A 54,546-nucleotide genomic window follows, 5' to 3' on the forward strand; every position below is an offset into this window, starting at 1 on the left:
CCCCTAGGTGGTCAGGGGCGCGGGGAACTGCGCGACCAGCCACAGACGGTCCGCGGACAGACACCGGCCCGTCTACACGTGCGGGTGGCTCCCAGGTGGCTCCTCGTCGTCCGTGGCCCGGCCACGCACGCGCCCGCGCGGGCGGTGCGGCATCAGGTCCTTGCCGCGCGTCTCGCCGGTGCCGACGATCGGCAGGGGGTGCGCGGGGCGGCCGTCAGGGGACTGGGGGAACTGCAACAGCCGCCCCGGCGCGGGTGGTTGACCGGCCTCGGGATGCCCGGCCGCGTCCCGCCCACCGTCGCCACCGGGGTACGCGTCCCTCTCCGGGGGGCGCCCCGTCCGCTGCGGCCCGTCGTCGCCCCACTCACCGGCGGGCTCGCCCGCGGCCGCCCGGCGGCTGACGCGGGCGTGCTCCTCCCAGCCCTCCTGGAACCAGCGGAGCTGCTCGCGCTGGAGCTCGTCGTCGGTGAGGACGCGTACGCCGTCGAGGCCGGCGCGCCGGACCTTCTCGCCCAGCTCGATCAGCAGGCCGCCCAACAGCTGGGCCAGTCCGTCCTGTTCGTCCCCTGACCCGTCGTCGTCCGCCATCCCCCGCCCCCTTCACACCCCCGGGCTGCCGGCCCCCTCGCCGCTCTCCGGCAGGAACGCCCTCGTCACGCGTACGAAGAGCTCCCGCAGCTCGGGAGGCACCCCCATGCGGCGGGCGGCCTCCTCGGGGCTGAGCGGCTGAGGGCCATCCACGTCCTGCCCGCCCCGGGTCACGGCAATCGGCAGATCGTCCTCGGAGAGCCGCCCGGACCGGATGAGCATGTCCCGCAGCGGTACGCCGAGCACGGCCGCCAGTCTGCGCATGGTCTCCAGGTCCGGCATGCTCTGGCGCTGCAACAGCCTGCTCACGGCGGCCCGGTGGACCCCGGCGTCGTCCGCGAGCTTCGACTTGCCGCCGCCGCGCGGGCTGTCGATGTCGTAGCCACGCAGCCGCATCAGGCGCTCTATCCAGGTGGCGAACTCTTCGAGCCCGTCCGCGTGGCTCCGGCCGCCGTCGCCGCGGTAGCCCTGCTCGTTGCGGGCGCCGGCCCGTGCGCTCGAACCCATGTGGTCGCTCTCCCTCGTCGCGGGGAACAGCGTACTCCTGGCGCACTCGCGTGACAGTAGGTGCGCGCTCGCACGCAGGAGTCGCTTGCGTACGCGCACGCACCGTGTCACCCTGATCACGCGTTCGCAATTTGCCGAACTCGTGTTCCCATACGTGGGGAGGGGTTTGCACGTGCCCGCACACATGACCGCTCCAAAGACGCCCTTGACCTCGGACTTATCCCGATCGGCGGACGACCTCGACTGGCGCAGGGCCGCCGCCTGCACAAATCTTCCACAACGCTCCGTATTCGCCCGCGTTCCCTCCGAAGCGGAACCGGTATTGCGAGCATGCAACCAGTGTCCCGTCCGCAGGGAGTGCGAGATGGTCGTCGACCCCGCGCACACCTTCTTCGACGGGGTGAGCGGCGGACGGCTCTGGCGCAACGGCCGCGAGGTCAAACGGACCAAGGTGCTCGCCTCCCGGCAGGCGGGGCGATGAGGACCGAGGGCGCGGGCACGGTAGAGGCCGACGGTACGGACGCGGGCGCGGACGCCGGCGCGGTGTGGCTGGAGTCGCTGGCGCGCCGGTTCCCCGACCTCCTCGCCGAGCTGGCCCCGTCCCCCACGGGCCTGCGCGAACGGCCCGGCGGCGGGGCCGCGCGCTCCACCACCGCCCCGATCCGGCTGCACATCTCCGACGCCGTACGGGACATCACCGACGGCGTGGTCGAGCTGGAGGAGGCGGTACGGGAGCGGCTCGGCCTGCGTCCGGCGGCCCCGGCCCCGGTGGTGGCCCGGCTGCGCCGCATCGCCGGACTCCTGGACCGCGTAAGGGAGTTGCCCGACCTCGCCGAGCACCTGACGCAGGAGACCCGGCGCATGGCCCGGCGCTGCGCCCGCGAGCTCGGGGACCCGGAGCAGATGATCCGGCTCGACGGGCGCTGCCCCGCGTGCGACTCGGTGTCGCTGCGCATCTTCCCGGAGCGCGGCGCCGTGCTCTGCGTCAACCCCGTCTGCCGCCATGTGGTGGAGACGGCCTCAGGGGATTCGGCGCAAGGCGAATCGACCCAAGGGGGTTCGGCTCAAGGGGGTTCGGCCCAAGGGGATTCGGCCCAAGGGGATTCGGCCCAAGGGGATTCAGCCCAAGGGGGTTCACCCCAGGGGGATTCGGCCCAGGGGGAGGCTTCGTGAGCACATGTCTGGTCTCGGGCGACCTCGCCGCCGCCGAAGTCGCCGTATCGCCCGCGACGATTCGCAAATGGGTCCAGCTGGGACATCTGAAATCCGCGGGCCGCCAGGGGCGCAGGCTGCTCTACCGGCTTGAGGACGTATTCGCGGCGGAGCGTTCCGTACATCGCGACGAGATCGCATAGGGATCACTTCACCATCTCCCCATGGCCTCACCCGTATCCGGGTGGGGCCTTTTCCCATGCCGCCGCACGGCCGCCAAATGTCCCTGGAGAAAGCCCGGTTGCGGAATTCGCGACCTCGGATCACACTTGTCGCAGCGGCAGATCCGCGCCCACATCCGGGGCGACGGGTCTGCCGCTTCGTGTTGGAAAGGAACCCACCAGTGGATCAGATCCTGTTCTGGAACGCGGTCGCCCTGGAAGCCGACCGCACGACCCACACCACGGGCGCCCCCGCCGAGGCCGGCACCCGGGGCCCGTGCGGCGCCTCCCGGGCGCTGGCGATGACCCATCTCGCCATGCACGACGCCTACTTCGGCATCCACCCCGGCCACGACTGCTACCTGGGCGGCTCGCTGCCCCAGGCCCCGGTCGGGGCCTCCTCCGACGCGGCCATAGCCGCCGCCGCGCACGCCACGCTCAGCGCTCTCTACCCCACCCAGAAGGACTACTTCAACGCCCAGCACCGGGCCGCCGGGCTTCCCTCCGGCCAGGGCACCAGCGACGGCCACACCTTCGGCCTGCGGGTCGCCGGCGTACTCCAGTCGCTGCGCAGGAACGACCCCGGCCTCGGCGACGACGGCTACGTCTACTCGGTCGACCGGCTGCACCACCGGCCCGACCCGGTCGACCCGGGCCAGGGCGCGTACGCCGCGTTCTACGGCGCCCGCTCCCACCTGTTCGCGGCGACCACCCGCCACCACCTGGACGCCCCGCCGCGGCCGGGCACCCCGAGGTACCGGGCGGGGCTGCGCCAGGTGCGCGCCAAGGGCATCGCGACTCATCTGATGGGCGCGCTGCCGGAGGACCTGCGGGCGAGCCGCCGCACCCAGCAGGAGACCACCGCGGGCATGTTCTGGGCGTACGACGGGGTCGTCGGCCTGGGCACGCCGCCCCGCTTCTACAACCAGGTCGTCCGCAAGGTCGCCGAGGCGCAGCACAACGACACCGGCAAGAACGCCCGGCTGTTCGCCCTGCTCAACACGGCCATGGCGGACGCGGGCATCCTGGCCTGGTTCGACAAGTACCACTACGACCTGTGGCGCCCGGTCGTCGGCATCCGCGAGCACGACACCTCCTCGGGACCGGCCGGCACCGGCACGGCGGCCCTGAGCGCGGACGCCGACCCCGAGTGGCTGCCGCTGGGCGCGCCCAACACCAACAACCCCGGCGGCAAGGTCAACCGGACGCCGAACTTCCCGTCGTACCCCTCGGGCCACGCCACCTTCGGGGCGGCCGCCTTCCAGTCGGTGCGGCACTTCTACCACCAGGGGAATTACGGTCCCGACAATCTGGCCGACGGTCTGGAATTCGTCTCCGACGAACTCAACGGCACCAGCACCGACCCCCAGGGGACAGCCCGGACCCGGGTGGCCCGTACATTCCCCGGCGGGCTCTGGGAAATGATCAGGGAGAACAGCCTCAGCCGGGTATTCCTCGGCGTGCACTGGAACTACGACGGCTGGGTCCCCAACGCCTCCGGCGACATGGATCTGAGTCTGAACATCGGCGGTGTCCGGCTCGGCCTCGACATCGCGAACGACATCGCCACGCACGGCCTGCGGGCCTCGCGCGCGGCCGGCCCCGCGGCTTAGTCCGCCCCGGCGATGAATCTGCTGACCCGCGGCCTCAGGCCGCATTCCAGGAAACCCGGCACGGAAAAGGACATCACTGTGCAATCAAACGAGACTGCTGATGCGGTGACCGAGCTCGGATCCGGCCACCCCGGCGACAACCCGCCCCCGGCCAGGCGCGGCGGCTTCGTCTACGTCATGAGCAACCAGGAGACCGGCAACTCGGTGACGGTCTTCGCCCGTGACGTCTACGGCAACCTGACCCGCAAGGGCACCTACCCGACCGGCGGCCTCGGCGTCGGCCGCAGCTACGACCTGGAGGACACCTCCGACCCGCTGGTCTCTCAGGGCTCGCTGATCGCCGGCGAGGACCAGCGGTTCCTGTTCGGCGTCGACTCCGGCAGCAACGAGGTCTCCTCCCTCGCCATCGAGGGCGAGCGGCTGCGGCTGGTCAGCCGGGTCGCCACCGGCGGCGTACGCCCGGTCAGCCTGACCGTGCACGGCAACCTCCTGTACGCCGTCAACGCCACCGACGGCTCCATCTCCGGCTTCCACATCGGTGACGACGGCTCGCTCACCCCGGTCGACGGCTCCCGCAGGTCCCTGATCGGCGGCGCGGCGGCGGGGCCGTCGCAGATCCAGTTCACGCCCGACGGCACCCAGCTGATCGTCACCGAGCGGCAGACGAACGTCATCGACGTCTTCCCCGTCGACGCGTACGGCCGCGCGGGCGAGCCGGTGCGCAACCAGTCCAACGGCCTCGCCCCCTTCACCGCCACCTTCCACGGCGACGTGCTGATGGTGGCCGAGATCATCGGCGCCCCCGGCTTCTTCGGCTCCATGTCCACCTACCGGGTCAACCGCGACGGCACCCTCCAGGTGATCAGCGGCTCGGTGACCACCACCGAACTCACCACCTGCTGGACGGCGAACAGCACCCTGGACCCGAGCGTCGTCTACGTGGCGAACGCCCAGAGCGGTTCGATCGGCGGCTTCCGCGTCGACGAGCAGGGCGCGATCAGCCTCTTCCCGGCGGACGGCCACCTCGCCGTCACCCGCAACTCGCACGCGACCCAGGACATGGCCATCACCAACGACGGCCTGTACCTGTACGTGCTGACCGCCGGGATCGACGAGAAGGTCGCGGACCCACGGCTGCCCACCTACGTCGAGGGGACACCGTACTGCGACAAGATGTCCATCAGCGCCTACCGGATCGAGGCCAACGCCGGTCTGACCACGCTCAAGGGCTTCGGCGTCGCCGACGACCCGCCGAGGGTCACCAGCCCCGGCGTCCTGGCGCCGAGCGCGGGCGGTCTGGCTCCCGGATCGGAGGGGATCGTCGCCTTCTGACCCGTACCCCTTGCTGAACACTGACTAAGACCCGGTGGTCCACGGCCGTCCCGCGAACGCCGGCCGTGGACCGCCTCTGTCCGTGAACTCCGTCCTTGAGCCGCGTAGGTAACCGCTCAGGCCGCCAGCACCGCCAGGTCCAGGCGGCGCAGCCGGTCCGGGTCGGCCCGGAGCGTGATCCCGGTGATCCTGCCGTCCGCCAGCGTGAACCCGATGACGACCTTGAGCTCGCCGCCCGGCGCCCACACGGCGCCCACCGCGCCGTCCACCAGAGCCAGTTGGGCTGTCTGGGCGCGCCCGTTGAACGTGCCGGCCACCGCCAGTGCCCCACGCACCTCGCCCATCGCGCCGACCTCCACGGTCGCGCGGTCGGCCCGCACCACCACATCGGGGTCGAGCAGTTCGAGCAGCGCGTCGAAGTCGCCCGCGCGCGAGGCGGCGAAGAAGGCGTCGACGACCTCCCGCTGGCGGGCCAGATCCGCGTCCGGCACCGGCGCCGACTCCTGCACCCGGCGCCGCGCACGGCTCGCCAGCTGCCGGGTGGCCACCGTGGAGCGCCCCACCACCGGGGCTATCTCGTCGAACGGCACCATGAACATGTCGTGCAGCACGAAGGCGATCCGCTCGGCGGGCGCCAGCGTGTTCAGGACGACCAGCATCGCCAGGCCCACCGAGTCCACGAGCAGCACCTCGTGCTCGGGGTCGCCCGGCTCCTCGTGCCCGCGCGGGTGGACCGGCACGGGCTCGTCGTACAGCAGCTCACGCCGTGAGTCGCGCGAGCGCAGCATGTCCAGGCACACCCGCCCCACGACGGTGGTGAGCCAGCCGCCGAGGTTCTTCACGCAGCCCGCGTCGGTGCGGCTGAGCCTCAGCCACGCCTCCTGGACGGCGTCGTCCGCCTCGTTGAGGTTGCCGAGTATCCGGTAGGCGACGGCCCGCAAGTGGGTCCGGTTGGCCTCGAACCGCTCTGCCAGCCGTTCGTCCTCGTCCACGTTCACGGTCACTTCCTCCCCTGCCTCACCCGAAGAGGTGACACCGACTGTATCCGCTGTCCCGCCCCACGGGTACGGCGATTCGACCCCCAACCGCCTTACAGATCAGGACATTTGATGGAGGCCCCATGGCCGTACCACCCGCATCACCCGCACCCGGTGTCACCCGGGTCGACGCGGCCCTCGCCCAGCGCCTGGAAGCGCTCGGCCGTGCCTGGGCCTTCGAGCTGGGCGGCGAGGTCTTCGAGCTGCCCCGGGAGTTCACCCGCGAGACCGCCCGACGGCTGCGCGCCCTCGGCGGCGACGACCTCGGCGCCTCGCTCGAACTCCTCCTGGGCGAGGCGCAGTCCGCGCGGCTGCGCCGCCACCGCCCCTCGCCGCACGACGTCGAGGCGGCCCTCGCGTCCTGGGGCCGGGACACCGGGCTCGGCCTGGGGGAAGGCTGCGCCTCGGCGTGTACGTGGACGACAACGCCGAGGCGCTCGAAGCCGCGCTGCTGCGCCACTACGGCGTGGACCTCCTGGACTGGCACCGCGGCCGGCTGTCGTCCCGCCGCCTCGCGGTCCTGATCCGCCACCTACCGAAGGAGCCGTCATGGTGAGCAGCGGCCAGGCCGAAGGGGTCGCGATCGAGCTCGAACGGCTGCGGCGCGCGGTGGACGTCGGATTCGCCACCACCCGGGGCGACCTGGCGCTGCTGCTCCAGCGCGCCGACCAGACCGACAAGACCCTCGGCGAGCACGACGACCGCCTGGACGCCCTGGAGCGCGCCCGCTGGCCGCTGCCCGCGATCGCCGCCCTGACCTCCTGCGCCGCCCTCGCGGTGAGCATCTGGCAGGGCACGGGTCGCTGAACACCCCCTGCGCCCCCGCAGGGCGGCCGGGCTTCCGCTCGCGCTGAAGTACGGCGCCCCCGGCGGCATCGCCGCCGGTTCGAGATGGCCGACCTGCTGTATCCGGCGGGGGCGACGAAGGACTGACGGCATACGGAAGGGCCCGCGGCCCCCGCGAGGGGCTGCGGGCCCTTCCGTACGTGTGCTACTCCTGCGGCCGCTTGGGCCGCCACACCACCAGGGCGCTGGTCTGCTGCACATCCTGGTACGGCACGAGATCGCGCCGGTACGACGCGTGGACCTGGGCCTCGCGCTGCCGCATCGCGGCCGCCGCCCCGTCCACCGCCGTCGAGAGCTCGGCGACCCGCTGCTGGAGCGCGGCCACCTGGTTCTCCAGCTCGATGATGCGCTTGATGCCGGCCAGGTTGATGCCCTCGTCCTGCGACAACTGCTGCACCGTACGGAGCAGGTCGATGTCGCGGGCCGAGTAGCGCCGGCCGCGCCCGGCCGTGCGGTCGGGCGAGACCAGGCCGAGGCGGTCGTACTGCCGGAGGGTCTGCGGGTGCAGACCGGAGAGCTGAGCGGCGACCGAGATGACGTACACCGGCGATTCGTCGGTCAGTTCGTACGGCTGTGACATTTCGAAGCGCCGTCGTCGGCCGTCCATCTCATGCTCCCTTCGCGGCCTGGAACAGTTCTTCCCTCGGATCGTGATCCGCAGTCGCCTCGCGGTACGCCTCCAGGGCCTCGCGCGCCTTGTCGTCGAGGTCCGTGGGGACCACGACGTCGACGGTGACCAGGAGGTCGCCGCGCGAGCCGTCCTTGCGGACGGCGCCCTTGCCCCGGGCCCGCATCGTACGGCCGTTGGGCGTGCCCGCGGGGAGCTTCAGGGTGACCGGGGGCCCGCCGAGGGTGGGCACCTTCACCTCGCCGCCGAGCGCCGCCTCCACGAAGGTGACGGGCACACTGACCGTGAGGTTGTCGTCCTTGCGGCCGAACACCGGGTGGCCGTCGACGTGGACGACCACATAGAGGTCGCCCGCAGGTCCCCCGCGCTCGCCCGCCGCGCCCTTGCCGCGCAGCCGGATCCGCTGGCCGTCGAAGACGCCCGCCGGGATCCGGACCTGCATGGTCCGGGACGACTTGGCGCGCCCGCTGCCCTTGCAGACGTCGCAGGGGTCCTGGGCGATCAGGCCCCGGCCCTTGCAGTCCACGCACGGGTCGGTGAGCGAGAAGCCGCCGCCGGTGCCGCGCGAGACCTGGCCGGTGCCGACGCACGTCGGGCACACCCGAGGCGTACCGTTTTTGTCGCCGGTGCCCGAACAGGCCTTGCAGGGGGCCTGGCTGGAGAGCCGGATCGGGACCGTGGCCCCGTCGACCGCCTCGGTGAAGCTGAGCGTCACCTCGGACTCCAGGTCCTGGCCGCGGCGCGGCTGGGTCCGGGTGCCGGTGCCCGCGCCGCCCCGGTTGAAGAGGCCGCCGAACACATCGCCCAGGCCGCCGCCGAAGCCGCCGCCACCACCGCCGGGAGCCCCGCCCTGGGCGCCCCCGAAGAGGTCGCCCAGGTCGAAGTTGAAGCTGCCGCCACCCGCGCCGGGCCCGGCCCGGAAGCCGCCGTTGCCGAAGAGGGCGCGCGCCTCGTCGTACTCCTTGCGCCTCTTCGGGTCGCCGAGGATGTCGTTGGCCTCGGAGATCTCCTTGAAGCGCTCCTCCGCCTTGGCGTCGCCCTTGTTGGCGTCCGGATGGAACTCCCGGGCGAGCTTGCGGTACGCCTTCTTGATCTCGGCCTCGGTGGCGTCCTTGGGGACGCCGAGGACCTTGTAGTAGTCCTTCTCGACGAAGTCCTTCGTGCTCATCGACGTCCCTCCTTCCGGACTATCACTTCATCCATGACCGCTGCGTCAGCCCTTGTCCGGGCCAACGCTCTCCTCGTCGGCCTTGCCTTCCTTGCCCTCCTTCGCCGCGCCCGGCTGGGGCTCGGCGACGGCGACCCGCGCGGGGCGGATCGTACGCTCGCCGATCCGGTACCCGGGCTGGAGGATCGCGACGCACGTCGTCTCGGTGACGTCCGGCGCGTAGGAGTGCATCAGGGCCTCGTGGACCATCGGGTCGAAGGGCTCGCCCTCCTTGCCGAACTGCTGCAGGCCCATCTTCGCGGCGACCGTCTCCAGCGACTCGGCCACCGACTTGAAGCCGCCGGTCAGTTCGCCGTGCTCACGGGCCCGGCCGATGTCGTCGAGCACGGGCAGCAGCTCGGTCAGGAGGCCGGCGACGGCGATCTCCTTGACCGTGACGCGGTCCCGCTCCACGCGGCGGCGGTAGTTCTGGTACTCGGCCTGAAGGCGCTGGAGGTCCGCCGTGCGCTCACCGAGCGCCGTCTGGGCCTGGTCCAGCTGTGCCGTCAGAGCGATCTCCTTGGCTGCGTCCCCGTCCGGGGCCGCCTTCCCCTCCTCGGAGGAGTCGGCGGCCTTCGGCTCGGCGTCTTCCTGTGTGCCGGAGGGGACGTCGGGCTTCTCCTCGAAGCCCGGGGTCTCCTCAGACATCAGGCCGCGCCGCCCTTCGCGTCTCCCGGCTTCTCGTCGTCGACGATCTCGGCGTCGACGACGTCGTCCTCGGCCTTGTGCGCACCGTCACCGGCAGCGCCATCGGCGCCGGCGGCACCCTGCGCGGCCTGGGCGTCCGCGTACATCGCCTGGCCGAGCTTCTGGGAGACGGCCGCGAGCTTCTCGGTCGCGGTGCGGATCTCCGCGGTGTCCTCGCCCTTGAGCTTGTCCTTCAGCTCGGTGACGGCGGTCTCGACCTCGGTCTTGACCTCGCCCGGGACCTTGTCCTCGTTGTCCTTGAGGAACTTCTCGGTCTGGTAGACGAGCTGCTCGCCCTGGTTGCGGGACTCGGCGGCCTCGCGGCGGCGGTGGTCCTCCTCCGCGTACTGCTCGGCCTCCTCGCGCATGCGGTTGACCTCGTCCTTCGGCAGCGAGGAGCCGCCGGTGACGGTCATCTTCTGCTCCTTGCCCGTGCCCAGGTCCTTCGCGGTCACGTGCATGATGCCGTTGGCGTCGATGTCGAAGGCGACCTCGATCTGCGGGACTCCGCGCGGGGCCGGCGGCAGACCCGTCAGCTCGAACATGCCGAGCTTCTTGTTGTACGCCGCGATCTCGCGCTCGCCCTGGTAGACCTGGATCTGCACGGACGGCTGGTTGTCCTCGGCCGTCGTGAAGATCTCGGAACGCTTGGTCGGGATCGTGGTGTTGCGCTCGATGAGCTTCGTCATGATCCCTCCCTTGGTCTCGATGCCGAGGGACAGCGGGGTCACGTCGAGGAGCAGGACGTCCTTGACCTCACCCTTGAGGACACCGGCCTGCAGGGCGGCGCCGATGGCGACGACCTCGTCCGGGTTGACGCCCTTGTTGGCGTCCTTGCCGCCGGTCAGCTCGCGCACGAGCTCGGCGACGGCCGGCATACGGGTGGAGCCACCGACGAGAACGACGTGGTCGATCTCGGAGAGCTGGATGCCCGCGTCCTTGATGACGTTGTGGAACGGGTGCTTGCAGCGCTCAAGGAGGTCGGCGGTCAGCTGCTGGAACTGAGCGCGCGTCAGCTTCTCGTCCAGGTGCAGCGGGCCCTCGGCCGAGGCCGTGATGTACGGCAGGTTGATCGAGGTCTCGGTGGACGAGGACAGCTCGATCTTCGCCTTCTCGGCGGCCTCGCGCAGGCGCTGGAGCGCCATCTTGTCCTTGGAGAGGTCCACGCCGTGGCCGGAGTGGAACTGCTTCACCAGGTAGTCGACGACGCGCTGGTCCCAGTCGTCACCACCGAGGTGGTTGTCACCGTTGGTGGCCTTCACCTCGACGACGCCGTCACCGATCTCCAGGAGCGACACGTCGAAGGTGCCGCCGCCGAGGTCGAAGACGAGGATGGTCTGGTCGTCCTTGTCGAGCCCGTACGCCAGGGCGGCCGCGGTCGGCTCGTTGACGATACGCAGGACGTTGAGGCCCGCGATCTCACCGGCCTCCTTCGTCGCCTGACGCTCGGAGTCGTTGAAGTACGCCGGGACGGTGATGACCGCGTCGGTCACCTTCTCGCCCAGGTACGCCTCGGCGTCGCGCTTCAGCTTCTGCAGGATGAAGGCGCTCATCTGCTGCGGGTTGAAGGTCTTGCCGTCGAGGTCGATCTTCCAGTCGGTGCCCATGTGGCGCTTGACCGAGCGGATGGTCCGGTCGACGTTGGTGACGGCCTGCCGCTTGGCGACCTCACCGACGAGAACCTCGCCGTTCTTGGCGAAGGCGACGACGGACGGCGTGGTCCTGGCGCCTTCGGCGTTGGTGATGACGGTGGGCTCGCCGCCTTCGAGAACGCTGACGACGGAGTTAGTCGTGCCCAGGTCGATGCCGACCGCACGTGCCATTTCGATTCCTCCAACAACTGACATCTTGAGTGGAACTGACTCAAGGATGCATGACTCGCCCCCAGCGGTCAACAGAGCTGAGTCGACCCGACTCAACTTTTATGTGCGGCTTATGCGCGCGGGCCTTCGGCTGCGGGTGGGTGAGGGGGCTGGTCGCGCAGTTCCCCGCGCCCCTTCAGCGCACCCCTTCAGCGCACCCCTTCGGCGCGCCCGGGAGGGCGCCTGCGCCTTTGGGGCGCGGGGGAACCGCGCGACCAGCCCCCACCGAACCGCGGCCGAAAACGCGTCAGTCGCCGTGCGCCACCTGCGCAGGGACCTGTTCGGCCGGGTCGGGGGTGTCGTCCCGCAGCAGCACCACCTCGCAGCTGAGCAGCCGCCCGTCCGCCGGATCCGCGAGCGCGGGCCGCACCGACATCAGCGAGAGCCCCAGCCCCTCGCGCGCGTGGGCCAGCAGATCGTCGAAGCCCGCCCCGCCCTCGTACAGCGGGACCAGCGCGGCCCCCGCCTGGATTCCGACGATCTCGTCGGCGTACGCCCCCGCGCCCCGCAGCACCCGGTGCTCGTACCCCTGCACCGCGAGCCGTACGAAGACCCGCTCGCCGGGCGCGGTGACGCCCTCCCACAGCCCGTCGAGCCGGTGCGCCTCGACGCTGCGCGTGCCGGTGTACTCGGCGTACGGCGCGGCGGCGCGATGGCGGGGCAGCATGGGCAGCGCCGAGCTGCTCAGGCCCGCGTCGCCCGCGATGTTCAGGGTGAGCGGGCCGGCGCGGTCGGCGAGCGCGTACGGCAGGACCGACCAGTACGGGTCCTCGGCGGCCCGCAGCCGCAGCTCGGCGCGGGGCTCGCGCAGCGGCTCGAACGAGACGATCCGGCCCTCGTAGCCGCAGCGGCGCAGCATGGTGCCGTACGCGCCGGAGTGCGCGCCGACGTCGAGGACGAGGTCGATCTCGTACCGCCGCAGCAGCCGGACCAGGCGCGACCCGTCGTCCATGGCCGGGGGGCGGGGCGCGCCGAGGGGGCGGGGGAGGCGGCGCAGGGCGGTGCGTGTGAGGTCCTTGAAGTCGATGCTCACGCCGGTGCTCCTTCGTGGGCCGCCCCGGGGGCGGGTTCGGTACGCAGCGCCTCGTCGCCGTAGACCGGCACCCTCAGCAGCAGCACCACCGCGACCGCCGCGCCCAGGGCCAGCGGCAGCACGGCGGGCGGGGCGAGGCGGCCGTCGTGGACGAGCAGCGCGGTGACCGTCCCGGTGAGCGCGGCGAGCCCGAGGACGACCGCCGCGCCCTGCACGGTCAGCCCGCTGCGGCGCAGCCGGTGCGCGATGTGGTCGGCCGCGCCCTCGGCCAGCGGCCGCCCGGCGCGCCGCCGCGACACCAGGACCAGGACCGCGTCGGCCAGGACCACGGCGGTCAGGGCGAACAGCGAGGCGGCGGCCCGGGCCGGGCCGGCCTCGGTGTGGACGAGCACGGTGGCCGACGCGAGCAGGAACCCGGTGAAGAGCGAGCCGCAGTGGCCGAGCACGATCCGCGCGGGGTGCCAGTTGTGCAGCAGGAACCCGGTGAGCGAGGCGGCCAGGACGCTGAGCAGCAGGGCCAGCCCCGGCAGCGCGTCCGCGATGGCGCAGACGGCGAGCCCGAGCGAGGTCACCCCGGCCACCGTCCCCATCGCCCCGTCGGAGGCGTCCAGCAGGCTGAAGGCGTTGGTGACGAGCACGATCCACAGCACGGCGAGGGCGCCCGGGCCCGGCGAGAGCCCCGACGCCAGGGCGACCACCACGGTGGCGGCGGCGGTCTGCACCCCGATCCTGACCCGGGCCCCGAGCGGGCGCAGGTCCTCGGCGAGGCCGAGCAGCGCCACGGCCCCGGCGGCGCCGATCAGCGGCCCCACACCGTCCCCGAGGGCGGCGAGCCCGAGCACCGGCCCGGCCCCGACGGCGGCGAGCGTGCCCACCGCGACAGCGATCCCGCCGAGGTGCGGGGTGCGGGCGCCGCGCGCGCCCCGGCCCCGGGCCCCGACGCGCAGGACGGCCGCGCGGACCACCGCGGCCAGCAGGGCGGTGCAGAGCAGGGCGGCGACGGCGGCCGTGAGCCCGGAGATCATGCGAACCAAGTTAGATTGTTATGTCCGTGTATGGGCTGAATAACACGATGGACATTTCAAAAGTGCCGAACCCTGTCCGACACTGGTCCCCGACGCGGGTCCCCGATCCTGGTCCCCGGCGCCGGTCACCGACGCCGGTCACCGACGCCGGTCACTGAGGTCGGCCTGAGCGACACAGATCACCGCGTGCGCGGCTACAGCGTCGCCGGATAAATGGGTACGCTCAGACGAGCTCGATAAGTTACTGCTTAGTAATCCCTGGCAGGCCCGAGGAGCCCCCACATGCAACTCGCCGCGATCGTTGTGTCGCTGGTCCTAATCGCGGTCGGCGTAGCGCTGTTCGGCCGTGCCGTCTGGCAGATCTACCGGTTCGTACGGCTCGGCCAGCCGGTGCCCGCGGGCACCCGGACCGACGAACCCGTGCAGCGCACCGTGACGCTGGTCAAGGAGTTCCTCGGCCACACCCGGATGAACCGCTGGGGCATCGTCGGTGTCGCGCACTGGTTCGTGGCGGTGGGCTTCTTCTCGCTGCTGCTGACGATCGTCAACGCCATCGGCCAGCTCTTCCAGGCCGACTGGCTGATCCCCGTCATCGGCGACTGGCTGCCGTACGAGATCTTCGTCGAGTTCCTCGGCCTGATGACGACGCTCGGCATCCTCACGCTGATCACCGTCCGCCAGCTGAGCAAGGCCGACAAGCCGGGCCGCAAGTCCCGGTTCGCGGGCTCCAACACCGGCCAGGCGTACTTCGTCGAGACGATCATCCTCATCGTCGGCGTCTGCATCATGACGCTGCGCGCCCTGGAGGGCGTCCAGCACCACGTGGACAGCTACGAGCCCGGGTTCTTCGCCTCGTACCCGCTGATCCTGGCCCTCAAGGGCCTGAGCCTGACGGCGATCCAGAACATCACCTACGCCGTCGCGGGCCTCAAGATCGCGGCGTCGTTCATCTGGATGATCACGGTCTCCCTCAAGACCGACATGGGCGTGGCCTGGCACCGCTTCCTCGGCTTCCCCAACATCTGGTTCAAGCGCGAGGCCGACGGCGACGTCGCCCTCGGCGCGCTCCAGCCGATGACCTCCGGCGGCAAGCCGATCGACTTCGAGGACCCGGGCGACGACGACGTCTACGGCGTCTCCCAGATCGAGCACTTCTCCTGGAAGGGCATCCTCGACTTCTCCACCTGCACCGAGTGCGGCCGCTGCCAGTCGCAGTGCCCCGCCTGGAACACCGGCAAGCCGCTCTCCCCCAAGCTCCTGATCATGTCGCTGCGCGACCACGCGCACGCCAAGGCGCCGTACCTGCTCGCGGGCGGCGGCAAGGACATGGAGGGCAACGAGAAGGCGTCGGCGGAGGCCCTCAAGGACGTCCCGGCGTCCGCCATCGCCGAGGCCGAGCGCCCGCTGATCGGCACCGCCGAGGAGAACGGCGTCATCGACCCGGACGTGCTGTGGTCCTGCACCACCTGCGGCGCCTGTGTCGAGCAGTGCCCGGTCGACATCGAGCACATCGACCACATCGTCGACATGCGCCGCTACCAGGTGATGATCGAGTCCGCGTTCCCGTCCGAGGCGGGCACGATGCTCAAGAACCTGGAGAAGAAGGGCAACCCCTGGGGGCTCGCCAAGAAGCAGCGCGTCGAGTGGACCAAGGAGGTCGACTTCGAGGTCCCGATCGTCGGCAAGGACGTCGAGGACCTGTCCGAGGTCGACTACCTGTACTGGGTGGGCTGCGCCGGCGCCCTTGAGGACCGCGCCAAGAAGACCACCAAGGCCTTCGCGGAGCTCCTGCACATGGCGGGCGTCAAGTTCGCCATCATGGGCGGCGACGAGAAGTGCACCGGCGACTCCCCGCGCCGCCTGGGCAACGAGCCGCTGTTCCAGCAGCTCGGCCAGGAGAACGTGGCGATGCTGAACATGGCGTTCGGCGAGGATGACGAGGACGAGTCGACGAAGAAGCCGAAGGCTTCCAAGAAGATCGTCGCGACCTGCCCGCACTGCTTCAACACGATCGCCAACGAGTACCCGCAGCTCGGCGGCGAGTACGAGGTCATCCACCACACCCAGCTGCTCCAGCACCTCATCGACGAGGGCAAGCTGATCCCGGTGACGCCGGTGGACGGCCTGATCACCTACCACGACCCGTGCTACCTGGGCCGCCACAACAAGGTCTACACGCCCCCGCGCGAGATCATGTCGGCCGTCCCGGGCCTGCGCCAGCAGGAGATGCACCGCCACAAGGAGCGCGGCTTCTGCTGCGGCGCCGGTGGCGCGCGGATGTGGATGGAGGAGCGGATCGGCAAGCGCATCAACAACGAGCGTGTTGACGAAGCGCTTTCCCTCAACCCCGACATCGTCTCCACGGCCTGCCCGTTCTGCCTCGTCATGCTGACCGACTCGGTCAACGGCAAGAAGAACGACGGCCAGGCGAAGGAGTCGGTCCAGGTCGTGGACGTGGCGCAGCTGCTGCTCGACTCGGTCAAGACCCCGGCCGACCCGGTGACGGACGAGGAAACGGCCCCGGAGGCGGTCGCCCCTTAAAGGGCGCGGGGAACTGCGCGACCAGCCCAGGGCGGCCCGCGGTCGAAGAACAACACACACGGCTGTGGCCGGTCCTGCCCCCGAGGCAGACCGGCCACAGCCGTTTTCCGTACTCGTACGTCAGCGCCGCTGCCCCCGCCGGTGGAACAGCGCGACCCCAGCCCGGCGGCACCGGCCGCAGCCACCCAGCGCTCAACCCTTGGCCCACGATGCGGCATCCTGTGGCGCGTGATGAGGCCGGTGCGTACCCGTAAAGCCGTGGCAGGAGTGGCTGCAATGGTCGCCGCAGCCCTGTGGGGCGTGGCGGGGTGCGACTCCGCGTCCGCCCACCACCCGGTGCCCCGCGCCACCACGGCCGCCGCCGGAGCCGGAGGCGCGCCCCGGCCCGTACCGCACGGCCCCGGCAGCCACGTCCCGTACGACTTCAACGGCGACGGCCACCGCGACCTCGTCGTGAACGACCTGGCCAAGGGCGACAGCTACGGCGACGACGCGGGCATCGCGGTCGTCTACGGCACGGGCCCCGCCGGCGCCCCCGACCCGGCCGCCCGGCAGGTCCTCACCACGCGCCGCAACGCGGCCCCGGTCGGCGGCAAGCCGCCCGCCACGTTCGACGCCGAGGCGGCGTGCGACCTGGACGGGGACGGGTTCGGCGACCTGGTCGTCACGACCGACCCGCCCTACGACGGCATCGGGCGCCCGCCCGTGCCCCTCCAGGTCCTCTTCGGCGGCCCCGGCGGCCTCACCGGCCGCGCGGTGGTCCTCGGCATCCCCGAGCGGGCCCGGTACGGCAACGACTGGCCCGACCACCCCGTCTGCGGCGACTTCGACGGCGACGGGGCCATGGACCTGGCGGTCACCGCGACCGGCGGGCGCGTCAGCTTCCTGCGCGGCCCCTTCGCCCGCACCGGCGCCCCGCGCGCGGCGGGCGCCTCGCTGCCCGGGGGCGGCCCGGTCCTGGCCGCGCCGGAGCCGAAGGCGGACGCGAACGGGGACGGGTACGACGACCTGGTGGTGCGCACGTCGAACGCGCCGGGCGCGCGGGCCCGGCTGCTCCTCGGCGGCCCGCGGGGCCCGGTGCGGCCCGGCGGCACCTATACGTACGCCCTGGGCACGTCCGCGCGCCCGCCCAGGCTGCCCGCCACCGGCCTCCCCGGCGGCGGCCCGGCCCCGGTGACGGACGTCCTCCAGGTCGCGGACTTCACCGGTGACAAGGTGCCCGATGTGGCGGTCCGCATCCACCGGGGCGAGACGCGGGACCTGGTGGCGGTGTACGCGGGCGCGGGCGCCGGCGTGCGGGCGAAGCCCCTGGTCGGGTTCACGACGGCGGGCTGGGGCTGAGTCCGTACAACCCCCGCTGACGACCCCTCCGGGTCCCCCTGAGGGATGTCACAGCTCAGCCGCAAAGACGGCCCGTTCCCGCCGCCCCGGCTTGGCGACCCGTCAGAACAGGTACGTTCGAAAGCGTGGCAGGATTCAGGATGGGGCGCGGCCGGGACGACCGGAACCCGCGACGGCAACCGCAGCAGGGACAGGGACACGGCCAAGGACAGCAGTGGCCCGGCCCCCAGCAGCAGCGCGCACAGCAGCAGCACGGGTACGGGCAGCAGCAGCCGTACCCGCAGCAGGGCGAGCCGGAGTACTTCGGCGATCCGTACGGCCAGGGGCAGGGCCAGGGCCAGGGGCAGCCCCAGGGCGGATACGGCCAGGGTCAGGGCCCGCAGCCGTACGGCCAGGGCATGCCGCAGGGGTACGCGCCCGCCCAGGACCCGTACGCCAACAACCCGGGCCACACCCAGGCCTTCAGCATCGGCGAGGACCCGTACGGCTCGGGGGCGACCTATCGCGCCGGTGCCGCCACGGCGCCGCCGTCCGGCCCCCGGCTGCGCTGGAAGGAACTGCTCAACGGCATGGTGATGCGGCCGGGACCGACGTTCTGGCAGATGCGCGACTACCCCGTGTGGGGCCCGGCGCTCACCATCACGTTCCTCTACGGCCTGCTGGCGATCTTCGGCTTCGACAAGGCCCGCGCCGAGGTCATCAACACGACGCTCAGCAAGGCCGTGCCGGTGGTCCTCATGACCGGCGTGGTCTTCGTCGCCGGCGGCATGATCCTCGGCTCGGTGACGCACACGATGGCGCGCCAGCTCGGCGGTGACGGCTCCTGGCAGCCGACCGTCGGCCTCTCCATGCTGATCATGTCCCTCACGGACGCGCCCCGGCTGCTGCTCGCCCTGTTCCTGGGCGGCGACAACGGCCTGGTCCAGGTGATCGGCTGGGCGACCTGGCTGGCGGCGGGCGCGCTGTTCACGTCGATGGTGAGCAAGTCCCACGACCTGCCCTGGCCGAGGGCGCTGGGGGCGAGCGCGATCCAGCTGGTGGCGCTGCTGAGCCTGATCAAGCTGGGCACGATCTAGCGGGCGGGCGGATACGCGAAAGGGGCCCGGGGTTCACATGAACCCCGGGCCCCTCCCCGTACCCCGTCCGCGTCCTACGCGTCCAGAACCTGCCCCTCGCGGCGTACGACGGGCGGCTCGACGCTCCACGGGAAGTTGATCCACTCGTCGGTGCGCTTCCACACGTACTCGCACTTCACCAGCGAGTGCGACTTCTCGTAGATCACGGCGCTGCGGACCTCGGCGACGTGGTCGACGCAGAAGTCGTGGACGAGCTTGAGGGTCTTGCCGGTGTCGGCGACGTCGTCCGTGATCAGGACCTTCTTACCGGAGAAGTCGATCGCGTTGGGGACGGGCGCGAGCATGACGGGCATCTCCAGGGTGGTCCCCACGCCCGTGTAGAACTCCACGTTCACCAGGTGGATGTTCTTGCAGTCCAGGGCGTACGCCAGGCCGCCGGCGACGAAGACGCCGCCGCGGGCGATGGAGACGACGATGTCGGGCTCGTAGCCGTCGTCCGCGATGGTCTGCGCGAGGTCGCGGATGGCGCCCCCGAACTTCTCGTAGGTGAGGTTCTCTCGTACGTCGCTCATGTTCTCGCTGCCGCTCACACCTGGGTCCGATGGAAATTGAGGTACGACCGCGAGGCGGTCGGTCCGCGCTGGCCCTGGTACCGGGACCCGGACCGCTCCGACCCGTACGGCGACTCGGCGGACGAGGTCAGCCGGAACAGGCACAGCTGCCCGATCTTCATGCCCGGCCACAGCTTGATCGGGAGGGTCGCGAGGTTCGAGAGCTCCAGCGTCACGTGCCCGGAGAAGCCCGGGTCGATGAAACCGGCCGTGGAGTGCGTGACCAGTCCGAGCCGCCCGAGCGAGCTCTTGCCCTCCAGGCGGGAGGCGAGGTCGTCGGGGAGGGAGATGACCTCGTAGGTCGAGGCGAGCACGAACTCGCCCGGGTGCAGGATGAAGGGCTCGTCACCGTCCGGCTCGACGAGCCTGGTGAGGTCCGCCTGCTCGACAGCGGGGTCGATGTGCGGGTACCGGTGATTCTCGAACACCCGGAAATAGCGGTCGAGCCGCACATCAATGCTGGATGGCTGGACCATGGATTCGTCGTACGGATCGATACGGACGCGACCCGCGTCGATCTCGGCCCGGATGTCCTTGTCTGAGAGAAGCACGTCCCGAGGATACGCAGGGTGCGCGGGGCTGCCGTAATCGGACAGACCCGCGCGCGCCACCGCGTACCGGCTACTGGTGCTCGCCGCCCACCGGGACGGCGTGCCGGAGGCGGGCGCAGCGGGGGCACCGGAGCAGCCGGCCGGGCCCGATCCGCTCGGCCCCGAGCTGCTGCATCGGGAACGAATCGGTGGTGAAGACGTGCCCCTCGGCACAGCGCACGACGGTGCGCTCCAGCGAGTCCATCAAGTGGCTCAAGTCCCTTCCCCAACAACAAGCATGGACGGAGAAACCACCACATTAAGGGATGAACGGGACGGCACTCCAGGCGGCACTCCGACGACGCGCCCGCCCACCTGGACCCCCTGCACCGTACGCCCCAACTCCCGCCCCCGGCACCCGAATCCCGCCACGCGGAACGCGAGCGACCCCCGGGCGGATACGCCTGGGGGTCGGCATGGGGTAGGGTGAGCAACGATACGAGGCCCCTTCGGGGAATCGTTGCGCGAGTGTAGTTTAATGGTAGAACATGAGCTTCCCAAGCTCAGAGCGCGGGTTCGATTCCCGTCACTCGCTCCATAGAGAAACCCCAGGTCGTCGACCTGGGGTTTGTTTGTTGTCTAGACCATTTCTGGGGCGCGTGCCATTCGCGTGCCATAAGGGGCCGATTACCGCCCCGAATTGAGCGACGCAAGCCCCTTCATGAAGGTGCGCCGCCGAATCGTCTCGAATCCTGAGACGCATTTTGTGTGACCTGCACCACTCACGCGGCGGACGGATGGTTGTGTGCAGGCGCGAAGTGCCTTCATGTGCGACGACAAGAACGTCACCGCGCCAGGAGGGGCGAGTATCGGTCCCGGCGCCGCACCTGTCACACCTCTCGGACAGCCGCGGCCGGATTGCTGCGGCCTTGTAACAGAGAACGCTCGATTGGCACGCGGGCTCGTCACAGAGGCCCAACGAACCCTGCCCGCAGCTAAGTTCACCGAACCGGGCTGTTGGACATCCACTTCCCCCGGCTCGGGGGACTGGCCGACTGCCCGCTTCGGGGAGGATTCGCATGGGACGCCGCAGCAAGTTATTGACCGGACGTGCCGCCGCCACGCTCGCACTCGCACTGAGCTCGATGGCCCTCGGGCCCCTGTCCGCCGCCCATGCCGAGGGAGCGCCGGAATCCGACGATCCGATCGTCATCTCGGACACTGGCAACGCCACAGCCAAGCTGACCATCGTCCTCGACAAGCAGGCACCGGAGGACCGCCCTCACAGCGACGACACCCCGGTGATGTCCGACGAGCAGGTGGCCGACGAGCTGGCGAAGTTCAACGACGTCGTGGACGTCGCCTCGACTCCCGAACCGGCGGGCACACTTTCGGCAGAGGAGTTGAGCGTCCTCTCGGCCGACAACGCCTCTCAGGACACTCCGGAAGCAGCGGACGATACCGCTACCCCGATGCGTGTCGACCCCGGCGGCGGAGGTGGCCGGTCCGTCCTCAAGTGCTACGACAACCGTAGTTGGAGCGACGCACGCGGCACCTTCATGGCCCGCCACAACTGCGCCTACAACAACATCAACTGGGGATACAAGATCTCCCCGGCGGTACGGGCGATCATCAGCAGTCCGGTCCGGGAGACCGGTCTGCGCTGGTGGAAGAACAGGAAGAGCCAGCCCGCGAACAGCCCGCATACGGTCGGCTCGTCGTACCTGTTCCACGGGACCATGGGCAAGGTCAACGCGTGGGATGCGGTGGACTACCAGGACTACATGACCTTCTCCGTCAGGATCGGTGGCCGCACCGGCCGGGGCACGCTCACCTTCGCGGGCGGCGTCGTCCCGCTTCGTGGATGATTTCCGCATGCGTCCCACTGAGCTGGTGACCCGTCAGGCCGAGGCGATCTTGGACCGTCTCGGCCTGGCGGGCCGGTGCGAGATCTCGGTCGTGACCGTTGGATACGACCCGACAGCCGTCACGAGGGAACACGGGCCTGCCGCTACTGCGCCCTTCCCTGCGGGGGCGTACAGCTCCTGGCTTGCCGTGCAGTCAGGGCCAGGGCCGCTCGACGATGAGCCGCCCCTGGACGACGGTGTCCATGTGCTGGTGTCCGCCGCCGATGAGTCGACGCGGGTCCACCTGCCACCGGACGTGGAGGACGTCGAAGCTCTGGTGCTCCTGGCTGACCGGCTGCAGGACTGGGCCGTCGAGCTGACACATGGCCAGGCCCTGCCGCCGTGTCCAGGGCACCCACACCCGATGTCTGCTGCTGCCGTGGACGACAGCGCGGCCTGGGTCTGCCCCGCCCGCCCCGAACAGGTGCTGCTCCCGATCGCCTGACACGCCGGCCCCGCCACGGCGCGGCTCCGAGCCGACCCGAATCATCTCTGGACGAAGGTCGTCAGGGGACACGCCGCAGGGCGGGACCAGCGGGGCGCCCGACCAGCCCTGCGGGTACTCATGCCTCCCGCACGACAGAGTCGTCGGTTGTGTCGCGTGCGCGCGGGACGAGGGGGTGGACGGTCGCCCCTTCGTCCCCCGCGCGCTCAGCCGCCTCCGCTTCCGCGCGTTGGCGACGCACATCGACATCGATGGCTCCGGCGAGCTTGCGTTGGTGCTTGCGCGTCGAGTGCTGGTAGATCAGCTGGGCCCGCTCCGAGGAGTGGCCGGCGCGGACCATCAGGTCCTTCATCTTCGCGCCCGTGTCAGCGGCGATCGTGTTGCCGGTGTGCCGCAGGTCGTAGAAGCGGAAGCCCTCGGGCAGGCCGACCTGGTCGCGGGCCTTGCGCCACTTGCGGCCGAAGGTCGTGCCGCGCAGCCGGGCCCCGCGCTCGCCGACGAACACCAGACCCTCGGGACTCGCCTCGGCGAACCAGTCGAGGTGGCGGCGCACGTCCAGGTGCATGAAGCCGGGCAGCGCGATCTCCCGTTTCCCCGCGCGGGACTTGGGGTCGCCGATCACGCGGCGGCCGACGTTCAGCTCGGGGGCGGCCCGGCGCACCCATAGGGAGCTGCCATCCGGAGCGATGTCCTTGCGCCGCAGCTCGGCCAGCTCCTCCGGGCGCATCGAGGCGAACGCGCCGAGGAGGACCATGAGCCGCCAGCGGATGCCGATCGCCTCGGCGACGGCGAAGACCTGCTCGACCGAGGCGACCGGGCGCTCGTCCGCTTCCTCCTTGCCCGCCCCGCGGATCTTGCAAGGGTTGCGGCGGATCATGTCGTCGTCGACGGCCGTCTCCATGATGGCCTTCAGCAGCCGGTACGCCTTGGCCACCTGTGTCTTGCCCGTGGCCTGGAGACGCTCAGCCCGCCAGGTGCGGACCTTGGCAGGGCTGATGACGTTGACGTACTGCTGCCCGAACGTCGGGGCGAGGTGGAGCCGCAGCAGGCGGCGGTACAGCTCCTCCGTCGTGGGCGCGATCCCACGCTCGTCGATCCAGCGCTTGGCGTAGTCGGCGAACAGCACCTCGCCTGCGGTCGGGTCAAGCCAGTCGCCGCGCGACTGGTCGGCCTGCATCTGCGAGAGGAAGACCTCGGCGTCCTTCTTCGTCTCGTACGTCTCCGGGGCCGGGCGGAGGATCCCGTCAGTGCCGGGGTAGCGGGCCTGGTAGCGGCCGGAGGGCAGCTTGCGTATCGCGCCGAAGCTGCGGCGCGGCGCCTTCTGGCGCGGACGCCCCACTAGGCCGCCCTGCCGTAGCGGGAGCGCCGGGTGCGGACCGGCTCGACCGTCCGCTCCTCTATGTACGCGGCCAGGACGCTGTCGGCGATGCGGACGTGCTTGCCGACCTTGACGTACCGGATGCGGCGCTCGGAGACGAGGCGGCGGATGAAGCGCTCGCCGACGCCGAGGCGTTCAGCTGCCTCGGCGACGCTGAGGAGACGGTCAGCCATGGGTGATCACCTCCTTCGCGCAGTGAAGGAGGTGCTGGTGGAGGGCAGGGGGTATGGCCTCTCGGCGCAAGTGAGGTCCTCGTCTGGCAGGCGTGTGGCACGGCAATGCCGACCTGCCGGGTCGATCACGTGGGATGGCGGTTGTGTTGAGTGGCCCGCTTCTGCGGATGGGCCGTTGCCGGAGCTACGCCGGGTGGGCGGCGTCGCCCTGTTCGGCGTCCGGGTGTCGGCCGGGCGGCGGCCCGTACGTCTCCAGCAGGTGCTGGGTGGCCTCGGCGGCGATGGCGTTGGAGACCATCACGTCGGCTTCCTCGCGGATGTCGGGGTGTTCGGCGAGGTAGGCATCCAGGTCGTCGGTGGCCTGCGTGTGGGCGGCGGCGGCGCGCTGGCGCTCGCGGAACGTGTCGACGACCGCGTCGATCAGTTCCATCGCTCGGGCCTGGGCGGCGAGCTGCGGCGGGCCGACGAGGTTGCGCAGGTCGATGCCGAAGACCTCGGCGAAGCCAATGGCCTCGTCGAGGTTGATGCGGCGCTTTCGGTTCTCGATGCGCCAGACCGCGGACGGGTTCATCTCGAAGCCGGCCTCATTCAGGCGGTCGGACAGCGCGTTGGTGCTCCAGCCGCGCGCTTCGCGTTCCAGCTTGATGCGGACCGCGACGTTCTTCTCGCCGCTGAGCAGGATGCCCTGGGGAGCGTCTTCGTCTGCCATACCCACCCCCTTCCTCCGGTAGGGAACCACTGCCATTTGCAGCGACCCCAAAACAGTACCACACGTTCTGCGATACGCAGGGGATTGCTGCAATCGGCAATCGTGTGGCATGGTTATGCGACCCCCGGCAGCCCCAACGAGCCCGCCCACCCCACAGGCGGCATAGAAAAAGCCCCTCAGTGCCAGTGGCACCGAGGGGCTCAAGCGCAAACCTCACAACCGCCATCCCTAGCGATCGACCCGCGTGGCCGGGATTGCCGTCCCATATGACCCGCGAACAGAGGAGCTGATGCCCAGTATGACCGACCCCCATCCGAACGCGCCACACCCCTCCGCACACGGCCACCCGCCTTCACCGGCCGACACCACCGCGATACCGCCGCACGACGTGGACGCCGAGGCCGCCGTGCTCGGCGCCTGTATGCACGACGCGGCCGTCATCGACGCCGTACGCAACCTGCTCGACGGACCGGATTTCTACCGCCCGGCCCACGAGGCGATCTGGCGCACGGTCCTCGGGCTGCGCAGCGAGGACAAGCCCACCGACGCCGTCGTCCTGTGCGACCGGCTTCGCGCGCAAGGCGACCTGGACCGAGTCGGCGGCAAGCTGTACGTCCACCAGCTCGCCAGCGCCACCCCCTCGGTCAGCGGCGCCGTCTACTACGCCGAGATCGTACGGAAGGCGTCAGACCTGCGGCGCCTGCGCGCCTCCGGTATACGCACCGTGCAGCGCGCGATGGAGCCGGGCGCCGACCCCGACCTGATCCGCAGCGAGGTCGAGTCGGAGGTCCGCGCCGAGCGCGAACGGGCCCTGGCCTCCGGTACCGGACGGCTCTCCCGCTACATCACCGACGGGTGGGAGTTCGTCACCAAGACGGGTGCCGACAAAGAGCCGCTGTGGGGAACCCGAGACGAGACCGCCTGGGCCTCCGGCGAGAGCCTGATGATCGTCGGGGCCCCGGGCGTCGGCAAGACGACCCTGGCCCACCAGGTGATTCTCGCCCGCCTCGGTCTGGGTGAGCGTGTGCTGGGCATGCCGGTAGCGCCGGGCAAGCGCGTGCTCTACCTGGCCATGGACCGGCCCCAGCAGATCGCCCGCGCCCTGGCCCGGGGCATCGCGCCCAGGCACGAGAGGCGTCTGCGCGACGGGCTCGTCGTCTGGCAGGGCCCGCTGCCCGCCACCTTGGACAAGGAGCCCGATCTCCTGGCCGACCTCGCCGCCGCCCACCAGGCCGACACCATCGTGATCGACAGCCTCAAGGACGCGGTGAGCACCCTGGTGGACGACGCTCTGGCCAGCGCCTATAACAACGCCCGCCAGCGAGCCATCCGCGACGGCGTCGAGGTCATGGAGCTGCACCACCAGCGCAAGGCCGCCGAGGGCGCCCCGCACGCCGCGAACCCCACGCTCGACCGCGTCTACGGCTCCACGTGGATCACCTCCGGCGCGGGCAGCGTCCTGTTCGTCGCGGGCAAGGCCGGCGCCCTCGCCGTCACCGTCCACCACCTCAAGTGCCCGACCGGCGAGATCGGCCCCCTCCAGGTCATCCACGACCACGAGCGCGGCATCTCGACGGTCGACCCCGAGCTGGATCCGGTCGAGCTCCTGCGCAAGCGCCCCGACGGGCTGACCGTCCGCGAACTCGCCGTCATCCAGAGCCGCGAGGCCGACCCCGACCGCTCCGCCATCGAGAAGGCCAGGCGCACCCTGGACCGCCTCGTGAAGGCCGGACTCGCGGTCAAGGCCGAGGGAACCGCAGGCGGCAACGGAGGCGGCCAGCAGACCCGCTACCACGCCTCGGCCCGCCACATCGGCGCCGTCTCCTAACCTCCCGCGCCAGGCGTTCGGACCGTACACGGGGGCGTACACGCACCCCTCATGCGAGACCCGGCCCACGCCGCCCCCAACGCGTACACGGTCACCGCGAAACCGCAGGTCAGGCGTTCACGCGACCGTCCACGCCGTACACGCACCCCAGCGTTCACGCGCGAGCCCCCCTTTAGAAGGGGGCTCGCGTGTACGCCCCCTCCGTGAACGCCGTGATCGCCCTCCCCAGTCACCTCTCCACCGTCCCCTGCCCCGGAGTTCCCACATGCCCCATGCGGCCGCTGCCTTCCCCTACACGGGAGGCACTGTCCTGCCTATCGCCATCCTGGCCCTCGCGCTGTGCGCGCTGCTGGCCCGCCCGCTCGCCAAGCGCAGTCAGCGCCAGAGCCCCGAGCGGCAGCGGCGCGGCTCAGCGGCAGTCGTCGCCGCCACGGTCGCGGCACTGGTGTGCACCGCGTACAGCGCGGACACCAGCTGGCGGTTCGCCGCCCACCACCTCGACATGCGCAACACCGCCGAGCGCACGGCGATGTTCGCCGCTGCCGAGCTCGCCCTGTTCGCCATGGCCCTGATGGCACGCCAAAACCTCCACGGTCCCCGGCGAGCCGCCGGCCTGCCCGGGGTCCTGGTCTGGGTGATCACCACTATGCAGGCGATCCCCGCCTACGCCGAGTCCGGCCCCGTCGGCGGCACCATGCGCGCCTTCACCGGCCCGGTCATGGCGGCTGTGCTGTGGCACCTGGCCATGGGCATCGAACTGCGTCAGGCCACGCCCGACGCCGCCTCCCGTGGACTCGCCGCCGTCCTTGCCCGCCAAGCCCGCGAACGCCTCCTCGCCCGGCTGGGCATCGTCGAGCAGGACCAGGGCGCCGCCCAGATCATCCGTGAACGGGCCATGCTTCGGGCCGTCGCCCTCGCCGCCCGCCTCGCCGAGATGACGCCCGAACAGCGCGCCGGGCGGGCGGGCCGACGCGCCGTGCGCCGCCTGTCCAAAGCCCTCGCCCGCTCCGGCATCGACGCCGACCCGCGCCTGGACGAGCAGTTGCTGCGCCAGCTCGCCACCCGCCGCCAGGCCGCCGCCCTGGCCATCATCGACCTGGCTCCCCGCTGGACCACGCCCGCCCCGCAGGCCCCCAGTACGTCCGCCGTGCCGCATGACCGTCACTGGGCGGGCGTCGGGGAACGGGCGGTCCCTGGCGGGCGGGAGGACGAGGGAGCCCGCCCGCACCCATCGGAGCCGGGCGATGAGGAACCCCACTGGGCCGTCCGCCCGCAGCGCGTCCGCCCGAACCTCAACGCCCGCTCTGCCCGGGAACCAACAGCCCGCCCGGAACCGAAGGCTCCGGTGCTCGCAGGCAGCGGGCCAGTCCCGGGCGGCGGCTCCGGTGCAGAACCGAGCAAGAGCACCGCGATGACCGCGAAGCGGGCGGGCCGCAAACCCCGCGCCACCACGGAGACCCTCCGGGCCTACGCCCTCCGCCTCCTCGACGAGACCGGACGCCTGTCCCGCGACCTCTTGGAGGAGACCGTGCGCGCCGACGGCTACACCGTCTCCAGCGACGAAGCGGGCGCCATCGTCCGCGAGATCAAGGCCGAGCTGAAGGCCACCGCCCGCCGCTGAGCCCCGCAGCGCCGCCGAAGGCCCCCATGGCCGCTCGGCTCGGCAACTCCCCCACAAGGCACAACTAGCACGGAGACCCCATGCGCGACTCACGCCACGAACTGCCCACCGAACAGCAGGAGATGACTGCAGCCCCAGCCCCGACCGCGTCAGCAAGGTATGCCGCTGGACCGTCCACAGGCCGGTCCCACAGGGAAGCCTCCGCCCCGGGGGTGGCGGAGGCAGGCGGGCACCAGGAGGTGCCCGCAGAGGAACAGCCCGTCGCCACCGATCCCGCCGCTGCTGTCCCACTGCCGCGTGCCGCCGACGCAGCCGCCCTGCACCGCGTCGCCCGCCGCCGCAAGCCCGACCCGAACGGTCGGCGCAAGGAGCGTGTCGATGCCCGCTACAGCGACGAGGAGAAGGCCGCCATCGTCACCAAGGCCCGGTCGCTGAACGTCAGTGGCGCCTACTACGTCGCCGCCCTCGCCCTGGGCCACGTCCAAGGCGACTTCACCCTGTCCGGCCAGCGCACCGAGCTGGACGACTACATCGACGAGCTCAACGCCCTGCGCCAGCAGGTCGCCGCCATCGGCCACAACGTCAACCAGATCGCCAAGAAACTCAACTCCGGCGGCCATCCACAGCATGGGGACAGCACCCTGCTGGCCCAGACCGACCGCACCCTGAACGCCGTCGGCACCGCCGTCAGGCAGATCGCGGCAGCCGCGAACCAGGCTGTCAGCCACAAGGCGGGCCGATGATCGCGAAGATCAGCAGCGGCAAGAGCACCGCCGGCCTCATCCGCTACCTGTACGACACCAAGAAGGCCAAGGACCACACCGACCCCCACCTCGTGGCCTCTTGGGATGGGTTCGCCCCCGACCCCGGACGCGCCGACGACTTCGACATGGCCAAGAAGCTTCTGGTGGCCGACCTCGACCTGCATCTCAAGCAGGCCCAGCGCCTCGGCCGCGCCCCCGAGCAGCACGTGTGGCACTGCTCGATCCGCGCCGCCGAAACCGACCGCCACCTCAGCGACCAGGAGTGGGCCGACATCGCCCGCCGCGTCGTCGCCACAACCGGCATCACCCCCGCAGACGACCCCGACGGCTGCCGCTGGGTCGCGGTGCGCCACGCGCCCGACCACATCCACATCGCCGCCACCAAGGTCCGGGCAGACCTGCGCACAGCACGGCACTGGAACGACTACCTCACCGCCGACCGCGAACTCGCCGCCATCGAGAAGGAATACGGACTCCACCAGGTCGTACGCGGCGACCGGACCGCCGCCAAGCGCCCCACCCGCGCCGAGCAGGAGAAGGCCAAGCGCGGCGGCCACGACCGGACCGCCCGCGAACGCCTGCGGACCACGGTGCGTACCGCTGTGGCCGCCGCCACCAGCACCGAGGAGTTCATCCACATCCTGGAGGGCACCGACAGCGTCCTCGTCGACGTCAAGCACTTCCCCTCCGGCGACGTACGGGGCTACACGATCGCCCTCGCCGGCGACACCAACGCTCAGCAGGAGCCCGTCTGGTTCTCCGGCTCCGCACTGGCCCCCGACCTGTCCTGGCCCAAGATCCGCGACCGGCTGACCGCCACCACCAGGACCAGCCGCCCCTGGCAGAGCGTCCTGGCCGCCGCCGAGCAGATCCCGCACGCCCTCATCCACGACGACGCGCCCATCGCGCAGGCCCACATCACCGCACTGGCCGAGACCCTCGACGCCCTGCCCCTGCTCGCCCCCACCCCCTACAGGGAAGACCTACGCCGGGCAGCCGCCGCCTTCGAACGCGCCTCCCGCTCCCGTATCCGCGCCCACCACCAGCACGCCGCCTGGCTGCGCGGAGCCGTCAAGGACATGCTCCGCACCCCACCACCCCACCACCCGGACGGCACCCTCCTGGCCCTGCTCCTCGACACGATCGTCCTCGCCGTCACCGCCACCATCCGATGGCACGCCCTGCAACGCCACGACCAGCAGGTCACCGCAGCCCGCGAAACCCTCACCCACCTCCAAGCCGCCGCGGACCACGCCGCCACCACCCCCCTGGCCACCCTCACGCAGATGGCCCCCACCAGCACCACCACCCAGCTCCGCTACGAACACGCCGTCCGCGTCGCCCTTCCCGAGCACGCCGAGAAAATCCTCGCCACGCCCGACTGGCACGCCCTCGCGGCGACGCTCGCGCGGACCGACGCAGAAGGCCAAGACCCCACCGAAGCCCTGCGCAAGGCCGCCGACCAGCGCCCCCTCGACGACGCCCGACACCCCGCACGCCTCCTCACCTGGCGCATCCAACAGACCGCTCAGCAGACCCAGACACCCCGCCCCACACCCCGGGCGCCCTCGCCGGCACCACAGCCCAGCACGCGCCGCACCCATCGCTGACCACAGTCCGGCAGCACTCACAAGCCCGAACCGATCACCCGACACCGCACAAGGAACCGCCCATGCCCCAGCCCTCCATCCGCCCCGACGTCGTCGTCCTCTTCACCGACGTGGACTGGTACGGCCACCTCGACGACCCCCAGCGCCCCTACCACCGCGACGGACGCCCCTTCACCCGCCCCGAGCACACCCTGCTCAACACCATCACCCCGGAAGAGCAGTCAGCCGGGCTAGCACACCTGCGGCGTGAGGCCGACTGGGTGCGCGACGTCGACGCGAAACGGCAGGTCTTCATCGACCTGGTCATGAAGTACCTCGCCACGCTCCCCGAAGGCTCCGTGGTCAGCGACGCCGTCGCCATCATGACCGACGCGGACTACACCGAATACGAACGCCTGCTCCCCATCGTCACCGCCGAAGACACCCTCGAATACCTCGCCGAACATGGAGAGGACTGATCGGCCAGACGCCAGCGGCGGACCCACCACAAACCCCGAGCGCACGAGGGGACATCAGAACTCCGTCCACCGCCCAGCACCCTCACCGACACCCAGATCGCCGTCCACGCCCCGCCACCCTGCTCACTCAAGCCGCCCGCCGCCCAGGTGCACGAGTACACCTGGCCGACAGCCGCGCTCCCTGTTCTCTCGGTCAGGCGACGTTCAAGAGTTCGGCCAGGACGTCACGGCCGGGGGTGTCGTCCGGGAGTGCGTGGCACAGGGCCAGGGCGCGGGTTTGGGTGAGTCCATTTCGATAGGAAGCCGGGAGGCCGCCGTAAGCCTGTGTGGCGACGTGAGCAGCGGCTTCCCGGTCGCCGTCATGAACGAGGCAGGACGCCTGGTCGATCGCGATCAGCGCCCGTGTCATCAGCGATGGCGCTCGCGAAAGTTGCAGGCCAGCGGCCTGTGCTTCGTACGCGCGGCGGGTCTCTCCCAAGTGGGTCAGAGCCTGGCTCATGTGGACCTGATGCTTTTGCATCGGATAGCCGAACCAGGTGTCCGCGCGCTGCTGGGGGCTGAGCCGGTCGGCGAGGCGCTCGACATCCGTGACAGCGCCGAGGGCCTTGTCGCGGTCGCCACCGATCGCGTATGCCCGTGCGGCAACGGCGGCTGCGAGGGCGGCGGCCGCGCTGGGGGTTTCCCCGGCCAGGTGCCGGGCCTGGTCGGCGAGTTTCGCGGCGGCGGCCGGGGCGCCGTAGTTCAGCGGCACCATGGCCTCGCGGCCCAGGACCCAGGCGTGCAGGAGCTGGTCTCCGGACTGCTGGGCGGCCCTTCCGGCGGTGGCGAACCAGCGGTGGGCCTCGCGGTGGTTGCCGAGGTCGTGCAGGACGATCGCGAGCATGCCCGCCATCTGGCCGGTGACGTGGCACAGCTGGCTGCGGCTCTTGTCGGTCTGGGCCTGGAAGAGGAGGGGCTTCATCTCCTCCAGGTCATCCTGGAGGTTCGCCAGGACGTCGGCCGGGGCCTGGCCGTGATAGCCGTAGCCGTACCGCTCGGCGGTCGACTCCCAGTAACCGAGATCGGGATGGGTGTGGTCGGCGGCAAGGGCGGCGTCGATGTCGGTACGGGTGGACGTTAAAGCGGCGAGCCCGGTACCTGCCAGACCGGCAGCGAGCGCGCCGCGCATCACATCGCGGCGCTTCATCGGATCGTCTCCATCTCCAGAATCTCTTACGGGAGTTACCGGGTTCCCGGCCTCCCATGGCCTTGCGGCCAAGCCTAAGTCCGCGCCCGGGATTCTCAGTCCGTCCGCGATCCGCTCCAGAACCGGCAGGGAAGTGACGTCGGCGATTCCGCGAGCGATCTGACTGACCCGTTCGGCGCGGATGCCGCACGCTTCGCTGATCTTGTTGAAGCTGATCTCGCCCTCGGTGTGGGCCAGGGCGAAGACCGTACTGATGTCGCGCCGGGCCAGGGCCTCGGTGAAGCGGGGGTCGCGTCGCAGGGCTGCGGGCAGTGCTCCCGGCGGATTTCGAAGTGCCATGCAGACCCCCTCGGTTGGCGGCGCTGCCCCCACGGAATGTACCCATCGTGGGGGCCCCTTACATGGGGTTACCGCGCCGCTCGTGCCGTCCTTAACTGAACGTGCTTGCCCGGTCTACGCGACGTCGAACGTCGAGATCCGGGCTTCCCGTTGGCTGGCGGCCGAAAAACCCCTCGTTGCCGAGTTCGGCCGCCCCGAAACCGAGAGCCGGTGACCCCGCGATGCACTCCGCAGGAACAGGAAGAACCAGCATCCTGCCGAAGGCGACCGAAAGCGCCGGCACCAGCCAGGCACGCCAGGGCACCTCGGCCCTGGCCTCGCGGGTACCGGTGAGCATGGTGGTCTTGCTGGAGCGGGACATCGCCTACGACCACGAGGCGGAGCGGGCCCGGATCGGGGTGGACGTCGTGCTCGGCGACGGCAACACCCAGCGGGCCGAACTGGTCCTGAACCCGCCCCAGATGTACGCGACGTCCGCGAGGTTGGACCGGGCCATCCGGGCTCGCGAGGCCGCCCGCTCGATGAGGGGCCGGTGATGGGCCGCCACCGGTTACAGGTCGACGGCGACGTGGTGGCCGCTGTCGGCTGGTGGGGCGCGATCCTCACCGGGCTCGTGCTGGTCGGCCTCTCCGCCGATCAGGAGCTGCGCCATGACGTGTCCAGCGGACGGACCGCTGTGACCGTGCCGGATGTGATCCCCGCCCCGGACGGTGGCGGCGGCACCGACACCTAGACCGCTCCGGCGCCCGGCCCTGGGGATGTGCCGCCGGGTGCCGGAGCACAGACCGCCGCCCTTGCGGGCGGCGCGGGCGGCCCCTGCCCGGCCGCCCCGCCGTTCCCGCCCCGCCGCGCCCATCGGCTCGGGCTGCGGGGCGGGGACGGCCCCTTGAACCCGGCGATGCCCCTTCGTGGAACAGGAGATCAGCATGGATACCGGACAGCCCGTCATCGAACGTTCGGCGGCCCGCACGGCGTGGGAGGAGACCGGAACCGTCCTCGTCCCCGATGCCCTGAGGCCAGGCCGGTTCGAGGAACTGGTGAAGGAGGCCCACGACCGGATCGGCCTGGCGACCCCGCACGTACGGGACGAGATGAGCGCCCACCGCGACGGGAGCTTCGCGGCGCCGTTCCACTGCGCGTTCGTGCCGGCCGGGCCGGTCCTGGAGGCTCTGGCCTACGACAAGACGCTGTGGGCGGCGGTACGCGAGGCCACCGGCCTGCCCCGGCTGGTGCCGCGCGGCGGCGCGGTCGTCGTCTACCGCAAGGGCGACTTCCAGGGCGTCCACTTCGACAGCGTCCGGGCCTCGGTGACCGTCGGCGTCGCGCTCACCGAGCGCTTACCGCCGATGGGGTGGGCACCGAAATTGCGCGACGCCCACCCCGACATCCTCGCCCGGCTTTGTGCCGACCACGGGCTGTGCCCGGAAAGTGACGACTTCCAGACCCTCGACCACGAGTTCGGCGGCGGCTCGCTGCGGGCATTCGCCGGCTACAACGTCCCCCATTGGCGGCCCCCGTACCCCGGGGAGCTGGGTCTGCTGGCGACGTTCTCCTACCTCGACCTGTGAGGTCAGCGATGCTACGTCAGGCGTGGTTGGCGGAAGGCAGGGTGGACGTTCCGGCCGACGTCGTCGAGCCGGGATTGTGGGACGACCTCGCCGTGGAAGCCGGGCAGTGCCGGGAGCACGCTGTCGTGCGGCACAACCAGCGGCCGGGTCTGCTGGTGATGCGGGACGGTTCGATCACCTCGCCGCAGCGCTGCACCGTCCACCCCGGCGGGGCGGCCCTGAAGGAACTGGCCCTGTCCAAGGGCCTGGCCGAGATTGCGGGCGAGGCCACGGGCCGGGGCCGGATGACGCCGATCCGCTTCGGGTTCAAGTTCTACGGTCCCGGCGACTTCATGCACGTACACCGCGACGACGGAAAGTGCGACATCACGTTCTCGTGCGGACTCCGGGAGGGCCTGGCCCCCATGGGCTGGCTGCCGCGCCTGCGCTGGCTGACCAGCGACCAAGTCGCCGAGCAGTTCGCCGACACTCCGTTCCCCACCTGCGGGGACGGATTCCCGATCCTTTCGCGGCAGCTCACGGGATTCGACGGGCGTCGCATCCCCCACTGGCGTACCCCGCTCGGCCCCGTGTCGCGCGAGGTGCTGATCACCATCTGCTTCGCCGACCTCTCGGCGTAGCAGCCTCTCTCGATCGAAGGAGGAACCATGCCCGTAGAGATCAACCCGGAGACGCCGACCGAGCCTGTCAGCCCGGCGGAGACGCTGGTGGTGGACCCGGCCGAGTTCGTGGCCGAGCTGCACGCCGAGGGCTCGCTGCCGCAGAACGTCGGCGGCGACCCGGCCGTGCCGGACTCCGCGTTCCCTGACACCCACGTGTACGAGCAGCCCGCTCTCGCGACCGTCTGACCGGATCCGGGTATCAACGCGCCCGGCCGCCCGCCCTCCTCGGGGTTCGGCGGCCGGGCGCCGTCACACCACCTCGCCGCGACAGGTACTCAAGAGCACCTGGCCGGCGCGCGTGCTCCACGCCACCTTGACCAGGAGGGTCCCCGTGCACAAGGTCTACTTCAACGGCACACACCGCACCCGTCACCCCGCCCAGACCTGGCAAGCCCTCCACCCGTTGCTCCCCGCCTACGGGATCACGCGGGTCGCGGACGTGACCGGCCTGGACGATCTCGGTATCCCGGTGACCATGGCTGTACGCCCGCTCGCCCGCACGCTGTCGGTCGCGCAGGGCAAGGGAGCGAGCCTGGACGCGGCCCGCGTCTCCGGTGCCATGGAAGCCATCGAGGCATGGCACGCCGAGCACGCCGTTCCCGCGGCCTCGGCGATCCGTGTCCCGGCGCGGGAGATGGGGCTGCCGTATCCGGTGACGGCGCTGGAGCTGCACCCCGGCCATCTGGTGACCGACCGGACCCGCCTGGACTGGATCACCGCCGAGTGCACCGTGGACGGCACCCCGGTGCCGGTACCCGCCGCCTGCGTCACGCTCGGACGGGAGACGCACCGCGAGTGGCGGCTGCACCTGCCCAGCGCTTCCACCAACGGCCTCGCCTCCGGCAACACTCGCGCGGAGGCGATGGCACACGGTCTGTGCGAGATCATCGAGCGGGACGTCCTCAGCGACCTCCCATCGGGTGCCGAACGACTCGACGCGGAGAGCATCGACGATCCGCACTGCGCGGAGCTGATCGACCGGCTGTCGGCAGCCGGGGTCTGGACGGAGCTATGGCACCTGCCCAACCGGTTCCGGGTGCCCGTGGCGGTCTGCTACCTCTGGCGCGAGGACCAGCCCGCGCTCCTGGTCTCCGGCTCCGGCGCCCATCTGGACCCGCGCATCGCCCTGTCCCGGGCGATCACCGAGGCCGCACAGTCGCGGCTCACCCACATCACCGGATCGCGCGAGGACACCCCGCCGACCGTCTACCGGCCCGCCCCGCACAAGGGCCCCGCCCCTACCTCGGGCGAGACGGTGGCATGGGCGGCGGTCACCCAACGGTACGAGGCCGCGTTCGACGAGGACGACGTGGAGGCCGCGCACCTGGCCACCGCCGTCACCACCGTCACCGGTATACCGCCCTTGGTCGTCGACCTCACTCACGGGCCTTACGCGCGTGAGGAGTTCACCGTCGTCAAGATCCTCGCGCCGCACCTGCGGTACGACTCTCGCCACACCATCGCCCGCCCCGGCGGCCCGGGAGTCGCGGCATGAGCGTCCACGTCTTCGCTGGCCCCACCCTGCCCCCCTCCCGCATCCGCGAGCTGTGCCCGCACGCCGTCGTGCACCCGCCCGTACGCCACGGTGATCTCTTCCGTCTCGACCCGGCAGCAGGCGACACGGTGCTGATCATCGACGGACTTTGGCACCAGAGCGCACCGGTCAGGCACAAGGAGGTCTTGGCACTGCTGGCCGACGGCGTACGCGTGATCGGCGCTGCCAGCATGGGCGCGCTCCGAGCCGCTGAACTCGCCGCGTACGGGATGACCGGCGTCGGCCGGATCTTCGACGACTACCGGACCGGCGCCCTGGATGCCGACGACGAGGTGGCCGTCCTCCAGGACAGCGACGGTCGAGCGCTGACGGTGGCTCTGGTCAACGTGCGGGCCGCACTGGAGCGCGCCCACGCCGACCAGCAGGTCACCAACGCCGAGGCGGTGAAGCTGCTGCGGCTCGCCCGCGACATCCCGTACGCCCGCCGCACCTGGGCCATGCTCGACCGCGCTGCCGCCCAGGACGAGGCCCTGGCGGACGCGCTCGGCCGCCTGGACCGGTGGCGGCGCACCCACCCGTACGACCTGAAACGTGAGGACGCCGAACAGGCACTCGCTCTGATCGCCGCCGACCCCGGCCAGGTCACCGCCAGCACCTGGGCCCGCCAGATACTGCACGCCACCATCGATAGCGCGACCGAACGGACCAGCTCGGTGGACGCCGACGGCTGGAGGGCGCAGCCGTGGGTGACGAGCTTCGTGCGGTACTGGGACGCCGCGTTCCGGCCCGGACCGGGCCGGATGCCACTGCTCGCGGCCCTGAACCACCAGCAGCTCTACGACCCCGGCTTCCCGGCCCGTTGGCGCCACCGTGTCCTTGCCGCGATCGCCGGGCGGCCCGCGACGCCGAAGGCGGGCGCCCTCGCGGTCGCCAACGCCTGCGGCGTCAACACCGCCGACATGAGGCCCGAGCAACTGGCGTTCTGGCTCACTCCGGCCGAACAACGAGACCTCACCCGTGCGGACGCCCTGACACGGATCATGGTCCGCTGCGCCCGCTGGGACGGCGCCTGGGCCGTGTGGCCCTCCACCTGGCAAGAAGCCGCCGGCCTCCTCGGTGACCCGGTGGCCGCGGCGGCGGCCGTGACAGCCGCGTTCAAGATGAACGCGCGGGCCGAGGCGGCCGACGCCCGGCACTCCATCGCCCACCTGGACACCGGCCGGATCTCCCGACACCTCGCCGAGCAGTGGAAGCTCCCGCCGAGCGCCGACCAGGCGGAGCGGGACGCGGCGGCGCGCGACCGGGCCTTCCGGGACTTCGCGGGGGCCGTGGAAGTTGCCCGCGCGTACTACCTGGCCGCCGTCTCCACAGCCGGGGCCACCTCGTCTGCCAGCGACAGCCGCCGAACCTGACCGATGGCCAGCGGCACGACCGCCGCTGCCGCGATCACCACGGCCCCGGCGGCGAGGGTCGGCCGCAGCCCCAGGTGCCGTGAGAGCGGACCGGCCATCAGGTAGCCGACCGGGACCGGGAGGATCTGGCCCAGCGTCGAGTACGACATCGTCCGGCTCAACTTCTGGGCAGGAACACGTTCCTGGACCAGAGAGGCCCACGAGGTCATGCTGACCGCCAACCCCGTACCGGCCGCCACCGTGCCGGCGACCAAGGCCGGCAGCGGGGCGGTGGCCGCCATCGCGGCCAGCGGCAGGCCCAGCGAGCCGGTACCCAGGCACACCACCACCCCGACCAGACGGGGCTTCCACAGCAGCGCGAGCGCGGCCCCGGCCACCAGCCCAGCGGTGAACCCGGAGACGACCCAGCCCCACGGCGCAGCGCCGCCCAGAACCTCCAGGCCGTAGACCGGGCCGAGCAGCTGATAGCCGACCAGCCACACCGGCACCACCACGGACGCCTGGACGACCATGACCCACAGCCAGCGCCGGGAGCGGAAGTCCGCCCAGCCCTCGCGCAGGTCGGCCAGGAACCCGGTACGGACCTTCACCCGGGTCGTGTTGAGGTCTATCCGCGCGCACAAGAATGCTGCCGCCGCGAACGTGGCCGCGTCCCAGCCGATCACCCAGGCCGGGCCGACAACGGCTACCAGGACACCGCCCAGCGCAGGGCCCGCGACCTTCACGGTGTTCTGCCCGATCTTCAGCAAAGCGTTCGCCGAGTGCCGCCACGGCTTGGGGACGACCTCGACCACGACGCCTCCGGCGGCCGGGGTGAAGAACGCCGACGCGGCCCCGCACACCGCCGACATGACCACCAAGTGCCACACCGTGGCAGACCCGAACCACAGCAGCAGCGCGGCCAGGCCCTCGGCCGCCGCCGACACCACGTTCGTCCACAACATCACGCGGGCCCTGGACCACCGGTCCGCGACCACCCCGCCCACCAGCAACAACAAGATCTGCGGGCCCATCCCGGCCGCCAGGACCAACCCGAGACTCCCCGCGCCACCGCCCAGGTGAAGGGTCGCGAACGCGAGCGCGATCGGGGCGACGGCCGACCCGGTCCACGACAAAAGACGCGCGGCGAAGTGGAGCCGGAACTGCCGCACACCGAGTGGGGCGACAGCATCGCGCAGGCGGATGGACCGGTCGGTGGTACCGCGTCGCGAGGGCTGTCGTACGAACCGCAAGATCCTTCTCCGCCCCGGAAAGACGAAATCCCCAGCAGCAGACCGCCACCGGGAACCCGCCCAACCCTAGGACAACTCGAAGATCGTGTGTCCCAGACGAACACAACCGCCACCCGTCGCTGCATCGGCAGCTGAGGTTTCACGAGGATGGCCGAGAACCCACGTTCCTCTCAGCCTCCGTCAGGCCACCGCCACGGTCTGTTCCCCCGAACTACCGCCGGTCATGGCGTCGCGTCGCCGGGTCGTTCCCGCTGCTCGAGATCACCCGACTGAGTGGGTCGCTGTCCGTGCAGAGCGGCAACACGCCCTCCGGTGCCCAGTGCAGACGAAAGGCGGCTGCCGACAGCCCGCGCCCGTAACCAACGTGAAGGCAAAGTTCGGCTGCCCAGGTAGCTGTGACCAGCCCATTGAGTTCAGGAGTTCAGCCAGCGAAAGGCGTGCAGGTAATTACGCCCGCTACCACCACTACCCGAATCGAGTGACAAGGAGGCCATTAATCACATTGCCTGCGGCGCATTTTCGCGCCGTTAGCCCGCCTGCGGTCATGCGGCGTGTATAACAATGCTGCGCGATGCAAATTCTCGGCATGTCGCAGCGGAAGGAACGGCGCGGTGAAAATTAAGAACATCACCTTGTCTGACATTAGGTACGATCACCGTGTTCGCGAGATGGGCGATCTCAGGAAGCTGGCGGAATCGATCGCCGAAAATGGGATGATCCAGCCCCTCGTTATGCGCAACGACGGAGTGACGCTGATTAGCGGGCTGCGGAGATTGCACGCTCTGACACTCCTTGGGATTCCGGAGACTCAAGTACAGATCCCTTCGGATGTGGTCGAGTTGGCAGCAGCGCTTCAAATGGAGACAGAAAGGGCGGACGCAGCTACCGACCTTCCCATGACCCTTCGGGAACGAATGAATCTGGCCTCCGAGATTCATTGCATGCCGGCTCCCTCATCCAGGGTTTCACACAGCATCTACGCATCAGATTTCGTTGGGATCTCAAATCGCATCTATTGGCGAATTCGGGCGGTCATGAATACCGCGAAAGAGGGAACATCCAACCCCACCTTCAGCATGATCCGCGCGCGGAAGCTCGTACCTTTGATGCTCGACGCTGTTGAAGCCCCGCCCCCGGGGTGGTCTCCTAGCCAGATCATCGAAGAGCTTCACCGGCTACGCAATGACGGGTATATCCCTGAAACGATCAGGCACATGAAACCGAGACGCCAGCCGCTGAGGATGCAGGTTGGCCTGAAGGGAGAGGCGGCAGAGCCGGCTTTTAAGGTCACGCCGACGCCATCGCCCCGTGTACAGATCCTGCCCTCACCATCCCGGCGTGTCCCAGAGGTTAGTCGAGCTGTCGCGTCGCTCGTCGGAGTATGTGCAGGGATCTCCTCAATCACCGAAGTCAAGCCCTCATCGACGGATGATCTCGCCCATTGGGACAGCGAACTCCGCGACTGCAAGAAGCACATCAACGCTCTGCACGCCCTCATCAGGAAGGCAAGTAATGTCTAGGACGGCTCACAGCACCACCATCGAAGAGCTCGCCCCATCTGCCGTAACAACAGATCCGGAGGTCAACACTCGACCCGTCGATAGGAGCTGGGTTGCCCGGAAGCTGCGAGAGGGATTTGACGTAAAGCGTCTGGGCGTCCCCACTGTTTCCGCGAGAGCTGACGGATCCTACATTTGGGTCGATGGCCAGAACCGCGGCGCCCTTTGTTTGGCCGCTCAACGCGCGGACATCAAAATCTCCATGAAAGTTTTCCATGGCCTAGCTGTAGCCGAAGAGGCGGAACTCTTCCTGGGGCTGAATGATAATAGGAGAGTCCAGCCGATCTACAAGTTCATGGCGGAGGTCACGGCGGGCCGTAAAGAGGCACTGGCCATCACCGAGATCGTCGAGAAGTGTGGCTGGAGAGTATCTGACGGCAGCTCGAACAGCACCATTCACGCAGTCGCCGCATTGACGACGTTGCACAGGGCCAGCGCAGATCGGCCCGGGTACCTCCTCAAGGAGACGCTGACGATCGTCACTAACGCGTGGGGGCCGACCCCCGAAGCGGTAAATGCCAACATCCTGCTCGGGCTTGGATCCGTTCTACTTGATTGCCCGGAAATTGACCGCCGGGTACTGACGAAGAAACTGGCATCCCACCCAGGGGGCCCCTCAAATCTTTTGGGTAAGGGAAGGGGTCTCAAGGAAGCCATGAACTGCAAAGTCTCCCAAGGGGTCGACCAGATCATCCGAAACATTTACAACTCGGGACGCCGCGGCAGTCGCCTGCCTACGTGGGCAGTACCTGCCAGCCGCGAAGGTTCGGTGCAGGAAAGCCTGTTGGCCTGAGCGAGGTCCGGTTGCCGGAGCCCTGCGAAGGAGACTCAGACCTCGCTCGAGATCCCGAACTCCGCCCCTGAGATCTCCGCCAGAGATGCCGTCACGGCTCGGAGTGGCTCCCGCAAGCCGTTCAGGTCCGTGCGGAACGCGTCGGCGTGGTCCCAGGTGCGTTCGTGATCCAGCGGGCTGAGATGCGGCGGGCGGCGGGCCTCCCAGGCCATGAGGAGCGGGTGCCAGCGAGTCGTGAAGGGGCGGAGAACCTCGTTCAGGAGGCGATCCGCCGCCGACTGGACATTGGGTGCGGTGCCCGGCTCCAGGCCGACACTGTAGCGGCGGAGCGTGTCGCGAGTGAATGGGAACAGGCTGTTCAGGGAGGTGAGGGCCTCACGCAGACTGCCGCTGTCGGCGGGGAGTCGCTGGACACCGATGCGGCTCACCAGCTCGACCTGCAGGTCGAAGGCAGCCATCCGCTCGGCCTCGCTGACCGTCATCGGCATGCTCTCCTTCCGTACACCGGGAACCGGGAGTCCGGGGCTGCCCAGCCTAGTGGCCGTGGCTCCCAGGCTGGAGAGGACCGCACGGCGCAGTGTCTCCGCGCGGGCCGAGTCGCCTTCGTGGTGGAGCCAGGAGTGCGCCGTGACCGGGTGCAGGTGGTGCGGGGCTGACGTGAGCAGCCCACGGGCGTGCAGTTCGGCCACACCGGCACTCGCGCGGCGCAGGGCGACGGCACGCGGCAGCCGGTCGGCCGCGGTGAGGACCGTGGCCACGGTCTCGGCGGTGACCGGCAGCGGGGACAGGGCGAGTGCGCAGCGCAGCACGTCCTGAGCCTCGGCGGGTGCGGTCAGGGCGTCGCGCACGTGGTCCGCTGTGAGCTCGTCGCCGGCAAGGATGTCGAGCAGGGAACGGCCCGGTTCATACAGCCGGCTCGCCAGGGCTAGGGGACTCTGACCCGCAGCCACCGCGCGGCCGAGCAGTCCGAGCGCACCAGGGTGCCCCGCGGCGGCATCGGCGATCGCGGAGGCGCCTGCGAGCGCAGCGGCAGCCGCTCCTGGGAGCGGTTCCAGGTCGACGTGTTCGCCGTGGCCCCCATAGGTGCGGCTCCGGGTGATGAGCAGGGTGCGGACCAGAGGATGCGGAGCGGTGAGCTCGGTGAGGGCGCGCGGCGACAGGCCGTGGGGCACGTCGTCCACGACGTACAGACAAGGGCCTTCGGGTGCCTGCGGCGGCTGCGGCGCGACGGCGCGCACCCAGTGCACGCCACCGGGGAAAGCGGCTCCGAACCGCAGCGCGTACTCCCGTGCGAGCCGTGTCTTGCCGATACCCGGCATGCCGCGCAGCTGCACGGGTCCAGCCGAGGTACGGCCGGTGACGAGCGGTGCCTCCTGGACGTGCAGGGCGCTGTGCAAGCGCCACAGGTCGGGCAGCCTGCCGGTGAACTCTCCCACAGCGGCAGGCAGCTCGCCGTGCACGCCAGGAGGCGCGGCATCCAGCCGCATCGGGCCGGGCACCTGCCGCAGGTGCACGAGCACATCCGCGACCAGGGTCTCCGGGTCACCGTGCCGGGTGTCGCGCAGCTCCACCGGGTGGATGTGCGCGGTCTCCGGCTCGGGGTTGACCACCAGGACTCGGCGGCGCGGCTCGCCCTCGTTGAGCCCTGCGAGGAACGCCGCGGTCAGCTCCCATTGGCAGGCTGGGCGTTCGGGGTAGCCGACGGAGTAATACGCCAGCAGGACGCGGGAGTCGGCGAGCGCGCAACGGATGGTGTCGCTGATGCCGGCGAACCCAGCGACCGCCGACTCGTCCGTGAACACCTTCAGCCCGACCGCGATGAGCTCCTCGTGGAGCCGACGGACTTGCCTGGCATCTTTGCGGCTGTAGCTGAGGAAGACATCCCACACGGTGCCATACCCTACTGTGGGAACCGGGGAGGCGATCATGACGCAGTCCGGCGAGGCGCCGCGGCGGGGGCGTAAAGGACCTTCACAGGTCACGGCGAAACTGACGATCCCGTTCGTCGGCGAGGTGGCGGGCCTCTGGGAGCCGGCGGACGCCGAGCGCACGGCCGCCTGGGAGCTGTACTTCCAACTGGCCAGCCGGGTCGCGGTCGTTCCGCTGGAGCGGGACGAGGGAGTTCTACGCGAGGCACTCACCTCGCTGTACTCCCTCTACGACGTCACCCGAGGCATCCTGCACAAGCACGGCCCCGCCGTCGCACCGCCCGTGCCGCAGGGCCGGCTCACCTTCGGCGTCCTGGCGATGGTCACCCTCAATCGTGTTCTGCGACCAGTGTTGACGGTCTGGCACCCTCGGCTCGCGGCCTACGAAGCGCTGCGGCCTGACGGCACGGACCCGGTGAGCTATGAACGCGCCTGGTCCGAAGCCGACGAGTTGCGGCGCCAGCTGGACGTCACTCGTCAGGCGCTGCATTCACTCGCACGAACGCTGCAACAGGTAGCAGAGGTAGGCGATCTGATCGACCTGCCCGTGCCGAGGCCGCCTTTGCCCCCGCCTGCGCGTACGCCACCGCCGCCGTCCGCCCGGCCGCCGCTGGGTCGGCGTAGTGACGATGGGCCCATTGGGGACACCCCCCCCCCGCTGACCAGGGGTAGTGACACGTCTTTTCGCGAGCGCTTGGCGTGGTCGGAGCGCCGGGCGGAAACCCCGTACCGCCTGTGGGGGTGTGGGTACCGCTCCACAAGCGGCCAGGGTGGGGGTCGGAGCCGCTCTCAGGTCAAGGGATCGATGCCGCCCCTGACCAGCGACGACAGCCGGAGACACCCCGCCCGACTGCACCGCAGCCAGGACTTTGGGAGACACACATGGCCAAACTGACAGAGGAGCAGCGCCAGAAGCGCGCTGTCGACCGCAGCCGCCGTGAAGCCCTCCAGGCTGAGGAACGAGATCGACAGGACAGGGAGCGCCGCGAGATGTGGCGGCTCAAGGGGATGTACCTGACGTGGGAGGAGTACCTGGCGGGCGAGCCGTGCAGGAACTGCGGCCTGGTCCTGAACGATGCCCGCGGCAGCTGGCCCGGAACCATGTACCTCTCTCCCGCGGAGAAGATCGAGTACGAGGCAGAGGACGCACGCTTCCGTACACGCCATGCCGACTGCTGGGGAGCCCGTTGGGGTATCAGCGGGTCACGGACGTGGCACTGCTCTACATGCTGCCCGCCGCACCCCACTGGCCCCAGGATGGCCGAGCGACTCAGCAAGGTCTTGGCGTCCGGGCCTTCGTGGGAAGAGAGGAAGAAACACCAGGACGCGTGGGAGCTGACTCTCACCTGTGACCACACCGCCCGGTTCATCCAGCATCGGGAGCACAATCGCGTATCGCCGTCGGTGGTCGAATGTCCGGAGTGCGGCACTCGCCGAGGCATCGTGGCCGCCAAGCGCATCGGACCGGCTTACACGGACGAGCCCGCCCTCTCCGATCGCGAGGCCGCCGACAAGAATCGCCTCAAGGCAGAGCTCACCGCCGCCAAGGCGAAACTAGCGAGGCAGCAGCGGAGCGCCGCGGAGACCCAACGACGCGTCAACGAGTTGGAAGGGCGGCTCGGCGCTGATCGCGCACCCCACTAGGCTCGCATCCACGAGAGTGCCGGCGGGTCGTCAGCAACGCCACAAGCGGATGTCCCACGCGCCACCCGCTGAATTCGGCCATCGGTCCACCGGCGGCACGAAAAACGGCGCCGGAGGCGATCGCCCAGGACATCCATTGCCGACGGCCCCAGTTGAGGTGACCGGCCGACGTTGCCCGAGAGCGGCCACATCCCGAGAGGCCGGTCGGGCGCTTCCACCGGAGAGGCATTGTCAGTGCCCAGGGGGATGATCTGCCCATGGTCAAGAATGTCTTTGCCTGGTGCGTGATCGGCAGCGCTCTCTACATGCTGACGACGCTGACCTTTGTCGCACCGCACTGGGTGGATCGCAAGCGGGTACCACACGGCTGGCCCGGCCGTCTGGCCCTACGGCTCAAGCTGATGACACCCCGGCGAAGTCGTGTGGTGCGTGTCCGGCAGCTGCTGACCGAACACCGCGTCGCCGAGGCGGACCTCCCCTCGGCAGAACGGCTCGAGAAGCGGGTGACGGATCTGACCTGCTCCTTGGCATCGATCTATCTCCTGTGGCTCCTGCCTTTCTTGGGAGTCCTCGCAGCGATCATGATCATGGTGAACACTCGGATCGGTACTAGCTTCTGGATGCTGGTACTCCTCTGGAGCTTGCTGACGTCGGTGCTCGTTCTGGCCGAGGTAGACCGCAGATCACTCCACCGGGCGGTGCCGCACGAACACACGGTCCACATGGCGATTCGGGCGTGGGAAGCGATCACATCCCACGGCTCACCGGACCGCGAGGTCCGAGGCCACACCCGCAATTCCGCCTTCTGCGATGCGATCGGTGACCTGTGTGACGCATTGGAACGACAAGCGGAACTGGAACCGCGCCGCACCGACCCGATACAGCGCTCTCGGATCCGCCGCCACGCGCACGAGATCGTCAGGAATCTCCACGCGGCCAAAATCCGACTGTCGGAAGGCGATCAGGACCAGCTGGCGGCCTTGGCACAGATCATCGCTTCCGTGCTCACATACGCCGCAGCTCCCACCAACGCCCTGACCAGCTCGACTCGGTTGGCCGACGAGAACGTCCTGTCCCCGAATCCTGACTGGGACGGCCCCCACCCGCAGTCCGGCTCCCCGGCCTTGGGTGCGCTCGGGTATGCCCTCTTCCTCTGCATAGTCGCCGGTGCGGGCTACCTCCTCTCCCTGACCAACTTCCCCGAGGCCATCACCAGCGTTCTGGTCGTCCTGGCCGTGGGCACAGGGCACGCGCTGCTCAGGCGGATGCGCCTTCCGTTCCCTTCCCTCCCGCCCTCATCGCAACCCGAGGCGGGCACGGCCGACCCGCCCGGCCTTTCGGCGCACTGAACGCCCGGTCGACCATGCGTCGATCGGAGGCCAGAAGGAACGGGCTCGACAGGCCCTTGGGGCCGACTCAAGGGCTACGAACACGCCGTGCACCAAAGCAGTTGTGCAAAATCTACGACATCAACTAAAGTCAAACCCGCACTGGAATGCTTCGATGCGTAGTCCGACCTTAGGAGTCGTCCGCATGAGTGTGCCTTCGTCGTCGTGGGCGGCCGACGTGTTCGGCAAGCAAGCAGCAGCTGTTCGTTTTGGCCTCGGCCAGGGCCTTCGCAACATGCAGGCCAACGCGCAGGCCGCACAGGAGCAAGGAGCATCCCGCACCACCCGCACCTACGGCACCAGCCGGTATGAGAACCAGTACGAGCGGCTGCAGGACGAACTCAAGGACCTCCCCGGCGCCCGCGCGGTCAAGCCGTTCGGGTTCTCCTACGAGCTGATGCTCATTGGCAACGGGCTGCTCTACCCGTTCCGGTACTCGAAGACCAAGTCGGACGTACGCAGCGCTCGCATCCCCAGCGAGTCGCAGCTGGTGCGGGAGCTCTTCACCTTCGCACCGGCACCGACGCACACGCAGGAGCCGTTCGACCTCGACTTCGGGCCGACCGTCCCGGTCGCCGAACCGCGGGGCGCTCTGGCGACCGTCCCGCGGGGAACTCAGCTGGTCCTGGTGCCCTTCGCCTGCAATGCCTCCGAACTCCTCGAGGCGTACTGGGGCATCGCGGCCCTCGGGATGAACCGGCAGTTGGAGTGGGCCACCGAGCCTGAACCCCTCCACCTGCCGCAGTCGGTCACCTCGTACACGCTGCGGCCGGTCAGCATTCCGAACCAGGCCACGGCACACACCAGCTTCGCCGAGGGGACCGAGCCCACCCTTACGCTGTCCTCTCGTACCGCCTCGGACCGGGCCCTGTTGCCCGTGCAGTCCGAGACAGAACCCGTCGAGGACCAGAGCAGCGAAGACGATGCGACCCATTAAGCAGGACCTCATTCCCGGTACGGAAGAACGAGGCGCCACGCCACGCTCTGTCTCCGACGCCTTCGATCCCACCCGGCTGACTCAAGCCCGTCGGCTGGCGGAGATGACAAAGAAGGACGTGGCGGCGCAGCTCGGAGTCACGCCCGCCGCCGTAGGTCAGTACGAGACGGGGGTGTCAAAGCCACGACCTGAACTGATCCCCCGACTCGCCGAAATCCTCGGGGTTCCAGTGACGTTCTTCCTGCTGGGAAGGCCCGCCAATCGGCTCGACGCGTCCATGGCTCATTTCCGGAGTCTGCGCAGCACGCCGAAGTCCCAGCGGGAGCGTGCGCTCGCCTTCGCCGAGCAGGTCTGGGAGCTCACGTACGCACTGGAGCAGCGGATCCAGCTGCCTCTGGTCGACCTCCCTGGTTTTGCCGGCGGTGAGGTCCACCCCGGCGAGGAGCTGTCCACCGACCCCGCATCCGCCGCCCGCGAGCTCCGCAGGCGCTGGGGCCTCGGAGATGGCCCTGTCACGCATTTGGTGAGGCGGATGGAGTCTCACGGGATCGTGGTGGTCATGCCGCCTGCCAGTGATCCTTCCGCTGCGAGCGTGGACGCTTTCTCCACCCGGGCCGCGCGCCCTCTAGTCGTGCTGACGGCCAACCGGGCCGACGACATCTACCGGCACCGGTTCACGGCTGCCCATGAGCTCGGCCACCTTGTGCTTCACGGCGATGCCACCGGTGACAGTCGCCAAGAAAAGGAGGCCGACGCCTTCGCGGCCGAGTTCCTGACTCCTCAGGACAGCATCCTGCCCCTGCTCCCACGCCGCATGGATTTTGGGCGGCTGGCCGAGCTCAGGGGTGTCTGGGGTGTCTCCCTCCACTCGCTGGTTTACCGCTGCCGCGAGCTGGGACTGATCTCCGACGCCACCGCCAGCAGGTCCTACCAGCGCCTACGCGCTCTCGACGGCCAGCCCGGGTTCATCGCAGAGTCCGTCTCGAACTTCCCCGGTGAACAGCCTTCGCTGCTCCGCCAAGCCTTTGCCCTGGCCGCCGAGGAAGCGGGAGTCTCTGTCCCCCAACTGGCACATGAGCTGGCCTGGACAAGCAAGAGGGTCCACGATCTCCTAGGCGTCCAGGAGCAGAGGCCGGTGCTCCGGTTGGTGCAATAACGGTCGCCGCTGGACCTCACGGGTCTCAAGCGCCCCCGGCCGCGCACAGGCATACCGCCAGGCCGGTTCACCTCAGCGCCGACCCCCATGATGCGCAGGCACGGCGCGGACTCGTTCCTTCACTTCTTCCTTCACTTCGACCTGTCTTCTTGCCTGTCAGCGTCTCAGCGCAGCAGCCAGCCGCCGTCAACATGGACGGGTTGCCCAGTGATGAACGATCCGGAGGGCCCACGAGGAGGACCCAGGGCCACTACGTTGGGCCGTCGACGGCGAGGGAACGCACTGGCGTTTGTTCTGCTCCTCCGGCCGTGCTCGGTGCCCGGTACGGAGGGCGTGCTCAGCCTCAAGTGGGGGCGCCGTGGGGCGGCGCTAACTGGCTCCGTCGGCCACCGCGCGCCGTCCCACGCGTAAACCGGCTGCTAGCGCCCCGCCTCCAGCGCCAGCTGCTCCAGGCTCGGGCGTGACCAGAGCTCTCGCCCCACGTGTCTTCGCCGAGCCGTGCCACTACATGCCATTCAGGTCGGTAAACAGCGGGCACCAGGGGGTGCCAAGATGGCCGCTTTGACGGCCGCCAAAAAACCTCGTTTCCGCAGTTCAGGACGGTATCCGCAGCTCAAGCCCCACGTGATTCCCAAGCTCAGAGCGCGGGTTCGATTCCCGTCACTCGCTCCACGCAAGAGCCCCAGGCCGATGGCCGGGGCTTTTTTGTTGCCCCGGCCATCGGCCCTCCTGCCGGCTCAGGAGCCGAGGGTTCGGTGTGCCAGCACAGCCAGCCCCGCCGCGATGCGCTCCACGCTGAGGCCCAGCTCGCGTTGGTGACGGAACAGTTCGGGGGCCAGCGGGGCCAGTAGGTGGTCCGCGAGGGGCTGGGGGTCGGCGAGGCCGGCCTCGCGCACCAGGTGGGCGACGTGCGCGTGCCAGAAGCCGTACGCGCCCGTCCCGTACCGCGCCGCCCCGGTCTCCGCGCCGAGGGCCAGGGGGAGGTGGGCCTCCAGGAGGGCGGCCATCTCGGCGTAGAACGCGGCCAGCCGCTCGCCCGGTGACGCGGCCCGCCCGCCCGGCTCTCCGGGACCGAGCGGCGGTGCGCCGCGCAGCAGTTTCTCCTGGAGGGCCCGCTCGTGCTCGTCCAGCAGTGCGCGGGCGATCGCCGCGCGGTCGGGATAGCGGCGGTACAGCGTCCCGCGGCCGACTCCGGCGGCCTTCGCGATGTCGTCCATGGTCACCGAGGCGGGGTCGCGCTCGGAGAACAGCCGCTCGGCGGCCGAGAGGATCCGGGCCCGGTTGCGGGCCGCGTCCGCCCGCTCGGGCGGCGCGGTGGGTGCGGTCCCGGCCTGGGGCAGCAGCGGACGTTCACTCATGCCATCACCCTAGGAGAGAAGTGGACACCATGTCCACTTAGGGGTACGGTCCCGGAGCACACGGCAAGTGGACACGTTGTCCGCTTACCGTGTGGTGGCCAGCAACCCCTCATACCCGCAAGGGAGTTCTCCATGCCGCACCTCCTCCACCTCGACTCAAGCGCCCGCCGCGACTCCTTCTCCCGGCGGCTGGGGGCGACGTTCGCCGCCACGTGGCGGGCGGCCGGCGGCGGCACCGTGACGTACCGGGACCTCGCCGCCGAGCCGGTGCCGCCGATCCAGGAGGCATGGACCCGTATCTGCGACACGCTCCTGCGCGAGGGCATCACCGACATCGACCGCTACACCGAGGCCGTCCGCACCGACGAGGAGCGTGCAGCGTGGGCGGTCGTCGGGCCGCTCCTCGCCGAACTGGTCGCCGCCGATGTCGTCCTCATCGGGGCTCCGATGTACAACTTCGGGGTCCCGGCCGCCCTCAAGGCATGGATCGACCAGATCACCTTCCCCAAGATGGTGCTCGCACCGCGCAAGTTCGTGGTCGCCTCCGCACGCGGCGGCGCCTACGGCCCCGGCCTGCCGCGCGAGCCGTTCGACCACCAGGGCCGCTACCTCCTCGACTTCTTCCGCGGCCACTACGCCGTCGACGACGCCGAGATCATCAGCGCCGAGCTCGTCAACGCGCTCGTCGACCCCACGCTGGCCCCGCGCCTTGAACAGCACCGCGAGTCGTCCGCCGAAGCCACCCGGGCGGCACGTGAACTCGCCGGGAAACTCGCCCACTTCACCATCGGGGCCGTCGGGGCCGTCGGGGCCATCGGCAGGGAGGACTGACCATGCCGTGGATCTGGCTGCTGCTCGCGGGCCTCGTCGAAGTCGCCTGGTCGCAGAGCATCGAACCGACCGCGGGGTTCACCAGGCTCCCGCAGACCGCGCTCTGCCTCGTCCTCATGATGGGCGCGGTCTACCTGCTGTCCCGCGCCATGGCGGACCTGCCCCCGGGGATCTCGTACGCGATCTTCACGGGCATCGGCACGGTGGGAGCGATCGTGCTCGGCGTGGTGGTCCAGCACGAGTCGCTCGGCCTCGGCCGGGTCGCCGCCCTGCTCCTGATCGTGGCCGGGCTGACGCTGGCCCGGCTGACGACGGGGGAGCAGTGAACACGGGAGGCGACGGCCCGAAAGGAGCGGGCCGCTTCCGGTGAAGGGACCCCAGCCCCTCACCCGCCCCCGCGAGCCCGCTCGAACCGCTCCCGCCCCTCGGCCAGTTCGACCACCGGCCCCGGGTAGCCGGTGGCGGCCAGTTCGGCCGCCGGGAGTCTCCACGGCTCGTGGATGTGCCGGGCCTCCACCTCCGCCAGCTCGGGGATCCAGCGGCGTACGTACGTGCCGCGTGGGTCGAGGCGTTTGCCCTGGGTCACCGGGTTGAGGACCCGGTTGGGGCGGGTGTCCGTGCCCGTGCCCGCCACCCATTGCCAGTTCAACTGATTGTTGGCGATGTCCCCGTCGACCAGCAGGTCGAGGAAGTGGCGGGCGCCCACCCGCCAGTCGGCGTACAGCGTCTTGGTGAGGAAGCTCGCCGCCAGCATCCGGCCCCGGTTGTGCATCCAGCCCTCGTGGGCGAGCTGCCGCATCGCCGCGTCGACCAGCGGATAGCCGGTGCGGCCCGCCCGCCAGGCGGCGAGTTCGCGCTCGTCGTGGCGCCACCGGTCGCCCCGGTCGCGGTAGTCGGCGCTCGCGGCGTCGGGGCGGGCCGCGAGGACCTGGTGGTGGAAGTCGCGCCAGGCCAGCTGCCGTACGAACGCGTCGGCGCCCGGGGAGCCCTCGTGCCGGGCCAGCTGTACGAGCTCGGCCGCCGACAGCGCGCCGAAGTGGAGGAACGGCGAGAGCCGGGAGGTGGCGTCGCCCGCGAGGTCGTCGTGGCCCGCCTCGTACCCGGGGAGTCCGTCCTTCAGCCAGGCCCGCAGTCGCTTGCGGCCCGCGGTCTCACCGCCTTCGGCGAGGCCCGGCGAGGTCCCGGTGATCTTCGCGCGGGGCAGCGGCGGCTCCGAGCCGACCTCGGCGACCGGCACCCGGCGCGGGGCCGGCACCACATCGCGTACGCCCTCCTGGGTCCAGCGCCGGAAGTACGGGGTGAACACGGCGTAGTGGTCGCCGCCCGCCGGGGTCACCGCGCCCGGGGCGAGCGCCGTCACCACCGCGTCGTGCACCGTCAGGGCGCACCCCGCCCCGGCGAGCGCGGCCCGCAGCGCCGCCTCGCGCCGTACGGCGTACCGGCTCGGGCCGCCCGCGACGTGCACCCGCCGGGCCCCCGTCTCGGCCACCACGGCGCACACCTGCGCCACCACGTCACCGGAGCGCACCACCAGCCGCCCGCCGCGCGCCCGTAGCCCGGCGTCCAGATCGGCGAGGCAGTCGGCGAGGAAGGCCCGCCGGTTGGGCGCGTCGAACCCCGCCGCGCGCACCCCGTCGTCGTACACGAACAACGGCACGACCCGCTCGGCCCCACGCACGGCGGCGTGCAGCACGGGGTTGTCGTGCAGCCTCAGATCGGCGGTGAACAGCACGATCGCCACGGACACAGGAGGGGTCATCCGCCGATCCTCGCGGACACCCGCCCGTGGGGAGCGGACGCGGGGCCGGTGGAGTCAGCCCTCTCCGCCCCGCTCCCACCCCTGCCCCCGCAGCACCCCCGCCACATCCGGCGCCCGGTAGTGCTCGCCCTTGAGGACCTTGCCGTCGGCGCGTAGGAGCGGGCGCCCGTCGGGGCCCAGTTTGGTCATGTTGGCCCGGTGGATCTCCGCGATGACCGCGTCCAGGTCGATGCCGTGGACGAGGGCCGTGCCGTACGCGACGTAGACGACGTCCGCCAGTTCGTGGGCCAGATAGTCCAGGGGGCCCTCGACCGAGACCTCCGCCGCCTCGGCCGCCTCCTCGACCAGGAGGTCGCGGCGGTGGGCGGCGAGGTCCGGGGGGACCTCCGTGGGGGTCGTGCGGGCGTCCAGGCCGAACGTGGTGTGGAATTCCCGGACCAGCGGGGCGGGGGATGCCGGGCCGGGCGTCGTCGCGGGTGCGGCTGCTGTTGTGCGTTGTGCGGGGGTGCTCATTCGGGTCAGTTTACGTAACCCCGGCAGCCCCCAAGTCGGCCTCTGGGGACGCCCGTTACGCCGTCATCAGGATCAGGCGGCTCACCAGGTCCGGGCGGCGGGACGCCACCGACTCCGCCACCGGGGAGCCCTTCGCTATGCCGAGAAGTTCCACCCGGCCCTCGCCCATGTCCTCGATCACGGCTATGAGCTGGTCTTCCGCCAGGCTCTCCGTGGTCGGGGAGAGGTGCGGGGTGATCAGCGTGTGGCCGGACGTCACATCCGCCGCCGCGTAGGGGACTTCCGGCGGGGCGCCCGTACCCCCCTCGCGCACCAGCACCAGCGGGCGGCCCGTCCCCGCGCGCTCGTAGTGGATCTGTGCATCTGCTATCGACACGATCGGCATGACTGCCCCTCCCGTTGGCGCTGGCGCACAGCCTGCCCGGGGCCGGTCACCGGCGGGAGGTCACTGCTGAGGCTGGGATCGGCGGTCCCTGGATGCGGACGGCTGCGTACGTACGTACGCATGCGCTATCGGCGGGGCGACTGTCCCTGGCGCCTGACTCGGTGTCATAATGTATGGGTAGCCCTTCGTGCATCCCCCGTCGCGAAGGGCTACATCTATGTGCGGGCACGTGTACGGGCACAGTCGTGCGCACACCCTGCCCGGCTCCGGGCATGGCGTGGCCTTCACACGGGCAAGGGACTCCCCTCGTGGCCCCCTGCCCGTGTTTTTTCGAGTTAACAGTGGCGTAGAGTCTTTGTGCAAGCCCAGTTCTGACCAGACGGGGTGGGGGACCGATGGAAGACGACACGCCTGACACTCCTGAGCTGACGACCTTGCAGCAGAAGGTCGCCTACATGGTGGAGAAGACCTTCCCCGGCGAGAACATCTCGGGGCGGATGTTCTCCGACCTCGTGAAGGAGCGCGGCGGGCACCTGTCCCACAGCTACTTCTCCAACATCCTCGCGGGCAAGGTCACACATCCCTCCGAGGACATCCTCAAGGCGCTCGGGCTCGGCTTCGGTGTCGACTGGCGGTTCTTCAAGGAGGAGTCCGAGGTCGTCGACGACGTCGTGGCCGGGCTCCAGTTCCTCGCCAAGCGGCGTACGGGCGAGATCAGCGGTATCGCCGGGCGCGGGCTCGACGACGACGGCCTGTCCGCTGAACTCCTTCAGTTCGCCCTCTCCCTCCTGGAGGAGAGCAGCGGCAAGAAGGACAGCGGCTCCGACTCCTAGCGTCGCAGGACCCCCCGTATTCACTCCCGTTCGTTAAGATGCGCCGATCGATCGCATGTCCACACGCACGCGTGACTACGCCCCAGAGGGACCCAGAGACTTCCATGTCCATGCGCGAGCTGCGGAGAGAGTGCGAGGCCGGGCTGGCCGACCTGCCGATCCCCGCCCCGTTCAGCATCGAGGGCCTGGTCGCGAACATGGAGAAAGCCCGTGGGCGCACCATCGTGCTGCGGGAGCTGCCCGACCGGCTGGCGCGGGTCAACGCCGCCTGCGGGCTCCGGCTCAAGGCCGGTGACACCAGCTTCGTGCTCTACCGGAAGCGGCCCACCGACTACCAGACCCAGCACGTCATCCTCCACGAGCTGTGCCACGAGTGGTTCGACCACGGCACCAGCCTGGACGCGGGGCAGCTCAAGGCCCTGCTGCCGATGTTCGACACCTCGCTCATCCAGCGCGTCGTCAGCTCCGGCGCCACCGTGCAGGCGCGCGCCCAGTACGACACCCATGACGAGCGCGTCGCCGAGTTCGGGGCCTCCCTCATCCCCCGTATGGCCATGGACGTGACCAGCGACGACATGGTCGGCCGGCTCGCCAACTCGCTCTCGCGGCCCGTCGCCCACCGCCGACGGGGTCTCCACCTCTTCCGCAGAGACTGAACCCGCGGCCCCCACCCAAGGCCGCCGAATCCCGTCCTCCGTTCCTGCCCCGAGGAATCCCCCCGATGACTCCGCTCGACCTCGCCGGCTATCTCATAGCCGCGCTGATGACCGCCGTCGCCCTGTGGCGCATGCCCGCCGCCCTGTGGGGCGACGAGGAGGACAGGCGCCGGCGCGCCCTG

The 54,546-nt window shown here is 70.3% G+C and carries 56 protein-coding genes, 1 tRNA gene and 1 pseudogene (1 of these 58 only partly in view); 36 read left to right on the forward strand and 22 right to left on the reverse strand.

Annotated features, from left to right (window positions below; genetic code table 11):
- Positions 1-72: 72 nt before the first annotated feature.
- Both ACFWA7_RS07620 and ACFWA7_RS07625 read right to left on the reverse strand, forming a co-directional pair.
- The gene (locus ACFWA7_RS07620; RefSeq protein ID WP_385539162.1) at positions 73-588 is read right to left on the reverse strand and encodes a hypothetical protein; all 516 of its coding nucleotides are present in this window, start codon (positions 586-588) and stop codon (positions 73-75) included.
- A 12-nt stretch (positions 589-600) separates the two neighbouring features.
- Positions 601-984: a helix-turn-helix domain-containing protein gene (locus ACFWA7_RS07625; protein WP_385539171.1), complete on the reverse strand. Its 384-nt coding sequence runs from the start codon at positions 982-984 to the stop codon at positions 601-603.
- A gap of 295 nt (positions 985-1,279) precedes the next feature.
- On the opposite strand from ACFWA7_RS07625, the pseudogene ACFWA7_RS07630 reads away from it, so the two are divergent.
- From ACFWA7_RS07630 to ACFWA7_RS07650, 5 genes and pseudogenes are all read left to right on the forward strand, one after another.
- Positions 1,280-1,450 (forward strand): annotated as a pseudogene (locus ACFWA7_RS07630) (hypothetical protein); the annotation flags it as partial.
- Positions 1,451-1,572: 122 nt separating this feature from the next.
- Positions 1,573-2,268, forward strand: coding sequence for a hypothetical protein (locus ACFWA7_RS07635; RefSeq protein ID WP_385821586.1), 696 nt, complete (start codon positions 1,573-1,575; stop codon positions 2,266-2,268).
- Positions 2,265-2,450 (forward strand): helix-turn-helix domain-containing protein, encoded by a 186-nt coding sequence (locus ACFWA7_RS07640; RefSeq protein ID WP_385821589.1) that lies wholly within the window; start codon positions 2,265-2,267, stop codon positions 2,448-2,450. Before ACFWA7_RS07635 ends, ACFWA7_RS07640 begins: the two co-directional genes overlap by 4 nt.
- A gap of 200 nt (positions 2,451-2,650) precedes the next feature.
- Positions 2,651-4,081 (forward strand): hypothetical protein, encoded by a 1,431-nt coding sequence (locus ACFWA7_RS07645; RefSeq protein WP_385821591.1) that lies wholly within the window; start codon positions 2,651-2,653, stop codon positions 4,079-4,081.
- A 105-nt stretch (positions 4,082-4,186) separates the two neighbouring features.
- Positions 4,187-5,413, forward strand: coding sequence for a lactonase family protein (locus tag ACFWA7_RS07650; RefSeq protein WP_385821593.1), 1,227 nt, complete (start codon positions 4,187-4,189; stop codon positions 5,411-5,413).
- Between the two features lie 116 nt (positions 5,414-5,529).
- Here ACFWA7_RS07650 and ACFWA7_RS07655 read toward each other — a convergent pair whose 3' ends face one another.
- Positions 5,530-6,405 carry a sigma-70 family RNA polymerase sigma factor gene (locus ACFWA7_RS07655; protein ID WP_385539169.1) on the reverse strand — a complete coding sequence of 292 codons (876 nt, stop codon included), beginning with the start codon at positions 6,403-6,405 and terminating at the stop codon, positions 5,530-5,532.
- 128 nt (positions 6,406-6,533) lie between these two features.
- Between ACFWA7_RS07655 and ACFWA7_RS07660 the strand changes: the two genes are divergently transcribed.
- Positions 6,534-6,974 (forward strand): hypothetical protein, encoded by a 441-nt coding sequence (locus ACFWA7_RS07660; RefSeq protein WP_385821697.1) that lies wholly within the window; start codon positions 6,534-6,536, stop codon positions 6,972-6,974.
- Positions 6,975-6,999: 25 nt separating this feature from the next.
- Positions 7,000-7,257: a hypothetical protein gene (locus tag ACFWA7_RS07665; RefSeq protein WP_385539151.1), complete on the forward strand. Its 258-nt coding sequence runs from the start codon at positions 7,000-7,002 to the stop codon at positions 7,255-7,257.
- Positions 7,258-7,441: 184 nt separating this feature from the next.
- Here ACFWA7_RS07665 and ACFWA7_RS07670 read toward each other — a convergent pair whose 3' ends face one another.
- The 6 genes from ACFWA7_RS07670 to ACFWA7_RS07695 all read right to left on the reverse strand — a co-directional run bounded on the left by ACFWA7_RS07670 (position 7,442) and on the right by ACFWA7_RS07695 (position 13,738).
- The gene (locus ACFWA7_RS07670; protein WP_385539149.1) at positions 7,442-7,903 is read right to left on the reverse strand and encodes a heat shock protein transcriptional repressor HspR; all 462 of its coding nucleotides are present in this window, start codon (positions 7,901-7,903) and stop codon (positions 7,442-7,444) included.
- A 1-nt stretch (position 7,904) separates the two neighbouring features.
- Positions 7,905-9,092, reverse strand: coding sequence for a molecular chaperone DnaJ (gene dnaJ / locus ACFWA7_RS07675; protein ID WP_385539147.1), 1,188 nt, complete (start codon positions 9,090-9,092; stop codon positions 7,905-7,907).
- Between the two features lie 45 nt (positions 9,093-9,137).
- Positions 9,138-9,779, reverse strand: a complete 642-nt coding sequence (gene grpE / locus ACFWA7_RS07680) for a nucleotide exchange factor GrpE (RefSeq protein WP_385539145.1) — start codon at positions 9,777-9,779, stop codon at positions 9,138-9,140.
- On the reverse strand, positions 9,779-11,641 hold the full coding sequence (gene dnaK / locus ACFWA7_RS07685; protein WP_385821595.1) for a molecular chaperone DnaK: 1,863 nt from the start codon (positions 11,639-11,641) through the stop codon (positions 9,779-9,781). The genes grpE and dnaK overlap by 1 nt, the downstream gene beginning before the upstream one ends.
- Positions 11,642-11,927: 286 nt before the next feature.
- Complete coding sequence (locus tag ACFWA7_RS07690; RefSeq protein ID WP_385821597.1) at positions 11,928-12,713, reverse strand: FkbM family methyltransferase; 786 nt, start codon at positions 12,711-12,713, stop codon at positions 11,928-11,930.
- Entirely contained in the window at positions 12,710-13,738 is a 1,029-nt protein-coding gene (locus tag ACFWA7_RS07695; RefSeq protein ID WP_385821599.1) for an MraY family glycosyltransferase, read from the reverse strand. Before ACFWA7_RS07695 ends, ACFWA7_RS07690 begins: the two co-directional genes overlap by 4 nt.
- 282 nt (positions 13,739-14,020) lie before the next feature.
- Between ACFWA7_RS07695 and ACFWA7_RS07700 the strand changes: the two genes are divergently transcribed.
- The 3 genes from ACFWA7_RS07700 (at position 14,021) to ACFWA7_RS07710 (ending at position 18,696) form a co-directional block, all read left to right on the forward strand.
- Positions 14,021-16,279, forward strand: a complete 2,259-nt coding sequence (locus ACFWA7_RS07700) for a (Fe-S)-binding protein (protein WP_385539137.1) — start codon at positions 14,021-14,023, stop codon at positions 16,277-16,279.
- Between the two features lie 276 nt (positions 16,280-16,555).
- A complete protein-coding gene (locus ACFWA7_RS07705; RefSeq protein WP_385821601.1) occupies positions 16,556-17,620 on the forward strand; it encodes an FG-GAP repeat domain-containing protein in 1,065 nt (354 codons plus the stop codon).
- Between the two features lie 125 nt (positions 17,621-17,745).
- On the forward strand, positions 17,746-18,696 hold the full coding sequence (locus ACFWA7_RS07710; RefSeq protein ID WP_385821603.1) for a Yip1 family protein: 951 nt from the start codon (positions 17,746-17,748) through the stop codon (positions 18,694-18,696).
- 74 nt (positions 18,697-18,770) lie between these two features.
- Here ACFWA7_RS07710 and ACFWA7_RS07715 read toward each other — a convergent pair whose 3' ends face one another.
- The 3 genes from ACFWA7_RS07715 to ACFWA7_RS07725 all read right to left on the reverse strand — a co-directional run bounded on the left by ACFWA7_RS07715 (position 18,771) and on the right by ACFWA7_RS07725 (position 20,114).
- Positions 18,771-19,268, reverse strand: coding sequence for a phosphoribosyltransferase (locus ACFWA7_RS07715; protein ID WP_101392481.1), 498 nt, complete (start codon positions 19,266-19,268; stop codon positions 18,771-18,773).
- Positions 19,269-19,282: 14 nt separating this feature from the next.
- Complete coding sequence (gene dcd, locus ACFWA7_RS07720; RefSeq protein WP_371653573.1) at positions 19,283-19,858, reverse strand: dCTP deaminase; 576 nt, start codon at positions 19,856-19,858, stop codon at positions 19,283-19,285.
- A gap of 70 nt (positions 19,859-19,928) precedes the next feature.
- Positions 19,929-20,114: a hypothetical protein gene (locus ACFWA7_RS07725; protein WP_385539173.1), complete on the reverse strand. Its 186-nt coding sequence runs from the start codon at positions 20,112-20,114 to the stop codon at positions 19,929-19,931.
- A 247-nt stretch (positions 20,115-20,361) separates the two neighbouring features.
- Between ACFWA7_RS07725 and ACFWA7_RS07730 the strand changes: the two genes are divergently transcribed.
- The 3 genes from ACFWA7_RS07730 to ACFWA7_RS07740 all read left to right on the forward strand — a co-directional run bounded on the left by ACFWA7_RS07730 (position 20,362) and on the right by ACFWA7_RS07740 (position 22,189).
- A tRNA-Gly gene (locus ACFWA7_RS07730) sits at positions 20,362-20,435 on the forward strand.
- Between the two features lie 481 nt (positions 20,436-20,916).
- Positions 20,917-21,705: a hypothetical protein gene (locus ACFWA7_RS07735; protein WP_385539131.1), complete on the forward strand. Its 789-nt coding sequence runs from the start codon at positions 20,917-20,919 to the stop codon at positions 21,703-21,705.
- Between the two features lie 7 nt (positions 21,706-21,712).
- Positions 21,713-22,189 carry a hypothetical protein gene (locus tag ACFWA7_RS07740; protein ID WP_385539129.1) on the forward strand — a complete coding sequence of 159 codons (477 nt, stop codon included), beginning with the start codon at positions 21,713-21,715 and terminating at the stop codon, positions 22,187-22,189.
- A gap of 118 nt (positions 22,190-22,307) precedes the next feature.
- Here ACFWA7_RS07740 and ACFWA7_RS07745 read toward each other — a convergent pair whose 3' ends face one another.
- The 3 genes from ACFWA7_RS07745 to ACFWA7_RS07755 form a co-directional block, all read right to left on the reverse strand.
- Complete coding sequence (locus ACFWA7_RS07745) at positions 22,308-23,528, reverse strand: tyrosine-type recombinase/integrase (RefSeq protein WP_385539127.1); 1,221 nt, start codon at positions 23,526-23,528, stop codon at positions 22,308-22,310.
- Positions 23,528-23,740: a helix-turn-helix domain-containing protein gene (locus ACFWA7_RS07750; RefSeq protein ID WP_385539125.1), complete on the reverse strand. Its 213-nt coding sequence runs from the start codon at positions 23,738-23,740 to the stop codon at positions 23,528-23,530. Before ACFWA7_RS07750 ends, ACFWA7_RS07745 begins: the two co-directional genes overlap by 1 nt.
- 184 nt (positions 23,741-23,924) lie before the next feature.
- Complete coding sequence (locus ACFWA7_RS07755; protein WP_385539123.1) at positions 23,925-24,449, reverse strand: helix-turn-helix domain-containing protein; 525 nt, start codon at positions 24,447-24,449, stop codon at positions 23,925-23,927.
- Between the two features lie 289 nt (positions 24,450-24,738).
- Between ACFWA7_RS07755 and ACFWA7_RS07760 the strand changes: the two genes are divergently transcribed.
- From ACFWA7_RS07760 to ACFWA7_RS07780, 5 genes are all read left to right on the forward strand, one after another.
- Positions 24,739-26,277, forward strand: a complete 1,539-nt coding sequence (locus ACFWA7_RS07760; RefSeq protein WP_385539121.1) for a DnaB-like helicase N-terminal domain-containing protein — start codon at positions 24,739-24,741, stop codon at positions 26,275-26,277.
- Positions 26,278-26,542: 265 nt separating this feature from the next.
- Positions 26,543-27,898: a hypothetical protein gene (locus ACFWA7_RS07765; RefSeq protein ID WP_385539119.1), complete on the forward strand. Its 1,356-nt coding sequence runs from the start codon at positions 26,543-26,545 to the stop codon at positions 27,896-27,898.
- Between the two features lie 212 nt (positions 27,899-28,110).
- Positions 28,111-28,641 (forward strand): plasmid mobilization protein, encoded by a 531-nt coding sequence (locus ACFWA7_RS07770; protein WP_385539117.1) that lies wholly within the window; start codon positions 28,111-28,113, stop codon positions 28,639-28,641.
- On the forward strand, positions 28,638-30,272 hold the full coding sequence (locus ACFWA7_RS07775) for a relaxase/mobilization nuclease domain-containing protein (RefSeq protein ID WP_385539115.1): 1,635 nt from the start codon (positions 28,638-28,640) through the stop codon (positions 30,270-30,272). The genes ACFWA7_RS07770 and ACFWA7_RS07775 overlap by 4 nt, the downstream gene beginning before the upstream one ends.
- 62 nt (positions 30,273-30,334) lie before the next feature.
- Positions 30,335-30,730, forward strand: coding sequence for a hypothetical protein (locus tag ACFWA7_RS07780; RefSeq protein WP_385539113.1), 396 nt, complete (start codon positions 30,335-30,337; stop codon positions 30,728-30,730).
- Between the two features lie 193 nt (positions 30,731-30,923).
- Here the strand turns inward: ACFWA7_RS07780 and ACFWA7_RS07785 are convergent, their stop codons facing one another.
- Entirely contained in the window at positions 30,924-32,255 is a 1,332-nt protein-coding gene (locus tag ACFWA7_RS07785; protein ID WP_385539111.1) for a hypothetical protein, read from the reverse strand.
- 221 nt (positions 32,256-32,476) lie between these two features.
- Here ACFWA7_RS07785 and ACFWA7_RS07790 point away from each other — a divergent pair, with 221 nt between their 5' ends.
- The 7 genes from ACFWA7_RS07790 to ACFWA7_RS07820 all read left to right on the forward strand — a co-directional run bounded on the left by ACFWA7_RS07790 (position 32,477) and on the right by ACFWA7_RS07820 (position 37,392).
- Complete coding sequence (locus ACFWA7_RS07790) at positions 32,477-32,791, forward strand: hypothetical protein (protein ID WP_385539109.1); 315 nt, start codon at positions 32,477-32,479, stop codon at positions 32,789-32,791.
- Positions 32,791-32,988, forward strand: coding sequence for a hypothetical protein (locus ACFWA7_RS07795; protein WP_385539108.1), 198 nt, complete (start codon positions 32,791-32,793; stop codon positions 32,986-32,988). The genes ACFWA7_RS07790 and ACFWA7_RS07795 overlap by 1 nt, the downstream gene beginning before the upstream one ends.
- A gap of 193 nt (positions 32,989-33,181) precedes the next feature.
- On the forward strand, positions 33,182-33,823 hold the full coding sequence (locus tag ACFWA7_RS07800; RefSeq protein ID WP_385539106.1) for a hypothetical protein: 642 nt from the start codon (positions 33,182-33,184) through the stop codon (positions 33,821-33,823).
- Positions 33,824-33,864: 41 nt separating this feature from the next.
- Positions 33,865-34,443: a hypothetical protein gene (locus ACFWA7_RS07805; protein WP_385539104.1), complete on the forward strand. Its 579-nt coding sequence runs from the start codon at positions 33,865-33,867 to the stop codon at positions 34,441-34,443.
- A gap of 27 nt (positions 34,444-34,470) precedes the next feature.
- Complete coding sequence (locus tag ACFWA7_RS07810; RefSeq protein WP_385539102.1) at positions 34,471-34,671, forward strand: hypothetical protein; 201 nt, start codon at positions 34,471-34,473, stop codon at positions 34,669-34,671.
- A 145-nt stretch (positions 34,672-34,816) separates the two neighbouring features.
- Positions 34,817-35,980, forward strand: a complete 1,164-nt coding sequence (locus tag ACFWA7_RS07815) for a YcaO-like family protein (RefSeq protein ID WP_385539100.1) — start codon at positions 34,817-34,819, stop codon at positions 35,978-35,980.
- The gene (locus ACFWA7_RS07820; RefSeq protein ID WP_385539098.1) at positions 35,977-37,392 is read left to right on the forward strand and encodes a TfuA-like protein; all 1,416 of its coding nucleotides are present in this window, start codon (positions 35,977-35,979) and stop codon (positions 37,390-37,392) included. Before ACFWA7_RS07815 ends, ACFWA7_RS07820 begins: the two co-directional genes overlap by 4 nt.
- Here the strand turns inward: ACFWA7_RS07820 and ACFWA7_RS07825 are convergent.
- The gene (locus ACFWA7_RS07825) at positions 37,329-38,624 is read right to left on the reverse strand and encodes an MFS transporter (RefSeq protein ID WP_385539096.1); all 1,296 of its coding nucleotides are present in this window, start codon (positions 38,622-38,624) and stop codon (positions 37,329-37,331) included. The genes ACFWA7_RS07820 and ACFWA7_RS07825 overlap by 64 nt on opposite strands.
- 611 nt (positions 38,625-39,235) lie before the next feature.
- Here ACFWA7_RS07825 and ACFWA7_RS07830 point away from each other — a divergent pair.
- Positions 39,236-40,144, forward strand: coding sequence for a ParB N-terminal domain-containing protein (locus ACFWA7_RS07830; protein WP_385539094.1), 909 nt, complete (start codon positions 39,236-39,238; stop codon positions 40,142-40,144).
- A complete protein-coding gene (locus ACFWA7_RS07835) occupies positions 40,137-40,976 on the forward strand; it encodes a DUF6551 family protein (protein ID WP_385821605.1) in 840 nt (279 codons plus the stop codon). The genes ACFWA7_RS07830 and ACFWA7_RS07835 overlap by 8 nt, the downstream gene beginning before the upstream one ends.
- Before the next feature lie 35 nt (positions 40,977-41,011).
- On the opposite strand, the gene ACFWA7_RS07840 is transcribed toward ACFWA7_RS07835, so the two are convergent.
- Positions 41,012-42,865, reverse strand: coding sequence for a TIR domain-containing protein (locus ACFWA7_RS07840; RefSeq protein WP_385539090.1), 1,854 nt, complete (start codon positions 42,863-42,865; stop codon positions 41,012-41,014).
- A gap of 921 nt (positions 42,866-43,786) precedes the next feature.
- On the opposite strand from ACFWA7_RS07840, the gene ACFWA7_RS07845 reads away from it, so the two are divergent.
- The 4 genes from ACFWA7_RS07845 (at position 43,787) to ACFWA7_RS07860 (ending at position 48,029) form a co-directional block, all read left to right on the forward strand.
- Positions 43,787-44,548 carry a hypothetical protein gene (locus tag ACFWA7_RS07845; RefSeq protein ID WP_385539087.1) on the forward strand — a complete coding sequence of 254 codons (762 nt, stop codon included), beginning with the start codon at positions 43,787-43,789 and terminating at the stop codon, positions 44,546-44,548.
- Positions 44,549-44,805: 257 nt separating this feature from the next.
- Entirely contained in the window at positions 44,806-45,897 is a 1,092-nt protein-coding gene (locus tag ACFWA7_RS07850; RefSeq protein WP_385539085.1) for a hypothetical protein, read from the forward strand.
- Positions 45,898-46,081: 184 nt separating this feature from the next.
- Positions 46,082-46,873: a hypothetical protein gene (locus ACFWA7_RS07855; RefSeq protein WP_385539084.1), complete on the forward strand. Its 792-nt coding sequence runs from the start codon at positions 46,082-46,084 to the stop codon at positions 46,871-46,873.
- On the forward strand, positions 46,860-48,029 hold the full coding sequence (locus ACFWA7_RS07860; RefSeq protein ID WP_385539082.1) for a helix-turn-helix domain-containing protein: 1,170 nt from the start codon (positions 46,860-46,862) through the stop codon (positions 48,027-48,029). Before ACFWA7_RS07855 ends, ACFWA7_RS07860 begins: the two co-directional genes overlap by 14 nt.
- 737 nt (positions 48,030-48,766) lie before the next feature.
- Here the strand turns inward: ACFWA7_RS07860 and ACFWA7_RS07865 are convergent.
- Entirely contained in the window at positions 48,767-49,387 is a 621-nt protein-coding gene (locus tag ACFWA7_RS07865) for a helix-turn-helix domain-containing protein (protein WP_385821607.1), read from the reverse strand.
- Between the two features lie 132 nt (positions 49,388-49,519).
- Here ACFWA7_RS07865 and ACFWA7_RS07870 point away from each other — a divergent pair, with 132 nt between their 5' ends.
- Together ACFWA7_RS07870 and ACFWA7_RS07875 are read left to right on the forward strand one after the other, a co-directional pair.
- Positions 49,520-50,218, forward strand: coding sequence for an FMN-dependent NADH-azoreductase (locus ACFWA7_RS07870; protein WP_385539078.1), 699 nt, complete (start codon positions 49,520-49,522; stop codon positions 50,216-50,218).
- 2 nt (positions 50,219-50,220) lie between these two features.
- Entirely contained in the window at positions 50,221-50,544 is a 324-nt protein-coding gene (locus tag ACFWA7_RS07875; RefSeq protein WP_385539076.1) for a DMT family transporter, read from the forward strand.
- Positions 50,545-50,603: 59 nt separating this feature from the next.
- On the opposite strand, the gene ACFWA7_RS07880 is transcribed toward ACFWA7_RS07875, so the two are convergent.
- The 3 genes from ACFWA7_RS07880 to ACFWA7_RS07890 all read right to left on the reverse strand — a co-directional run bounded on the left by ACFWA7_RS07880 (position 50,604) and on the right by ACFWA7_RS07890 (position 52,875).
- On the reverse strand, positions 50,604-51,965 hold the full coding sequence (locus tag ACFWA7_RS07880; protein ID WP_385539168.1) for a cryptochrome/photolyase family protein: 1,362 nt from the start codon (positions 51,963-51,965) through the stop codon (positions 50,604-50,606).
- Positions 51,966-52,031: 66 nt separating this feature from the next.
- On the reverse strand, positions 52,032-52,490 hold the full coding sequence (locus tag ACFWA7_RS07885) for a hypothetical protein (protein WP_385821609.1): 459 nt from the start codon (positions 52,488-52,490) through the stop codon (positions 52,032-52,034).
- A 55-nt stretch (positions 52,491-52,545) separates the two neighbouring features.
- Complete coding sequence (locus tag ACFWA7_RS07890) at positions 52,546-52,875, reverse strand: alpha/beta fold hydrolase (RefSeq protein WP_385821611.1); 330 nt, start codon at positions 52,873-52,875, stop codon at positions 52,546-52,548.
- Positions 52,876-53,270: 395 nt separating this feature from the next.
- Between ACFWA7_RS07890 and ACFWA7_RS07895 the strand changes: the two genes are divergently transcribed.
- The 3 genes from ACFWA7_RS07895 to ACFWA7_RS07905 all read left to right on the forward strand — a co-directional run.
- The gene (locus ACFWA7_RS07895; RefSeq protein WP_385539070.1) at positions 53,271-53,708 is read left to right on the forward strand and encodes a hypothetical protein; all 438 of its coding nucleotides are present in this window, start codon (positions 53,271-53,273) and stop codon (positions 53,706-53,708) included.
- A gap of 104 nt (positions 53,709-53,812) precedes the next feature.
- Positions 53,813-54,364 (forward strand): toxin, encoded by a 552-nt coding sequence (locus ACFWA7_RS07900; RefSeq protein WP_385539068.1) that lies wholly within the window; start codon positions 53,813-53,815, stop codon positions 54,362-54,364.
- A 65-nt stretch (positions 54,365-54,429) separates the two neighbouring features.
- Positions 54,430-54,546, forward strand: partial view of an MAB_1171c family putative transporter gene (locus tag ACFWA7_RS07905; RefSeq protein WP_385821613.1) — the beginning only. Its footprint extends 1,143 nt past the window's final position; only the first 117 of its 1,260 coding nucleotides appear in the window; its start codon is at positions 54,430-54,432; its stop codon lies off the right edge, out of view.

The sequence above is a fragment of the Streptomyces sp. NPDC059994 genome (assembly GCF_042737755.1).
Classification (GTDB): Bacteria; Actinomycetota; Actinomycetes; order Streptomycetales; family Streptomycetaceae; genus Streptomyces.

What these genes read in the sequence shown, in the direction of transcription:
- ACFWA7_RS07665 (WP_385539151.1), top strand. Translation starts at nt 7,000, where the DNA reads ATGGTGAGCAGCGGCCAGGCCGAAGGGGTCGCGATCGAGCTCGAACGG.
- ACFWA7_RS07740 (WP_385539129.1), top strand. Translation starts at nt 21,713, where the DNA reads ATGCGTCCCACTGAGCTGGTGACCCGTCAGGCCGAGGCGATCTTGGAC.
- dnaJ (WP_385539147.1), bottom strand. Translation starts at nt 9,092, where the DNA reads ATGAGCACGAAGGACTTCGTCGAGAAGGACTACTACAAGGTCCTCGGC.
- ACFWA7_RS07785 (WP_385539111.1), bottom strand. Translation starts at nt 32,255, where the DNA reads ATGGCACTTCGAAATCCGCCGGGAGCACTGCCCGCAGCCCTGCGACGC.
- ACFWA7_RS07765 (WP_385539119.1), top strand. Translation starts at nt 26,543, where the DNA reads ATGCCCCATGCGGCCGCTGCCTTCCCCTACACGGGAGGCACTGTCCTG.
- ACFWA7_RS07660 (WP_385821697.1), top strand. Translation starts at nt 6,534, where the DNA reads ATGGCCGTACCACCCGCATCACCCGCACCCGGTGTCACCCGGGTCGAC.
- ACFWA7_RS07810 (WP_385539102.1), top strand. Translation starts at nt 34,471, where the DNA reads ATGCCCGTAGAGATCAACCCGGAGACGCCGACCGAGCCTGTCAGCCCG.
- ACFWA7_RS07755 (WP_385539123.1), bottom strand. Translation starts at nt 24,449, where the DNA reads ATGGCAGACGAAGACGCTCCCCAGGGCATCCTGCTCAGCGGCGAGAAG.
- grpE (WP_385539145.1), bottom strand. Translation starts at nt 9,779, where the DNA reads ATGTCTGAGGAGACCCCGGGCTTCGAGGAGAAGCCCGACGTCCCCTCC.
- ACFWA7_RS07800 (WP_385539106.1), top strand. Translation starts at nt 33,182, where the DNA reads ATGGATACCGGACAGCCCGTCATCGAACGTTCGGCGGCCCGCACGGCG.
- ACFWA7_RS07750 (WP_385539125.1), bottom strand. Translation starts at nt 23,740, where the DNA reads ATGGCTGACCGTCTCCTCAGCGTCGCCGAGGCAGCTGAACGCCTCGGC.
- ACFWA7_RS07790 (WP_385539109.1), top strand. Translation starts at nt 32,477, where the DNA reads ATGCACTCCGCAGGAACAGGAAGAACCAGCATCCTGCCGAAGGCGACC.
- ACFWA7_RS07820 (WP_385539098.1), top strand. Translation starts at nt 35,977, where the DNA reads ATGAGCGTCCACGTCTTCGCTGGCCCCACCCTGCCCCCCTCCCGCATC.
- ACFWA7_RS07885 (WP_385821609.1), bottom strand. Translation starts at nt 52,490, where the DNA reads ATGAGCACCCCCGCACAACGCACAACAGCAGCCGCACCCGCGACGACG.
- ACFWA7_RS07890 (WP_385821611.1), bottom strand. Translation starts at nt 52,875, where the DNA reads ATGCCGATCGTGTCGATAGCAGATGCACAGATCCACTACGAGCGCGCG.
- ACFWA7_RS07865 (WP_385821607.1), bottom strand. Translation starts at nt 49,387, where the DNA reads ATGAGTGAACGTCCGCTGCTGCCCCAGGCCGGGACCGCACCCACCGCG.
- ACFWA7_RS07715 (WP_101392481.1), bottom strand. Translation starts at nt 19,268, where the DNA reads ATGAGCGACGTACGAGAGAACCTCACCTACGAGAAGTTCGGGGGCGCC.
- dnaK (WP_385821595.1), bottom strand. Translation starts at nt 11,641, where the DNA reads ATGGCACGTGCGGTCGGCATCGACCTGGGCACGACTAACTCCGTCGTC.
- ACFWA7_RS07775 (WP_385539115.1), top strand. Translation starts at nt 28,638, where the DNA reads ATGATCGCGAAGATCAGCAGCGGCAAGAGCACCGCCGGCCTCATCCGC.
- ACFWA7_RS07635 (WP_385821586.1), top strand. Translation starts at nt 1,573, where the DNA reads ATGAGGACCGAGGGCGCGGGCACGGTAGAGGCCGACGGTACGGACGCG.
- ACFWA7_RS07620 (WP_385539162.1), bottom strand. Translation starts at nt 588, where the DNA reads ATGGCGGACGACGACGGGTCAGGGGACGAACAGGACGGACTGGCCCAG.
- ACFWA7_RS07795 (WP_385539108.1), top strand. Translation starts at nt 32,791, where the DNA reads ATGGGCCGCCACCGGTTACAGGTCGACGGCGACGTGGTGGCCGCTGTC.
- ACFWA7_RS07670 (WP_385539149.1), bottom strand. Translation starts at nt 7,903, where the DNA reads ATGGACGGCCGACGACGGCGCTTCGAAATGTCACAGCCGTACGAACTG.
- ACFWA7_RS07780 (WP_385539113.1), top strand. Translation starts at nt 30,335, where the DNA reads ATGCCCCAGCCCTCCATCCGCCCCGACGTCGTCGTCCTCTTCACCGAC.
- ACFWA7_RS07695 (WP_385821599.1), bottom strand. Translation starts at nt 13,738, where the DNA reads ATGATCTCCGGGCTCACGGCCGCCGTCGCCGCCCTGCTCTGCACCGCC.
- ACFWA7_RS07875 (WP_385539076.1), top strand. Translation starts at nt 50,221, where the DNA reads ATGCCGTGGATCTGGCTGCTGCTCGCGGGCCTCGTCGAAGTCGCCTGG.
- ACFWA7_RS07870 (WP_385539078.1), top strand. Translation starts at nt 49,520, where the DNA reads ATGCCGCACCTCCTCCACCTCGACTCAAGCGCCCGCCGCGACTCCTTC.
- ACFWA7_RS07895 (WP_385539070.1), top strand. Translation starts at nt 53,271, where the DNA reads ATGGAAGACGACACGCCTGACACTCCTGAGCTGACGACCTTGCAGCAG.
- ACFWA7_RS07860 (WP_385539082.1), top strand. Translation starts at nt 46,860, where the DNA reads ATGCGACCCATTAAGCAGGACCTCATTCCCGGTACGGAAGAACGAGGC.
- ACFWA7_RS07850 (WP_385539085.1), top strand. Translation starts at nt 44,806, where the DNA reads ATGGTCAAGAATGTCTTTGCCTGGTGCGTGATCGGCAGCGCTCTCTAC.
- ACFWA7_RS07625 (WP_385539171.1), bottom strand. Translation starts at nt 984, where the DNA reads ATGCGGCTGCGTGGCTACGACATCGACAGCCCGCGCGGCGGCGGCAAG.
- ACFWA7_RS07735 (WP_385539131.1), top strand. Translation starts at nt 20,917, where the DNA reads ATGGGACGCCGCAGCAAGTTATTGACCGGACGTGCCGCCGCCACGCTC.
- ACFWA7_RS07855 (WP_385539084.1), top strand. Translation starts at nt 46,082, where the DNA reads ATGAGTGTGCCTTCGTCGTCGTGGGCGGCCGACGTGTTCGGCAAGCAA.
- ACFWA7_RS07845 (WP_385539087.1), top strand. Translation starts at nt 43,787, where the DNA reads ATGGCCAAACTGACAGAGGAGCAGCGCCAGAAGCGCGCTGTCGACCGC.
- ACFWA7_RS07900 (WP_385539068.1), top strand. Translation starts at nt 53,813, where the DNA reads ATGTCCATGCGCGAGCTGCGGAGAGAGTGCGAGGCCGGGCTGGCCGAC.
- ACFWA7_RS07700 (WP_385539137.1), top strand. Translation starts at nt 14,021, where the DNA reads ATGCAACTCGCCGCGATCGTTGTGTCGCTGGTCCTAATCGCGGTCGGC.
- ACFWA7_RS07760 (WP_385539121.1), top strand. Translation starts at nt 24,739, where the DNA reads ATGCCCAGTATGACCGACCCCCATCCGAACGCGCCACACCCCTCCGCA.
- ACFWA7_RS07835 (WP_385821605.1), top strand. Translation starts at nt 40,137, where the DNA reads ATGTCTAGGACGGCTCACAGCACCACCATCGAAGAGCTCGCCCCATCT.
- ACFWA7_RS07705 (WP_385821601.1), top strand. Translation starts at nt 16,556, where the DNA reads ATGGTCGCCGCAGCCCTGTGGGGCGTGGCGGGGTGCGACTCCGCGTCC.